Genomic DNA, 54,888 nt, shown 5'->3' on the forward strand with positions numbered 1-54,888 from the left:
TTCCGAACCCGGAAGCTAAGCCTTACAGCGCCGATGGTACTGCAGGGGGGACCCTGTGGGAGAGTAGGACGCCGCCGAACTCCTTTTAGAGCTCTGGCTCTTGGGCACACAGCCCGAGAGCCAGAGCTTTTTTGCGTTGGGGTAAGGTCAGTGAGCATCATTGGCTCGTTTACCCCAGGAGGCCCCCGCGTGGAGGTCCAGGAGACCCGCGTGCAGACCGACCGGGTCCTCACCATCCCGAACATCCTCAGCATGGCGCGTCTGGTCGGCGTGCCCGTGTTCCTGTGGCTCATCCTGTGGCCCGAGTTCGGCGGCCCGCAGAGCGACGGCTGGGCGCTGTTGGTGCTGGCCTTCAGTGGAGTCAGCGACTACCTGGACGGAAAGCTCGCGCGGCGTTGGAATCAGATCAGCAGCCTCGGCCGGCTGCTGGACCCGGCGGCCGACCGGCTCTATATCCTCTCGACCCTGGTGGGTCTCACCTGGCGTGAGATTCTCCCGCTCTGGTTGACCCTTGTACTGCTTGCCCGGGAAGCGATGCTGCTGGTGATGGTGGTCATCCTCCGGCGCCACGGCTATCCGCCGCCGCAGGTGAACTTCCTCGGCAAGGCCGCTACCTTCAACCTGATGTACGCCTTCCCCCTGCTTCTGCTGAGCGACGGAAGCGGATGGATCGCGTCACTCGCCGCTGTTTTCGGATGGGCGTTCGCCGGATGGGGTACAACCCTGTACTGGTGGGCAGGTGTTCTCTATGTGGTGCAGGTCCGCCGCCTGGTGCGTGCGGACGTCGCAGCCGATTGAACTCGCTGATTGTGCGGTCCCGGTGGCCGGATGGCCCGCGCTGGAAAAGTGCGGGACCCTGGACGGGTGAAGTCGGCTAAACCGTCGTCTCTCGGAGGAGGACGCTTCCGACATGAAGGCCGTCGTGATGGCTGGAGGCGAAGGCACGCGCCTTCGTCCCATGACCTCGAGCATGCCCAAGCCGCTCCTGCCGGTGGTCAACCGGCCGATCATGGAGCATGTACTCAGGTTGCTCAAAAGGCATGGGCTCAATGAGACCGTCGTCACCGTCCAGTTCCTGGCCTCACTGGTCAAGAACTACTTCGGTGATGGCGAAGAGCTCGGGATGGAGCTCACCTATGCCAACGAGGAGAAGCCACTCGGTACCGCCGGAAGCGTCAAGAACGCCGAGGAGGCGTTGAAGGACGATGCCTTCCTCGTCATTTCCGGCGATGCCCTGACCGACTTCGACCTCACCGACCTGATCAATTTCCACAAGGAAAAGGGATCGCTCGTCACCGTGTGTCTGACGCGCGTGCCCAACCCGCTGGAATTCGGCATCACCATCGTCGACGAAGAGGGCAAGGTCGAGCGCTTCCTGGAGAAGCCGACCTGGGGCCAGGTCTTCTCGGACACCGTGAACACCGGCATCTACGTCATGGAGCCCGAGGTCTTCGACTACGTCGACCCCGATGTCCCCGTGGACTGGTCCGGCGACGTCTTCCCGCAACTGATGAAGGAAGGCAAGCCCATCTACGGCTACGTCGCCGAGGGCTACTGGGAGGACGTCGGCACCCACGAGAGCTATGTGAAGGCCCAGGCGGACGTCCTGGAGGGCAAGGTCGACGTCGACATCGACGGGTTCGAGATCTCGCCCGGAGTCTGGGTGGCCGAGGGCGCGGAGGTGCACCCCGACGCGGTGCTGCGCGGCCCCCTGTACATCGGTGACTACGCCAAGGTCGAGGCCGGCGCCGAGATCCGGGAGCACACGGTCGTCGGATCCAACGTCGTCGTCAAGAGCGGCGCCTTCCTGCACAAGGCCGTGGTGGCCGACAACGTGTACGTCGGTCCGCACAGCAACCTGCGGGGCTGCGTGGTCGGCAAGAACACCGACATCATGCGGGCCGCGCGGATCGAGGACGGCGCGGTCATCGGCGACGAATGCCTGGTCGGCGAGGAATCGATCGTCCAGGGGAACGTGCGGGTCTACCCGTTCAAGACCATCGAGGCCGGCGCCTTCGTCAACACCTCGGTGATCTGGGAGTCCCGCGGCCAGGCACACCTCTTCGGGGCACGCGGGGTCTCCGGCATCCTGAACGTGGAGATCACCCCGGAGTTGGCCGTGCGGCTGGCCGGGGCGTACGCGACGACCCTGAAGAAGGGGTCCACCGTCACCACGGCCCGCGACCACTCCCGCGGTGCCCGCGCGCTGAAGCGGGCGGTGATCTCCGCGCTGCAGGCCAGCGCCATCGACGTACGCGACCTGGAGAACGTACCGCTGCCCGTGGCGCGGCAGCAGACCGCGCGGGGCAGCGCGGGCGGGATCATGATCCGGACCACCCTGGGTGTGCCGGACTCCGTCGACATCATGTTCTTCGACGGGCAGGGTGCCGATCTGTCCCAGGGCAGCCAGCGGAAGCTGGACCGGGTGTTCGCGCGTCAGGAGTACCGGCGGGCGTTCCCCGGGGAGATCGGGGACCTGCACTTCCCGTCCAGCGTGTTCGACTCGTACACCGGGTCGCTCCTGCGCAACGTCGACATCACCGGCATCGCCGACTCCGGGCTCAAGGTGGTCGTCGACGCCTCGAACGGCAGCGCGGGGCTGGTGCTGCCCAGTCTGCTCGGCAAGCTGGGCGTCGATTCGCTCACCATCAACCCCGGCCTCGACGAGGCCCGGCCCACCGAGTCGGCCGACATGCGGCGGTCCGGGCTGGTGCGCCTCGGGGAGATCGTGGCGTCCTCGCGGGCCGCGTTCGGGGTGCGGTTCGACCCGGTCGGTGAGCGGCTGTCGCTCGTCGACGAGAAGGGCCGCATCATCGAGGACGACCGGGCGCTGCTGGTGATGCTCGACCTGATCGCGGCCGAGCGGCGCAGCGGCCGGGTCGCGCTCCCGGTGACGACCACCAGGATCGCCGAGCAGGTCGCCGCCTACCACGGCACGCAGGTCGAGTGGACCACCACGTCTCCGGACGACCTGACGCGGGTCGGGGGCGAGGAGGGAGCGATCTTCGGCGGCGACGGCAAGGGCGGCTTCATCGTCCCCGAGTTCAGCAGCGTCTACGACGGCACGGCGGCCTTCGTGCGGCTGATCGGCCTGGTCGCGCGGACGCAGCTCACGCTGAGCCAGATCGACGCGCGGATCCCGCGCGCCCACGTCCTCAAGCGCGATCTCGCCACTCCGTGGGCCGTCAAGGGCCTCGTGATGCGGCGGGTCGTGGAGGCGGCCGGGGACCGGTTCGTGGACACCACGGACGGGGTGCGGGTGGTCGAGACCGACGGGCGCTGGGTGATGGTGCTGCCCGACCCGGCGGAGGCGGTCACCCACCTGTGGGCCGAGGGCCCCGACGACGCCTCCGCACAGGCGCTGCTGGACGAGTGGGCCGCGGTGGTGGACAGCGCGGGCCGGTAAAACACTCCGCACGCGCGCGTGCCGGACAAGTGTCCCCAAGGGGGCCTGTCCGGCACGCCGGTGGGGCCATTCGGAGGTAGTGGCGGCGGCGTGCGACGATGTGCGGCATGCCGCAGCCACCCCCCGTTCGGAGCACATCCTCGCGGCCCGCGCGCCCGGACGCGTCCATGTCCCTGCTCACGAACGTCATGGACCACAGCCTCGACGACGGCTACGCCGAGGCCGCCGCGCGGAAGCAGGCCGACGGCAGCGGCGGGATGCCCAAGACGCTCCGCGCCAAGCTGGGCCTGGCGGCCGGCCTCGTGCTCGCGGCGCTGGTCGTGACGGTCGGGGCGGCTCAGGCACGCGTCGCCGCGCCCGTCGTCGCCAAGGAGCGCGAAGAGCTCGTCGACCGCATCGAGGGGGAGACCTCGGCGGCCGACAAGCTGGAGAAGAGCGTCGACGAGCTGCGCGACGACGTGAACGCGCGCCGGCGCGAGGCGCTCGAGAAGAGCGGCGAGGGCGACCGGTCCGACCTGGTGGGCCTCCTCGCGGGCGCGGCCGAGGTGCACGGCCCCGGGGTGAAGCTCGTCGTCGACGACGCCAAGGACGCGGGCGCCGGGGCCGACGGGAAGACGCGCGGCACCTCGGGGTTCTCCGACACGGGCCGGGTGCGGGACCGGGACATGCAGCGCGTGGTCAACGGCCTGTGGGAGTCCGGCGCCGAGGCCGTGTCCATCAACGGGCAGCGTCTGACGGCGCTGTCGGCGATCAGGGCCGCGGGTGACGCGATACTGGTCGACAACAGGCCGCTGGTGCCGCCGTACACGGTGCTCGCGGTGGGGGACGGGGAGCGGCTGAGCGCCGCCTTCCAGGACAGCGCCGACGGGCTGTACCTGCATGCCCTCCAGGAGAGCTACGGCATCCGGACCGCCCTCTCCGTCGCGGACGACCTCAAGCTGCCGGCCGCACCGAGTCTGATCGTACGTACAGCACAGCCGATAACCGAGAAGGGCACATCGTGATCGCCGTACTGGGCCTCGTCGTGGGAGTCGTGGCCGGATTGCTGGTCCGGCCCGAGGTGCCGGCGGCCGTGGAGCCGTATCTGCCGATCGCCGTCGTGGCGGCGCTGGACGCCGTCTTCGGCGGCCTGCGGGCCATGCTCGACGGCATCTTCGACGACAAGGTCTTCGTGGTGTCGTTCCTGTCGAACGTCGTCGTCGCCGCACTGATCGTGTTCCTGGGCGACAAGCTGGGCGTCGGTGCCCAGCTCTCCACCGGTGTCGTGGTGGTCCTCGGCATCCGCATCTTCTCCAACGCCGCGGCGATCCGCCGCCACGTCTTCCGGGCGTGAGGCCGATGAGCGAGCACGACGAGCAGCACGCGCACCGGCTGCGCAGGGAGCTGCCGCAGGAGGTGCCGCCCCCGGTGAATCCGCCGGGGGACGACGACGCGGCCCAGCCGGAGCGGAACGGACTCACCGGCAGACAACGGCTCCTGAAGGGGCTGTGGCCGCCGCGCCTGACCCGGGCCCAACTCATCGTCGCCCTGCTCCTGTTCGGGCTCGGCTTCGGTCTCGCGGTCCAGGTGGCGTCCAACAGCGACAGCGACAGCGCGCTGCGGGGCGCCCGCCAGGAAGATCTGGTCCGCATCCTCGATGAACTGGACGACCGTACTCAGCGTCTTGAAGACGAGAAGCAGGGCCTCGAGAAGCAGCGCGACGAGCTGGAGAACAGCTCCGACCAGGCGGAGGAGGCCCGCAAGCAGACGCTGGAGAAGGAGCGGCAACTGGGCGTTCTCGCGGGCACCGTGGCCGCGCAGGGGCCCGGCATCACGGTGACCATCGAGGACGCGAAGGGGACGGTCGAGGCGGACATGCTGCTCGACGCCATCCAGGAGCTGCGCGCGGCGGGGGCGGAGGCGATCCAGGTGAACGGTGTACGGGTCGTCGCCGGCACGTACCTCGCCGACTCCGGCAACTCCGTCAGCGTCGACGGGAACAAGATCAACGCGCCCTATCGTTTCCAGGTCATCGGCAAGCCGCAGGACCTCGAACCGGCTCTCAACATTCCTGGAGGAGTGGTGCAGACTCTGGAGAAGGAACAGGCCACCGTTACTGTTGAGCGGTCGAGCAAGATCGTCGTGGACGCCTTGCGGGCGGCGGAGCGGCCTGACTACGCTCGGTCGTCCTCCCAGTGAACCGGCGGTGCATGGGGGGCGTCCGGGGAGGGCATGAGGTTGCGGGGGGTCGGCGCACCGATTGGGTGGTGCGTGGTGGAAACTGTCTGGTGGAGACGGACGTTGTGAAGGTGTCCGGGTCGGTCAGTGCGGTCAGTAAGGGTTCGTCCTGCCCCACGGGCGGGTCTGTTTCGGTCAAGGGGAATCGCCCGTGAAGTTGTTTGCGAAGTTGTTCGGCAAGAGCGCGCGAGAGGGCAGCGGCGCCAACGCGACCGCCCGTCATCGCGCACAGCCCGATGCGGAGGGCTCGCGCCCGATGTTCCGGGACCAGGTGGGTGGTCCGGGCGCGCCGTCTGTTGACCCTGCTCAGTCCGGCGGCATAGGTTTCGGCCAGTCCTCGGCCCCGGGTGCGGGCGGAGGGTTCAACCCCGACCCGTACGCGTCGAACGCCCCGGCGGGGCAGCCGCGGCAGGAGGATCCGTCCATGTCGGCCCTGGTGTGTACGAGGTGCGGCAACCGCAACGCGGAGAACAGCCGCTTCTGCTCCAACTGCGGTGCTCCGCTGCGGCCCGGTGCCGTCCCGGAGCGTGCGTCCGAGACGACCTCCACGATCTCCATCTCCGGCCTGGAGGCCTACGACGCCGAGGCCACCGGCCAGACGGCGATGCCGGCGCTCTCTCCCGAGGCGCAGGCGGCCGTGGACGCGCTGCCGCTGGGCTCCGCCCTCCTGGTCGTGCGCCGCGGTCCGAACTCGGGCAGCCGCTTCCTGCTGGACGGCGAGCTGACCACCGCCGGGCGTCACCCGCAGAGCGACATCTTCCTGGACGACGTGACGGTCTCGCGCCGGCACGTGGAGTTCCGCCGGAGCCCGGACGGTTCGTTCACCGTCGCCGACGTCGGCAGCCTGAACGGCACGTACGTCAACCGGGAGCGCATCGACCAGGTCGCCCTGTCGAACGGTGACGAGGTGCAGATCGGCAAGTACCGGCTGGTGTTCTACGCGAGCCAGCGGGGTTACTGACCCGCCCCCGGGCCGCCCGCCCGGGGAACCTCCCAGGGAAGGTCCATGTTTCAAACACCGAGCGGCGGTGCCGGTCAAGGCGCCGCCGCCACGGACAGTGGGCTGATGAGCATCGGCGCAGTGCTGAACGCGCTGCGCGACGAGTTCCCCGACATCACCATCTCCAAGATCCGGTTCCTGGAGTCGGAGGGGCTGGTCGAGCCGCGGCGGACCCCGGCCGGGTATCGCAAGTTCAGCGCGCACGACGTCGAGCGTCTCGGCCAGGTGCTGCGGATGCAGCGGGACCACTATCTGCCGCTGAAGGTGATCCGCGAGCACCTGGACGCCGTGGAGCGCGGGGAGGCCGTCTCCCTGCCCCGGGTCGGCCGGCAGCGCGACGGGGAGGCGGCCGTGCCGGAGCCCGCCGAGAGCCCGACGGTGGCCAGGATCGGACGGGACGAGTTGCTGGCCGCGGCCGGGATCGGCGACCGGGAGCTGGAGGAGTGGGAGTCCTACGGTCTCCTCGCCCCGCTGCCCGACGGCGCCTACGAGGCCGAGGCGGTCACCGTGGCGTCGCTGGTCGTGCAGCTGGGGCGGTTCGGGATCGAGCCGCGGCACCTGCGGGTGATGAAGGCCGCCGCCGACCGGGAGGCCGGGCTCGTCGACCAGGTGGTCGCCCCGCTGAAGCGGCACCGCAACCCCCAGACCCGGGCCCACGCCGAGGCCCGCACCAAGGAGCTGGCGGGTCTCGCGGTGAAGCTGCACGCCGCGCTGGTGCAGAGCGCCCTGGGCGTGCGGCTGCCCTGAATCGGGCAGGCCCGGGGAGCGGGATCACGTGCCCGATCCAGACCCGGATCGCCCACCCGATCCCGGCCCGACTACCCAAACGTCCCGGGCACGGCCTAGGGTTGCTGTGTGAACGAGCTCGATGTCGTAGGTGTCCGGGTCGAGATGCCCTCCAACCAGCCGATCGTGCTGCTGCGCGAGGTGGGCGGCGACCGCTACCTTCCCATCTGGATCGGACCCGGGGAGGCGACGGCGATCGCCTTCGCCCAGCAGGGCATGGCCCCCGCGCGGCCGCTGACCCACGACCTGTTCAAGGACGTGCTGGAGGCCGTCGGCCAGGAGCTCACGGAAGTGCGCATCACCGACCTGCGCGACGGCGTCTTCTACGCCGAGCTGGTGTTCGCGAGCGGCGTCGAGGTCAGTGCCAGGCCCTCCGACGCCATAGCGCTGGCCCTGCGCACCGGGACGCCGATCTACGGCAGCGACACGGTCCTCGACGACGCCGGTATCGCGATCCCGGACGAGCAGGAGGACGAGGTGGAGAAGTTCCGCGAGTTCCTCGACCAGATCTCGCCCGAGGACTTCGGAACGAGCAACCAGTGAGGCACGTGCCGGGGTCTCTCGGGGGCCGCGCGCGGCCCTGTTCGGGCACAATCAGCCATCCTTTCCCGAAACAGGGCACGGGAAACCACTCGTAGGGTGATTATCACTCGGCGTGCCGAGTGTGGCGATCGTTGACGCACCCTTGGTGACTGCCTACCTTCGAGGAGGCAGGTCAAGGACGGAGGTCGGCGTGAGAATCAGCGGCGACGGTACGGTTGGGGGTGGCCCCGGGCGCAGCCTCGGGGCAGGCGGTCCGTACCCTCCCCCGGGCTCACGGCTTCGCGCAGGCGCGGGCCACGCCCAGCACGGTGGCGCGGCCGATCCCGGCCCGCAGCGACCGGCAGCCGTGCCGACCAGCGGAGGGGCGACGTGCATGGCGTCCGAGCAGATCGGCTACCGCGGACCGACGGCCTGTGCGGCCGCCGGCATCACCTACCGGCAGCTCGACTACTGGGCCCGCACGGGTCTCGTCGAGCCCAGCGTGCGGCCCGCCCACGGATCCGGGACGCAGCGGCTGTACAGCTTCCGCGACGTGGTCGTGCTGAAGATCGTCAAGCGCTTCCTCGACACCGGGGTGTCCCTGCAGAACATCCGCACCACCGTCCAGCACCTCAGGGAGCGCGGGTTCCGCGACCTGGAGCGGATGACGCTGATGAGCGACGGTGCCACCGTCTACGAGTGCGGTTCCCCCGACGAGGTGCACGCCCTGCTCCAGGGCGGGCAGGGCATCTTCGGGATCGCCGTCGGGGTGGTGTGGCGGGACGTGGAGAGCGCGCTGTCCCAGCTGCACGGGGAGCGGATCGACACGGGCGAGACCCTGGTCGGGCACAACCCGGCCGACGAGCTGGCCCGGCGGCGGAACAACCGGGCGGTCTGAAGCCCGCCGTGCCACGGGCCTCCCGCCGCCGGTGGCCGCGGCATTGTCAGTGGCGTAGGGCAGCATCGGACATGTGAGAACCGCGCCCACGATCCTGCATCTCGACATGGATGCCTTCTTCGCCTCGGTGGAGCAGGCGTCCAAGCCGAGCCTGCGCGGGAAGGCCGTGATCGTGGGCGGACTGGGACCCCGCGGCGTGGTCGCCACCTGCTCCTACGAGGCGCGGGTGTTCGGGGTGCACTCCGCGATGCCGATGGGCCAGGCCCGCCGGCTCGCCCCCCACGCCGCGTACCTCGTGCCGCGCTTCGAGCTGTACCGGTCGATCAGCGAGCAGGTCATGCGGCTGCTGCGGGAGCTGTCGCCCCTGGTGGAGCCGCTGAGCCTGGACGAGGCCTTCGTCGACCTGGAGGCCGGGCGGGCGGCCTGGGACGCGGAGTCGGCGCGGCTGGCCGGGACGAGGCTGCGCGCGGACATCCGCGCCGTCACCGGGCTCACCGGCTCCGTCGGGCTCGCCGCCTCGAAGATGCTCGCCAAGATCGCGTCCGAGGAGGCCAAGCCCGACGGGCTGGTCCTCATCCCGCCGGGGACGGAGCGGGCCATGCTGGAGCCGATGACCGTGCGGACGCTGCCCGGGGTGGGACCGGCCACGGGTGACCACCTGCGCCGGGCGGGGATCACCACGGTCGGCGAGATCGCCGAGGCGGGCGAGGACGAGCTGGTGCGGCTGCTGGGCAAGGCGCACGGGCACGCGCTGTACGCCATGGCGCTGGCGCGGGACGAGCGACCGGTGGTGGCCGAGCGGGAGACCAAGTCCGTCTCGGTCGAGGACACCTACGACGTGGACATCCACGACCGGGTGCGGGTCGGCGTCGAGGTGGGGCGGCTCGCGGACCGCTGCGTGCGGCGCCTGCGCGCCTCCGGTCTGTCCGGGCGGACCATCGTGCTCAAGGTGCGCAGGTACGACTTCTCGACGCTGACACGCTCCGAGACGCTGCGCGGGCCCACCGACGACCCGGCGGTGGTCGCAGAGGCCGCGGCCAGGCTGCTGGACTCCGTGGACACCACGGGCGGCGTGCGGCTGCTTGGGGTGGGCGTCAGCGGGCTCGCCGACTACACGCAGGAGGACCTGTTCGCGCAGGCGGCGGGGGACCGGGCGGAGGAACCGGACCAGGGGCCCGAGACGGCCGAGCCCGTCGCGGAGCCCGCCCCCTCGCCCGCCGAGCGCCGCTGGCCGGCGGGGCACGACGTACGGCACGCCCGGCTCGGTCACGGGTGGGTGCAGGGCAGCGGCCTGGGGCGGGTCACCGTGCGGTTCGAGACGCCGTACTCCGGGGTCGGGCGGGTGCGGACGTTCCCGGTGGACGACCCGGAGCTGAGCCCGGCGGAGCCTCTCCCGCTGGTCGAGCCCGTGGGGCGGCCCGGCGGGTAGCGCGGGGCCGCGTCAGCCGTCGTCGTTGCCCTTGCCGGCCAGCTTGCCGAAGTCGTGGTCGGAGGGCGGGGGAGCGGCCGCGACGTCCAGGCCGTAGTGGTGGTAGAGCTGGAGTTCCTGCTCCGGCGAGAGGTGACGGCCGACGCCGAAGTCGGGCGCCTCCTTGATCAGGGACCGGTCGAAGGGCACGCGCAGGGTGCCGTCGACCAGCTCGCTGGGCTCCAGGGGGACGAAGGCGTCCCGGCTGAAGAGGCCGGTCCGTATCGCCGCCCACTCGGGGACGCCGGTGGCGTCGTCGAGGTAGACCTCGTCCACGGTGCCGATCCTGGCGCCGTCGCGGTCGAACGCCTTGCGGCCGATCAGGTTCCGCGGATCAATGTCAGTACGCACGGGGCCCTCCACTTGATCGCACCACTGGGCCGCACTGGGGTCGCACACCAGCCGCCTAATCATCCGTAAGTACTACAAAAGAGCACATGTGGCCGGTCGGCCACTCGAGGTCCGTGGGAGTACGTCGCTGGTACGCTGGCAAACGGCTGCTGACCCCGCGCGGGAGAGTCCTCCGGACACCACCGGAGGCGCCGAAGGAGCAAATCCTCCCCGGAATCTCTCAGGCTCACGTACCGCACGGACGAGGTCACTCTGGAAAGCAGGGCGGGTGTCGACGGCTTCCGCTCTCACCGACGGTGAAAACCGGGACAGCCCCAGGGCTCGACCGGTGAAGCTCTCAGGTTGAGATGACAGAGGGGGAGGCCGTCCGGGTACCCGCGCCGTGGTGCCCCTCGAAGGTCGTCAGACCAGGAGGCCTCCGCAATGACCGTCCCTCGCACCCCGCTCTCCGCACTCGAACAGGCCATGCCCTTCGAGCAGCGCCACATCGGCCCCGACCACGAGGCCCGGGCCAAGATGCTTGCGCAGGTCGGCTACGGTTCGCTCGACGAACTGACGGCCGCCGCCGTGCCGGATGTGATCAAGAACGCCGACCGGCTCGACCTGCCGGGCGCGCGTTCCGAGGCCGAGGTGCTGGCCGAGCTGCGCTCCCTGGCCGACCGCAACCAGGTCCTCGACTCCATGATCGGCCTCGGCTACTACGGCACCTTCACCCCGCCGGTCATCCTGCGCAACGTCATGGAGAACCCGTCCTGGTACACGGCGTACACGCCGTACCAGCCGGAGATCTCCCAGGGGCGGCTCGAGGCCCTGCTGAACTTCCAGACGATGGTCGCCGAGCTGACCGGTCTGCCCACCTCCGGTGCCTCGCTGCTCGACGAGGGCACGGCCGCCGCCGAGGCGATGGCCCTGTCCCGGCGCATGGGCAAGAACAAGAAGGGCCTGTTCCTGGTCGACGCGGACGCCCTGCCGCAGACCGTCGCCGTGATACGGACCCGGGCGGAGCCGACCGGCGTCGAGGTCGTCGTCGCCGACCTGAGCGAGGGCATCCCCGCCGAGGTCGCCGAGCGCGAGATCAACGGCGTCCTCGTCCAGTACCCGGGCGCCTCCGGTGCCGTACGCGACATCAAGCCGGTGATCGACCGGGCGCACGAGCTCGGCGCGCTCGTCACCGTCGCCGCCGACCTGCTCGCCCTCACCCTGCTCACCTCGCCCGGCGAGCTGGGCGCGGACATCGCGGTGGGCACCACCCAGCGATTCGGCGTGCCGATGGGCTTCGGCGGACCGCACGCCGGCTACATGGCGGTGCACGAGAAGTTCGCCCGCAGCCTGCCGGGCCGCCTGGTCGGCGTCTCCGTGGACGCCGACGGCCACAAGGCCTACCGCCTCGCCCTGCAGACCCGCGAGCAGCACATCCGCCGTGAGAAGGCCACCAGCAACATCTGCACCGCGCAGGTGCTGCTCGCCGTCATGGCCGGCATGTATGCCGTCTACCACGGCCCCGAAGGGCTGCGGGCCATCGCCCGCCGCACCCACCGCTACGCCGCGATCACCGCCGCGGGGCTCGCCGCGGGCGGCGTCGAGATCGTGCACGGCGCCTACTTCGACACCGTCACGGCACGGGTGCCCGGCCGGGCCGACGCGGTCGTCCACGCGGCCCGGGAGAACGGCATCAACCTGCGGCTGGTCGACGCCGACCACGTCTCCTTCGCCTGCGACGAGACCACCACGCGGGCCCAGGTGGGCGGCGTGTGGACCGCGTTCGGCGTGGAGGGCGACGTCGAGGCGCTGGACGCGGAGGCCGCGGACGCGCTGCCCGAGGCGCTGCTGCGCACCGACGACTTCCTCGCCCACCCCGTCTTCCACCAGCACCGCTCCGAGACCGCGATGCTGCGCTACCTGCGCCGCCTCGCCGACCGGGACTACGCGCTGGACCGCGGCATGATCCCGCTGGGCTCCTGCACGATGAAGCTCAACGCGACCACCGAGATGGAGCCGGTCACCTGGCCCGAGTTCGGCGCGCTGCACCCCTTCGCGCCCGCCGAGCAGGCCCAGGGCTACCTGACCCTGATCCGTGAGCTGGAGGAGCGGCTGGCCGAGGTCACCGGGTACGACAAGGTCTCGCTGCAGCCCAACGCCGGCTCGCAGGGCGAGTTCGCGGGCCTGCTCGCCGTACGCGGCTACCACCGGGCCAACGGCGACGAGCAGCGCACCGTCTGCCTCATCCCGTCCTCCGCGCACGGCACCAACGCCGCCAGCGCCGTGATGGCCGGCATGAAGGTCGTCGTCGTCAAGACCGCCGAGGACGGCGAGATCGACGTCGAGGACCTGCGGGCCAAGATCGAGAAGCACCGCGACGAGCTGGCCGTGCTGATGATCACGTACCCCTCCACACACGGCGTGTTCGAGGAGCACGTGGCCGACATCTGCGCCCGGGTGCACGACGCGGGCGGTCAGGTCTACGTCGACGGCGCCAACCTCAACGCCCTGGTCGGCCTCGCCAAGCCCGGCCACTTCGGCGGCGACGTCTCCCACCTGAACCTGCACAAGACCTTCTGCATCCCGCACGGCGGCGGCGGTCCCGGCGTCGGTCCCGTGGCCGTACGGTCGCACCTGGCGCCGTACCTGCCCAACCACCCGCTGCAGCCCGCGGCGGGCCCGCAGACCGGCGTCGGGCCGATCTCGGCGGCGCCGTGGGGCTCGGCGGGGATCCTGCCGATCTCCTGGTCCTACGTCCGGCTGATGGGCGGCGAGGGCCTCAAGCGGGCCACGCAGGTCGCGGTGCTGTCCGCCAACTACATCGCCAAGCGCCTGGAGCCGCACTACCCGGTGCTCTACACCGGGCCGGGCGGCCTGGTCGCGCACGAGTGCATCATCGACCTGCGCCCGCTGACCAAGGCCACCGGCGTCAGCGTCGACGACGTCGCCAAGCGGCTGATCGACTACGGCTTCCACGCGCCGACGATGTCCTTCCCTGTGGCCGGCACGCTGATGATCGAGCCGACCGAGTCCGAGGACCTGGCCGAGCTGGACCGGTTCTGCGAGGCGATGATCGCCATCCGCGCGGAGATCGAGAAGGTCGGCTCCGGCGCCTGGCCCGCCGACGACAACCCGCTGCGCGGCGCCCCGCACACCGCGGGCGCCCTCGGCGGCGAGTGGGACCACGCCTACACGCGCGAGGAGGCCGTCTTCCCGGCCGGGGTGTCCGCCGCCGACAAGTACTGGCCGCCGGTGCGCCGCATCGACCAGGCGTACGGCGACCGCAACCTCGTCTGCTCCTGCCCGCCGCTGGACGCGTACGAGGACTGAGTCCGGTCCGCGCAAGCGGGAGAGGCTCCGTCCGGCACCCTGGGGGTGCCGGACGGAGCCTCTCGGCGTCTCACGCCGTGGCGAGCGACACCTCCGTCGACTTGATCAGCGCGACGACAGGGACACCCACGGACAGCGCCAGGTCGTCGGCGGCCTGCCGGGTGACGGCGGCGGTCAGCTCGGCACCCTCGACCGCGACCGTGACGGCGGCCATCGCGGGGCCGGTGGTGAGGGCGGTGACCGTGCCCGGCAGCCGGTTGCGGATGGACAGGCCCTCGACGCGCCCGGTGGCCAGGGCCACCTCCGTGGACTTCACCAGGGCACGCACGGCGGCGCCGGGGGAGAGGGCGAGGTCGTCGGCGGACTCCCGGGTGATCGCGGCGGTGACGTCCTGGCCGCCGGTGAGACGGACCCGGACCGTCGCCATGGCCTCGCCCGGGGTGACGGCAGTGACGGTGCCGGGGAGCTGGTTGCGGATGGACAGGCTCATGGGGGCACCGTAGCCCGGTCGAGGCGTTGCGCCGGGTATGCGAGGGTCCAGGTGGATGCGTGCGCCGGGAAGGGCGCCGGGAGCGGTGCGGTCGTGTGGCCCGGAGGCCGGGTCGTGTCGACAGGCGCATGTGGTGACTTCCCGCGTTCCCGCGCAGCCTGCCCGGGCATGCGTGAGGGCCGGTGCGCGGTCGTGGCCGCGGGCCGGCCCCGTGGGGTGGTGGGCGTGGGGTGTCACACGCCCCGGTCCGGGCTCAGGCGGCGGTCGTCAGACCCGCGCCGACGGGACGGTGCGGGGCGATGACCTGACCGTCCGGCAGGAGCTCACCGGTGTCCTCGAAGAGGACGACGCCGTTGCACAGCAGGCTCCACCCCTGCTCCGGGTGGTGCGCCACGAGACGGGCGGACTCCCGGTCGGCGGAGACGGCTGACGGGCACGGTGGCTGGTGCTGGCACATGGATGGGGTCTCTCGGTCTGTGATGACGGGTGAATTCGCTGTCTTGTCCGTACCGCGGCGTGAAGCCTCGTTCATGTCCGCCCCCCGTTTCGAGTCGGTCCGAACCCAGTGTTGCCCCATGGGCGTCGTTCCGCAGGTATTTCGCGGCACCGCTTCTCACAGGTTCATGACGCGTCACCCGCGCGGGCGGTTCAGCCCAACTGCACTGTCCCTTCGGATGGTTCGGCATGGCCGATTGGGGCTAGTCCGCGCGGGTGGCGGGCCGGCGGCGACGGGCCGGGTCAGGCGGGAGACCCCAGCAGCCGCGTCGGCTTCATCCGGTGCGTGAGGACCGGCAGCAGCTCGGCGACCCGGTGCGGCAGGTGGGCCGCGATCCCCGGCGGGGCCGGCGCCAGCGGCACCAGCAGGTCGGTGGCCGCGGGGTGCCCGGCGGCGGGGTCCGCGGCGCAGTCGCCGTGCAGCCACAGCGTGAGCATGTACAGCTCGGGCACCGACAGCAGGCGCGGCTGGTACGGCTGGGGCAGCGCCTCGGCCTGCCGCAGCGCGCGCTCGGTCGAGGTGACGTAGGGACCCTCGAAGAAGTGCGAGAAGGCCCAGCCGTCGGCGGTCAGCCGCGTCTCCGCCGCCGCCACCACCAGGTCCGCGCGCCGGATGTGGAACCGCCACCCGGTCAGCCGCGTCGCCGTCGTGCCGTCCGCCGCGACCCGGTCGAGGACGTGCACGGGCAACGGCAGTTCCGGTGTGGCGGGGCCCTGGGCGCCGAGCAGGGCGGGGGTCCGGGCCTCACGGACCGCGGTGGGCGAGGAGAGGGCGGTGAGGACGGAGCGCAGGGCGGGCGCGGGGGCCTGGGAAACACGCAGGGGCATGGTGGGTCGCCTCTCATTCGAAGGCACGGTGGCGCGAGGGCGGGGCGGACGACGCTGTCGGCTCACAGGGTTGGGAGAGGCAGGGGCCGTGGCCTGGAAACGAGAGGGGGAGAGGTCTGCCGCGCGTCAGCTCGACGGCGGGAACCTTCGACCGTGGGCGCCGGTCCACTGCCTGTCCGCGGAGTTTATACGACATGTGTTCAGACTGTGTTTCGGCTAGCCGATTCCGGTAACCAGTACAAGGTTGAACTCGGCCGTCGATATGCGGGAATCCTCCGGATTCCGGACCAGGTGTACGGCGATGACCTCGGGGAATGTTCACCGAGCGGTCGGCCTATTGTCGTCGGCGTTTTTCACGACTTGCCGGCCGGGAAAACTGCTCGACTGCCATGCCCGGTGAATGTGCCACCGGTCACATCGGCACAGACTAGCGGCTGCCGGGCCGGCGCGGGGACGTTATCGATCGCTTCGGCTGGGCATCATCCCACCTGACCGGCGGCCGGGCAGCGGCGGCCGGATCTTCCACACATCGCTCCGAGAAGGGACTCTTCCATGGGGGAGAAGGTCGTGGCGGGTCAGTTCGACCTGTCCGATCGCCAGCGCTACCGCGAGAAGCTCCAGCGGTGCCTGACGGGCCTGGAGCGACTTCTGGCGGAGAAGCGGTTCGACCGCCCGAAGAACCTGATGGGGCTGGAGATCGAATTGAATCTCGTCGGTGCAGACGGGATGCCGAAAATGTTGAATGCGCAAGTCCTCGAACGCATCGCGAGCCGTGACTTCCAGACGGAACTGGCCATGTTCAACCTGGAGGTCAACATAGCCCCCCACCGCCTGGGGGACCGGGTATTCGACCGGCTCGCGGAGGAGATCCGTACGTCATTGGCATATGCGGACCGCAAGGCCGGGGAGGTGGACGCGGGAATCGCGATGATCGGTATTCTGCCGACGCTGGACCGGGACGACCTCGTCTCTTCCAACCTCTCCGCCGTCGACCGCTACGCCCTGCTGAACGAACAGATCGTGGCCGCCCGGGGGGAGGACTTCACCCTCGACATCGAGGGCGTCGAGCGCCTGACCTGCACCTCGAAGTCCATCGCCCCCGAGGCCGCCTGCACCTCCGTGCAACTGCACCTCCAGGTCACCCCCGACCGTTTCGCCGACGTGTGGAACGCGGCGCAGGCCGTCACCGCCGCGCAGATCGCCCTCGGCGCCAACGCGCCCTTCCTCTTCGGCCGCGAACTGTGGCGCGAGTCGCGGCCCCCGCTGTTCCAGCAGTCCACCGACACGCGCCCGCCCGAACTCCAGGCCCAGGGCGTGCGGCCGCGCACCTGGTTCGGGGAGCGGTGGGTGACCTCGGCGTACGACCTCTTCGAGGAGAACCGGCGCTATTTCCCGGCGCTCCTGCCGATCTGCGACGACGAGGACCCGCTGGACGTCCTCGACGCGGGCGGGGTGCCCTCGCTCTCCGAACTCGTCCTGCACAACGGCACCGTCTACCGCTGGAACCGCCCCGTCTACGACATCGCCGACGGCGTCCCCCACCTGCGCGTGGAGAACCGGGTCCTGCCCGCGGGCCCCACCGTCACGGACGTCATCGCCAACGCCGCCTTCTACTACGGGGTCGTGCGCGCACTCGCCGACGAGCCCCGGCCGGTGTGGACCCGGCTGCCCTTCGAGGCCGCCGCCGCCAACTTCGAGGCCGCCTGCCGCCACGGCATCGACGCCCGCTTCGAGTGGCCACGGCGCGGCCGCCTCGGCGGCACCACCGAGGTCGACGCCGCCGTCCTCGTACGCGACGAACTGCTGCCGCTCGCCGAGGCGGGTCTCGACGCGTGGGGCGTGGAGCCCGCCGACCGCGACTTCTACCTCGGCGTGATCGACGAGCGGTGCCGGCGCCGGGTCAACGGCGCCTCCTGGCAGGCCGCCACGTTCCACCGGGCGCTGGAGGCGGGCCGGTCCCGCGAGGCCGCGCTGGCCGCCACGACCCGCCGCTACGTCGAGCTGATGCGCGAGGGCGACCCCGTGCACCTGTGGCCGGTGGGCCTGCCCGAGCCGGATGCGGAGCGGGTGCCGGTGAGCTGACCGCCGCCGCGCCCCGCGCCACCCGCCGTGCCCGCCCCGCCCCCGCCGCGCGCCGCCCCATACTGATCGGGCAAGCTGTGACGTCCCAGCAGGAGGCAGGTGTGCATGGCGGAGGCGGGCCCGGTGGACGACGCGATCCCTCAGAAGCGACCCGACGAGCGGTCCTGGCACGAGGGGCGGCTCCCGCGGCGGATCCTGCGGGACGAGACGCTGCTCGTCCTCGCGCTCTCGCTCGGCGCGAGCGGCGTGTCCGCCCTCATCAGCTTCATCGGCTCGGTCACCCGGCCCGGCGGGCTCAAGGACCAGGCGGCCACGCTCAACGCCTCCGCGGCGCCCGGCCGTCCCTGGCTCGACCTGGCCTGGCAGCTCTTCGGGATCACCACGGCACTCGTCCCGGTCGCCCTCGTCGCGCACTTCCTGCTGCGTGAGGGGCGCAGCCTGCGCACCCTCGGCTTCGACCGCAGCCGCCCGTGGCCGGACCTGGGACGCGGGGCCGCCGTCGCCGCCGTCATCGGCAGCACCGGCATCGCCTTCTACCTCGCCGCCCGCGGCCTCGGCTTCAACCTCACCGTGGTGCCCGAGGCCTTGCCCGAGGTGTGGTGGAAGTACCCCGTCCTGATCCTCTCCGCGGTGCAGAACTCCGTCCTGGAGGAGGTCATCGTCGTCGGCTACCTGCTGCGCCGGCTCGACCAGCTCGGCTGGGGCGCGGGCGCCTCGCTGGCGGCCAGTTCGGTGCTGCGCGGGTCGTACCACCTCTACCAGGGGATCGGCGGGTTCGTCGGGAACATGGTGATGGGCGTCGTCTTCGTCCACCTCTACCGCCGCTGGGGGCGGGTGGGTCCGCTGGTGGTGGCGCACTCGCTGCTCGACATCGGAGCCTTCGTCGGCTACGGCCTGCTGGCGGGGAAGGTGGGCTGGCTCCCGACGGCATGACCGCCGGGGCCCGCGTCCGCACCGGTCAGGCCAGCAGCTCGCCCTCGATCACCGTCACCGCCCGGCCGCTCAGCAGCGTGCGCCCGCCGCGCAGCTCCGTGCGCACCAGACCGGAGCGGGAGGACGCCTGGAGCCCGGTGAGGTCCGGGCGGCCCAGACGCTCGGACCAGAAGGGCGCCAGCGCCGTGTGGGCGCTGCCGGTGACGGGGTCCTCGTCGATGCCGACGTTGGGGAAGAAGCAGCGGGAGACGTAGTCGTAGCCACGGGAGGGGTCCTGCGCGGGGGCGGTGGCGATGACACCGCGCTCGGAGTGGGAGGCCAGGGCCTTCAGATCCGGTGCCAGGGCGCGGACCGTGTCCTCGTCGGCGACCTCCACCAGCAGGTCCCGGATGTTCGGCCCGGTGTCCAGGACGGTGAGCGGCTCGGCGCCCAGGGCCTCGGCGACGCCCGCCGGGGCCTCGACCGGGGTGAGCGGCGCGGTGGGGAAGTCCAGGGTGACCGAGCCGTCCTCGCGGGGTGTCGCGGTCAGGACGCCGCTGCGGGTGGCGAACCGCACCGGCCCCTCGTGGGCGCCGGTGCTGTGCAGGACGTGGGCCGTGGCGAGGGTCGCGTGGCCGCACATCGCCACCTCGGTGGCCGGCGTGAACCAGCGCAGCGCCCAGTCGGCCTCGCCGCCCGGGGGCAGCCGGTGGGCGAACGCCGTCTCGGAGTGGTTGACCTCCAGGGCGACCCGCTGGAGCCGGTCGTCGTCGGGGAAGGCGTCGAGGAGCAGGACTCCGGCGGGGTTGCCGGCGAAGGGCCGGTCGGTGAAGGCGTCGACGATTCGGATGCGCATGCACCGACGCTAGGGCCGTGCGGAGCGGCGCACCAAGGCCAATCGCGCGGTACTGGACCGATTTCGGCGGCGGCCCGGGGCGCCCGCGTCCCCGGTCAGCGGCGGATCAGCCCGAGGGAGGTCGCGGCGGCGACGGCCGCGGTGCGCGAGTCGACGCCGAGCTTGGCGTAGACGCGGGCGAGGTGGGACTTGACGGTGCCCTCGGTGAGGTGGAGGCGGTGACCGACGGCCTGGTTGGACAGGCCGCCGGCCACCAGGGCCAGGACCTCGGTCTCGCGACGGGTCAGGGTGGTGCCGGGAGTGCGCAGCCGGTTCATGAGCCGGTCGGCGACCGCGGGGGCGAGCGCGGTGCGGCCGGCGGCGGCCGTGCGCACCGCCTCGGCCAGGTCCTCGGGCGGGGCGTCCTTGAGGAGGTAGCCGGTGGCGCCGGCCTCGATGGCGGGCAGGGTGTCGGCGTCGGAGTCGTACGTCGTGACGATCAGCACGCGCGGGGCCTCGGGGCGGGCGGCGATGGCGGCGGTGGCCTCGGCGCCGTTCATGCCCCCGCCGAACTGCAGGTCCATCAGCACGACGTCGATGTCGCCGACCGCGGCGCGGGCGACCGCCTCCTCGGCGGTGGCGGCCTCGGCGGCCACCTCGATGCCCGGCTCGGTCTCCAGGACGGCGCGCAGCCCGGCCCGCACCACGGGGTGGTCGTCGGCCAGGAGCAGGCGGATGGGGGTGTCGGTCACGGGCGGGCCTCGGGTTCGGTGGACGGGGCGAGGGGCAGCCGGGCGGCCAGGGCGGTGCCGTGGCCGGGGGCGGACTCGACGGCCAGGGTGCCGCCGAGGGCGTCCAGGCGGGCGCGCATGGCGGCCAGGCCGAAGCCGCCCGCCTCGGGGTCGGCAGGGGGCAGCCCGGCCGGATCGAAGCCGGCGCCGTCGTCGACGACGTCGAGGGCGACCCGGTCGCCGAGGTGGCTGAGGGTGATCTCGGCCGTGCCGGCGCCGGCATGGCGGACCGTGTTGGCGAGGGCCGACTGGGCGACGCGCAGCAGGGCCACCTCGTGGGCGGTCGGCAGCGGGCCCGGAGTGCCGGTGAGGCGGAAGCGGGCGGTGATCCGGTGCCGGGCGGAGGTCGTGGCACACAGGCGTTCCAGGGCACCGGCCAGGGTCGTGTCCTCCAGGGCGGGAGGAGTCAGGGCGGCGACGAAGCGGCGGGCCTCGGCGAGGTTGTCCACGGCGGCCTGACGCGCCGCCACGACGTGGCCGGCCGCGGCGTCCGGCCGCTCGGGCAGAGCGCGTTCGGCGGCGCGCAGCAGCAACTGGATGCTCGACAGGCCCTGGGCGAGGGTGTCGTGGATCTCGCGGGCCAGCCGCTCGCGCTCGGCGAGCACACCGGCCGTGTGCTGGGCCAGGGCGAGGTCGGCGCGGGTGGCCGTGAGCTCCTCGATCAGCCGGCTGCGCCGTTCGCTCTCGCGGTACAGCGTCTGGTAGCCCCGGACCACGGCGACGGCGACGGCGGCGCCGAGCGCGGGACCGATCGCCATGGCCGGGCCGAAGGAGCCGGTGTGGGCGGCGTACCCGGCGACGGCCGCGGCGGCGGTGACGGCCACGGCGGCGAGGCCGGGGCGGCGCGGCAGCAGGTGGAGCTGGAGGAAGTACAGCGGGAAGGCCAACCACACCGCCTCGGGGGACAGGCACAGCAGCGCCAGCCAGACGGCGCCCACGGCGGTCAGCCACCAGGCGGCGGCCCGCCGGACGAGACGGACGCGGGGCAGCAGGGGCCCCGCCGCGTACACCAGGCCGCACACCACCGCGACGGCGGCGATCGGTCCGGCGTGGGAGCGGCCGTCCGTCAGGGCCCGGACGGCGACCAGGCCGAGCAGGCCGACGACCAGCAGGTGCAGGCACCAGGCCAGGGCCCGGGTGGTCGGGGTCGGGGCGGGGGCAGGGGCGGAGGCGTTCACAGTGCGTTCCAGGCTACGGAAGGCGGGTGCCCGGCGGCCTCCGTCGAAAGTTACAAGCCGCGTGCCGCCTTCCGGCCCGCGAAGTGCCGTCCTGCGCCGGACGCGCGTGAGGGGGGCCGGCGGCGACGGTGGGGGCGTACCGCTTCCACCGCTGGAAAGGACGGGCCCGGACCGTGTTCGTCGCCTGGAGAGACCTCAGGTTCGCCAAGGGGCGCTTCGCCCTGATGGGGACCGTCATCGTGCTGATCACCCTGCTGGTGGGGCTGCTGTCCGGACTGACCGCGGGGCTCGGCCGGCAGAACACCTCCGCGATCACGGGACTGCCCGCCGACCGGATCGCCTTCCAGGCGCCCCGGGCGGGCGGGGACCTGTCGTACGCCGACTCCACGGTCACCGAGCGGCAGTGGCGGCAGTGGGCCGCGGCCCCCGGTGTCCGGTGGGCCGAACCGCTGGGCATCACCACGACCAAGGCCACCGCGGGCGACCGGAGCAGCGGTGTCTCCGCCTTCGGGGTGCGGCCCGGCTCCCCGCTGGCTCCCGACGGCGCACGCATCGACGACGGCGCGGCGGTGCTGTCCACGACGGCCGCCGACGACCTCGGGGTGCGGCCCGGCGACTCCTTCGCCCTGGCCGGGCAGCGGCTGCGGGTGGCGGCGGTGTCGGGGGACGCCTTCTTCAGTCACACCCCGGTCGTCTGGACCAGCCTCGGCGTGTGGCGGAAGGCCGCGCCGCCCGCCGCCGACGGCGCGGACGGGCCCACCGCGACCGTCGTCGCCCTGGACACCACCCCGGATGCCGACCCGGCGGCCCTCGACGAGCAGGCCGGCACCCGTACGGTCGCCACCGGCGACTCCCTGTCCGCGATCGGCTCGTACACCTCGGAGAACGGCTCCCTGCAGCTCATGCGCGGCTTCCTGTTCGCCATCTCCGCACTCGTCGTCGGTGCCTTCTTCACCGTGTGGACCATCCAGCGCAGCGGTGACGTAGCCGTCCTCAAGGCCCTCGGCGCCTCCACCGCCCACCTCCTCAAGGACGCCCTCGGCCAGGCCCTCGTCCTGCTGGCCGGCGGCACCCTGATCGGCACCGGCCTCGCCGCCGCCCTGGGCGCGCTCGTCGCGGGCTCGGCCGTGCCGTTCCTGCTCACTCCCGTCACCGTCCTCCTCCCGGCCGCCGTCATGGTCGTCCTCGGCGTCCTCGGGGCCGCCCTGTCCATCCGCCGGATCACCTCCGTCGACCCGCTGACCGCCCTGGGGAGCGCCCGATGAGCCTGACCCTGACCGACGTCACCCTCACCTACGCCGACGGCGAGGACCGCCTGACCGCGCTCGACCGGGTGAGCCTGGAGGTCCCCAGGGGCACCCTGACCGCCGTGGTCGGCCCCTCCGGCTCCGGCAAGTCCAGCCTGCTGGCCGTCGCCGCCACCCTCGTCACCCCCGACGCCGGGACCGTCACTGTCGACGGCGTCGCCACCACCGGTCTCAGCCGCGCGGAGCTGACGGCGCTGCGCAGGGACAGGATCGGCATCGTCTTCCAGCAGCCGCACCTGCTGCCGTCCCTCACCGCCGTCGAACAGGTACAGGTCATGGCCCGGATTGCGGGACGCAAGCCCCGCTCCGCGCGGGGCCGGGCGATGGATCTCCTGGACGCGGTCGGTATGGCCGGTCAGGCGGGCCGCCGTCCCCACCAGCTCTCCGGCGGCCAGCGCCAGCGCGTCGCCCTGGCACGCGCCCTGATGAACGACCCCACCGTCCTCCTGGTCGACGAACCCACCAGCGCCCTGGACCACGAACGCGGCGCCGCCGTCATCGCCCTGATCACCCGCCTCACCCACCAGCGGGCCGGCGCCACCGTCCTGGTCACCCACGACCGCACCCACCTCACGGCCGTGGACCGGATCGCCGAGGTGCACGACGGCCGGCTGCACGGGGCGGCGCCGGTCCGCCGACGGGGCGGGTGCGGGGCGATGCCGTCGTGAGGCCCTCGTCGAGCCTCCGGCCCGGTCAGTCCAGCAGGGCGGACGTGAACGTCGGGCGGTGGTCCGCCAGCCAGGTCCGGATACGGTCCCAGCGTTCCCATCCACCGCGCTCGGCCAGCGCCCGGAGATAGACGGGGTCGTTGCCGGCCACACGGCGGGCGACGAATGCCCGGCAGACCTCGGTGGCCTGCTCCACGACGTCGGGCAACTCGGCGCGGTCCTCCGCGGAGAGGCCGTAGGCGTCGGCGAGGATCCGCAGCCGCGGGGCCGCGTCCAGCCCGTTCGGGTAGAGGGAGGCCGCGGACTCGGGATCGAGCATGGGCACCCAGTAGCGGGCGGTCATGGCGACGTCCCACAGGGCGCGGCCCGGGGCCGCCCAGTCGAAATCGATCAGGGCCGCGGCACGGCCGTCGCGGAAGACGACGTTGTCCGGGCACACGTCGTTGTGGCACACGAGCGTTCCTCCCTCCGGGTCGGCGAGGTCCGTGGGCCACGGGGCGCCGCTGTCGAACGCGACGGCCGCGCTGCTCTCGTGCAGACGCCGCAGCAGGCTTCCCACCGAGGCGAGGGCGGAACTCGTCATCGACCAGTCCGGGAACGGTGGCAGGGCCACGTCACCGGGGATGAACGTGAGCTGTTCACGGGCGTCCGCGGTGAGACCGACCGGGACCGGCGCCGCGTCGAAGCCGCGTTCCTCGAGCGCCAGGAGATGCGCGTGGAGGGCGCGCGCGTGGCGCGGTGCCGGCCGGTCCACCACTCCACCTCGGCGGAAGACCGCCCCCGCGTTCGCCATGCCACCGGCCAGTGCCTCGTCTTCCGCCATGGGGATCACGTTAGCGCCGGTGCGGCGCCGCCCGGGCTGGGCCGGGACGGATCCGATGAACGGCGGGGGCTTGTCGCGCGATAGCTTCCGATATATCGTTGAGGCATCGCGACAGATCAACGACTGAATGGAGTGATGGCGATGCGCGACCACGGATACGAGCGTGGACACGGTGGGCACGGACGCGGAGAGGGCGGCCCCTGCGGTCCCTTCGGCCGGGGTGCCTTCGAGGGCCGGCGTGCGGCGTTCGGCCCCTTCGGGCCGGGGGGCCCCGGTGGCCCCGGCGGTCCCTTCGGGCCGGGCTTCGGCCACGGCGGCCCCTGGGGCGGCCGAGGGCGCGGCGGGCCCAGGGGGAGGGCACGGCGAGGCGACGTACGGGCGTCGATCCTGGCCCTCCTGAAGGACCGGCCGATGCACGGCTACGAGATGATCCAGGAGATCGCCGAGCGCAGCGGCGGGGCGTGGAAGCCCAGCCCCGGTTCGGTGTACCCCACCCTCCAGCTCCTGGAGGACGAGGGGCTGATCGCCAGCGAGAGCGAGGGCGGCAAGAAGCTCTTCGCGCTCACCGAGGCGGGCCGCACCGCGGCCGAGGAGGGTCCGGAGGCGCCCTGGGAGGAGGCCTCGCGCGGCGTCGACTGGGAGGCTCTCAACGACATCCGCCAGGCCGGCTTCGGTCTGATGGAGGCCTTCGGCCAGGTCTGGAAGACCGGCAGCAAGGAGCAGCGCGAGAAGGCACTCGCCGTCATCGGCGAAGCCCGCAAGAAGCTGTACCTGATCCTCGCCGACGAGGACTGACGGCGTCCTCGCGGGCGAGAACCGGTGAGGAGCACCAAAGACCGGTGCGGGCGGCCGTGCCCCGCGGAGTGGATCCGTGGGGCACGGCCGTCGTCGCGGTGCCGACCACGACCCGCGCGCCGACGACCGGCCCGCGCGTGCGCGGGTGGGGGCGGAGCGTGGCCGTGACGGGCCGAAACGCTCTGATCTCATCCGTAAGGAGGAGATTCCGTCCGGCCGGGTCCACTCCCCGTGGGACGGCGAAATGCTTCCCGCCGGGGATGACCGGGTCCCGAGGGACTGATGAGCTGGAAGGCGTGCAACCCCGTATCCCCCGGCAGTCGGCCGGTGAGCAAGGCGGTCGGTGGCCGGACGGCACCGACCTCGACGACCGGTTCAGCGCGGAACTGGCCTCGGCGGTCTCGGGCGCCCGCCGCAGAGCCGTGCGGGACGGGGACCGGCAGATCGACACCGCCCACCTGCTGCACTCGCTGCTGGAGTGCGACGCCGAGGCCCGTGCGCTCCTCGCCGACGGCCCGCGCGTCGCCCGCGTCCTCGGCTACCTGGTGCAGCGCAGCATCGGCTACGGCCTGCGCTGGCAGGGCACCGTCGAGGACTCCGGCGCCGTGCCGGTGGTGACCGGCGTCGCCGGGTTCTCCCCGCCGGCCGCGGCGGCCATGGAGGACGCCTGCGCACGTGCCGAACGGCGCGGGGCGGCCCGCGCCGGTGGCGTGGACCTGCTCGCCGCCCTGGTCGCCGACCCGCGGACGCGCGCCGTCGAGGTGCTGGCCCGCGCCGCCGTCGAGCCGCACACCGTGCTGGCGCGGGTGGAGGGCCACTTCGAGTCGGCCCCCTGACCCTTCCCGCGTCCCGCTCGCGTCCCGGCGGGCACCGTGCCGGCCCGTCCATTCGGTGAGACAGGTGTCATCAGGGGTGACGGTCATGTCGTCCCCTGTCATCATGTGCCGGTGCATACGTCTGACAGCGCCCGCGGCAACCGCGGCAAGGGCACCGGGCTCGGTCTGGCACTCGCCTCCGCCGTCGCCTTCGGCGGCTCCGGGGTGGCGGCCAAACCGCTGATCGAGGCCGGACTCGACCCGCTCCACGTGGTCTGGCTGCGGGTGGCCGGGGCGGCCCTGGTGATGCTGCCGCTCGCCGTGCGCCACCGCGCCCTGCTGCGCCGCCGCCCCGCCCTGGTCGCCGGGTACGGCCTGCTCGCCGTGGCCGGTGTGCAGGCCTGCTACTTCGCCGCCATCTCCCGCATTCCCGTGGGCGTCGCGCTGCTCGTCGAGTACCTGGCCCCGGCCCTCGTCCTCGGCTGGGTGCGGTTCGTGCAGCGGCGGCCGGTCACGCGGGCCGCCGCGTTCGGCGTCGTGCTCGCGGTCGGCGGGCTCGCCTGCGTGGTCGAGGTCTGGTCGGGGCTCGGCTTCGACGCCCTCGGACTGCTGCTCGCGCTCGGCGCCGCCTGCTGCCAGGTCGGCTACTTCGTCCTGTCCGACCAGGGCAGCGACGCCGGTGAGGAGGCACCCGACCCGCTCGGGGTCATCGCCTACGGCCTGCTCGTCGGGGCCGCGGTGCTCACCCTCGTCGCCCGGCCCTGGTCGATGGACTGGTCCGTCCTCGGCGGCACCGCCCGCATGGACGGCACGCCCGTCGCCGCCACCCTGCTGCTGGCCTGGATCGTGCTCGTGGCGACCGTGCTCGCCTACGTCACCGGCATCGTCGCCGTGCGCCGGCTGTCGCCCCAGGTCGCCGGGGTGGTGGCCTGCCTCGAAGCGGTCATCGCGACCGTCCTGGCCTGGGTGCTGCTGGGGGAGCACCTCTCCGCCCCGCAGATCGTCGGCGGCGTCGTGGTGCTGGCAGGCGCCCTCATCGCCCAGTCGTCGACGCCGGCGAAGGGCTCGGCGGCCCCGGTGGCCGGCGGGGGACCCGAAAGGGAGTTGTCGAGCCGCGGAACGTCGACCTAGGGTGCGGCTCATGCATTCCGACGCACGCGTCCTCCCGCCTCCGGCCGCCTGAGGCGGGCCCTGTGACAAGCCCGGCGAGCCGTCGCCGGGCCGGACGGTGCTGCCCGCAGACGAGAGTCCCCGCGCCCCGGGCGTCCGTTCCGGGACGCCTCGAACGTCCGCGCCCCGTGCGCGTCTGCGGAGAGAACTCGTGTCGAATGCCGTCTCCGGCCTGCCCGTCGGGCGTGGCCTCCTGTGTCTGATCGTCGCCGGTGTCGCCTGGGGCACCGCCGGTGCCGCCGCCTCGCTGGTCTACCGCGCCGGCGACATGGGCCCCGTCGCCCTGTCGTTCTGGCGCTGCGCGATGGGGCTCGTGCTGCTCCTCGCCGCCCGCCCGCTGCGCCCGCGGGTGCGCCCGTCCGCTGCCGAGCCCGCCGGGCGCAAGGCGCTGCGGGCCGGCGTCACCGGTATCGGGCTCGCGGTGTTCCAGACCGCCTACTTCGCCGCCGTACAGTCCACCGGACTCGCCGTGGCCACGGTCGTCACCCTCGGCGCCGGACCCGTCCTGATCGCGCTCGGCGCGCGTCTCGCCCTCGGCGAGCGCCTCGGGCCGGGCGGCGTCGCGGCCGTCGGGGGCGCGCTCGCCGGGCTGGCGGTGCTCGTGCTCGGCGGCACGAGCACGACCGTCCGCCTGCCGGGCGTCCTCCTCGCCCTGCTGTCCGCCGTCGGGTACTCGGTGATGACGCTGCTCACCCGCTGGTGGGGGAGGGACGGCGGGGCGGACGCCGCCAGTACGTCCGCCGGGGCGTTCGCCGTCACGAGCCTGTGCCTGCTGCCGCTCGCCCTGGCCGAGGGCCTGGTGCCGCACACCGGCGAACCGGTCCGGCTCCTGTGCCTCCTCGTGTACATCGCCGCCGTGCCGACCGCCCTCGCCTACGGGCTCTACTTCGCCGGGGCGGCCGTCGTGCGGTCCGCGACCGTCTCGGTGATCATGCTCCTCGAGCCGGTCAGCGCGGCGGTGTTCGCCGTCCTGCTGCTCGGCGAACACCTCACGGCGGCGACCCTGGCCGGCACGCTGCTGATGCTCGGATCGGTCGCCGGGCTCGCGGTGGCGGAGACCCGGGCGGCGCGCGGGAGCAGGGAGGCGCGGACCCGGCCGGCGCCGGCCTGACGGCGGGGCCCGGTGCGGGCCCGCCGTCGTGGGGCGGGGTCAGCGGGCCGCCAGGTAGTCGGGCAGCGCGGTGCCGGGGGCCAGGCCGGGGTCGGCGACCGGGGCCTCGTACCCCTTGCGCAGCGGGACCAGGCCGGCCCAGTGCGGGAGGGCGAGATCCTCCGGTTCGTCGTTGACCCCGCCGGTGCGGAGCTTGGCGGAGACCTCGTCCAGGTCGAGGCGGATCACGGCGGTGGCGGCCAGCTCCTTCTTGTTCGCCGGCCGGGAATCGCGGGAGCGGCCCGGGACGACGTGGTCGACCAGGGCGTCCAGGGCCGTGCGCCGCTCCTCGGGGTCCGTCACCTCGTACGCCGTGCCGTGCACCACCACCGAGCGGTAGTTGATGGAGTGGTGGAAGGCCGAGCGGGCCAGCACCAGGGCGTCCACGTGCGTCACCGTCAGGCACACCGGCAGCCCCGGGTCGGCCGCGCCGGTCATCCGCAGCGGGCGCGAACCGGTCGAACCGTGCACGTAGAGCCGCTCGCCGACCCGGCCGTACAGCGTCGGGAGGACCACCGGGGCGCCGTCGCGGACGAAGCCGAGATGGCAGACGTACCCCTCGTCGAGTATCGCGTGCACCAGCTCCCTGTCGTACGCGGCCCGGTCGGGGGCGCGGGTGGGGACCGTGCGGTTCGTGGGCGGGTAGGTGTCGGTCGGCTGCGGCGGCGTCCCCGCGGTCCCCTGCATGGCGTTCTCCATTGCACTAGTGCATAATCTTCTTTGTGCTAGGAGAGTATCGGATCACGGGACGGGGCGCAGCGGAGATTTCCGCGAGCGTCGAGCGCGCGGTGGGCTCGGGAGAACTGGAACCGGGGCAACCGCTGCCGCCGATGCGGGAGTTGGCGCAGCAGCTGGGGGTGAACCCGAACACCGTCGCCGCCGCCTACCGCACCCTGCGCGAACGGGGCGTCATCGAGACGGCCGGGCGGCGGGGCAGCCGGGTGCGAGCGAGGCCGGCCACCACCGGGCGGGAGTTCATCCGCGTCGAGGTGCCCGAGGGGGTGCGCGACCTGTCCGACGGCAACCCGGACCCGGCCCTGCTGCCCGCCCTGGGTCCGGTGTTCGCCGCGGCGGCGGAGCAGGGCGACCGCGAACCGGTGCTGTACGGGCAGGCGCCCGTCGATCCGGAACTGGCCCGCGTCGCCCGCGCCGGACTGGACGCCGACGGAGTGCCGGACGGGCCCGTGGCGGTGACGTCCGGCTCGCTGGACGCGATGGAGCGGGTCCTCGCCGCCCATCTCAAGCCCGGGGACGCCGTCGCCGTCGAGGATCCGGGCTGGGGCAGCCTCCTCGACCTGGTGCCCGCCCTCGGCCTGCGCACGGTCGCCGTCCGGGTCGACGACCAGGGGCCGCTGCCCGAGGACGTGCGCCGGGTCCTCGCGGCCGGGGCCCGCGCCCTGGTCGTCACGGACCGCGCGCAGAACCCGACGGGTGCGGCGGTGGGCGCGGCACGCGCGCGTGCCCTGCGGTCCGTGCTGCGCGAGCACCCCGGGACCCTGCTCATCGAGGACGACCACGGCCACGGCATCGTCGACCTCCCGCTGCACCCCCTCGCCGGTACGACCCGGCAGTGGGCCTTCGTCCGTTCCGCCGCCAAGGCATGCGGCCCCGACCTGCGGCTCGCCGTGCTCACCGGCGACCCCGTCACGCTCGACCGGGTGCGGGGACGGCAGCGGCTCGGCCCCGGCTGGGTCAGCCGCATCGCCCAGCGGGCCGTGACCCGGCTGTGGGCGGACGGCACGGTGGAGGCCCGCGCGGTGGCGGGGGTGTACGGGCGGCGCCGGGACGCGCTCATCGGTGCCCTCGCGGAGCACGGGGTCGCCGGGCACGGGCGCAGCGGCCTGAACGTGTGGATCCCGGTGCCGGACGAGACCGGCGCCGTCGCCCGGCTCCTGCACGCCGGCTGGGCCGTGGCCCCCGGAGCCCGCTTCCGGCTGGGCAGCCCGCCCGGCATCAGGATCACCGTCTCGGCGCTCGGGGAGGACGAGTGCGTGCCGCTGGCGGCGGCGGTCGCGGCGGCGGTGGGCCCGGGGACGGGGCCGCCGCGGAGCCATGTCTGAGCGGCCCCGGTTCACCCCCGGGCCGCGGTCCTTGCCGTAACGGTGCCGGCGGCCCCGCCGCCCGGGCCGCGCGGTTCCGCGGCGTGGCGCGCCGGGGCGGCGGGCGCGGCGGAGCCGTGGAACGCGACGCCGGGTGTGCGGCTGCCCGGCGCGGGCCGACGGAACCGGGCGGTTCACGGCTTCTCGCGCCGGCGCCCGAGGGCGCTTCGGCCGGGGCGGCCCCCGCCCGTGAGCCGTCGCGGGGTGCGGAGCGGCCCTGGCCCCTGGTCCTCCTCAGGCGCGCGCCCTCTCCCGCACCCCCGCCGCCCGGGGACTCGCTGCGGGGGCGGTGCCGCCCCGGTCGGTCCTGGGCCGGGACTGGGTCAGGGCCGCCCCGGCGAGGACGATTGCGGCGCCCACCGGCGTCGACCAGGACAGCGACTCGCCGAGGAGCGCGACGCCCGCCGCCGTGGCGATGACCGGGGTGAAGTAGGTGACCATCTGGGCCGTCGTCGGACCGACCTCGGCGACCAGGTCGTACTGAATCAGGAAGGCGAGCCCGGTGCCGACCACGCCCAGGGCCGCCACCGCCAGCAGCGGCAGCACCGGGAAGACGGCCGGGACCGAGGTGAAGACCGGGGTCACGACGGCCAGTTGCAGTGTGGCCAGGCCCAACTGGGCGCCGGTCAGCGAGAGGTGGGAGTGGCGCGAGCCGGCCAGGGTGCGGCGGACGTAGATCCAGCCGACCGGATAGCTGAGCGAGGCCAGCAGGGCCAGCGCGGTGCCCGTGACGTCGAGGCCGTGGAAGCCCTGCCAGACGCCCAGCACCGTCAGGACGCCGAGGAAGCCGATGCCGAGTCCGGCCACCCGGCGCCGCGTGGGCCGGTCCTCGGACAGCGCGACCAGCGACAGGGCCATGCCCCACAGCGGCGAGGTCGCGTTGCAGATGCCGGCGAGCGACGACGGGATGGTCAGCTCCGAGAAGGCGAACAGGGAGAACGGCAGCGCGTTGAGGAGGAACCCGGCGACCGTCAGGTGCAGCCACGTCCACGCCCCGCGCGGAAGCCGTTCCCGCTTCACCGCCATCGCCGCCGCGACCACCGCCGTACCGAAGGCGAGCCGTCCGAGCGTCACCTGGAACGGGGCGAAACTCTCGGTGCCCACCTTCATGAAGAGGAAGCTGAAACCCCACACGAGGGAGAGGACCGCGAAGCGCAGCCGCCAGTCGAAGACGCGGCGGGGTGCGGAGGGAACGGAGCCGGAGGAGGACGGGACGCTGCTCATGACCGCAACGATGCGGCACCCTTCCTCGTAGCACAATCGAGATTTCGCACCGGGTATCTCGTAGCATCGCTTACATGTTGAACCTGGAGCGCCTGCGGACCCTCGACGCCCTCGCCCGGCACGGCTCGGTCAGCGGTGCCGCCGCCGGCCTGCACATCACCACGTCGGCCGTCTCCCAGCAGATGGCCAAGCTGGAGCGCGAAGCCGGACAGCGGCTCCTCGCCAAGAACGGGCGCGGCGTCCGCCTCACGGACGCCGGCCGGCTGCTCGCCGAACACGCGGCCCGCATCCTGTCCCAGGTCGAGCTGGCCCAGGCCGACCTGGAGGCGCAGCGCGGCCAGGTGGCCGGCGAACTGAGGCTGTCGGCGTTCCCCACCGCGGCCCGCGGACTCTTCCCCGCCGCACTGGCCGCCCTGCGTGCCGAGCACCCCGCGCTGCGCGTCCGCTCCTCGGAACTGGAACCGGAGCGCGGGATCAGCGGAGTGGTGCGCGGCGACCTGGACCTGGCGGTCGTGCTCGACTGGTACAACAAGCCGATCCCACTGCCCGACGGCCTGGTCAAGGCGCCCCTCCTCGACGACCCCGCCGACGTCGCCCTGCCGGCCGGACACCGGCTCGCGGGCCGGGACGAGGTGGACCTCGCCGAGTTCGCCGAGGACGAGTGGATCACCTGGGGCGAGGGCGAGTTCTGCCACGAGTGGCTGATGTTCACGCTGCGCTCGAAGGGCATCGAGCCGATCGTCGGCCACCGCGCCGCCGAGACCCACACCCAGCTCGGGCTGGTGGCCGCGGGGCTCGGCGTGTGCATCGCCCCGCTGCTCGGCCGTCACCCGATGCCGGCCGAGGTCGTCACCGTGCCGCTCAAGCAGCGGGTGCGCCGGCACGTGTACGTCGTCTGGCGCGCCGACGCCGACCGCCGCCCGTCGATCCGGGCGGCGGTGGACGCCCTGCGGGCGACGGCCACGGAGGTGGACCGGGCCGGGTGAACCGGACGCTCCCGGCCGGTGCCGGTGCCGGTGCCGGTGCCGGTGCCGGTTCGGGTGGCGGCGACGACCGCCGGAGGGACACCCACGGCCCGCCGGGGCTCAGCGTGATCCGGCGCCCGGGCGCCCCGTCATGGTCATCCGGCCAGCCGGATCGAGTCCCCGCTGACCGTGAGCCGCACGGCGGGCAGCGGCTTGGTCGCGGGGCCGCTCTGCACACTGCCGTCGGTGATCGAGAAGTTGCTGTTGTGGCAGGGGCAGTTGATGACCCCGTCGGCCACGCTCTTCACCGCGCAGCCCTGGTGGGTGCAGGTGGCCGAGAACGCCTTGAACTCGCCCGCCGCGGGCTGGGTGACCACCACCTTCTGGTCGGGGAAGACCTTTCCGCCGCCCTCGGGGATGTCGGCGGTCGCCGCGAGCGCCGGCCCCGCCCCGGCGTTCTCGCCGCCGCCCGAACCGCCGCTTCCCGCCTCCTGTGAGGCGGAGCCGGAGGGCGTGGTGCCGGTGTCGCCCGAGGCGTCGTCGTCCGCGTCCGAGCAGGCGGCCAGCACGGCGGTGAGCCCCGCCGCTCCGGCCGCCGCCACGACGGTGCGCCGGGCCGGTCCCGCTGCGGGATGAAACGGTGCGCTGGTCATGCTGGAAGTTCCCTTCCGGGGGGAGGCGTGGTGGTCTGCAGAGAGGTACGGCCCCGTGACACGTGCTGTTCAGACCGTGCCGAGATGCTGTCGGGCCGGCGGTCGGGCGGGCGTAAGACACGGCTGTCGATTCGCTGTCGGCCGTCCACCGGCCAGGCGCCCGGCACGCGTGCCACGCCGGTAACCTGGGGCGATGCTCAAGGAAGTCATCGCCACCCGCTACATCACGCCGTTGCGTGAGGGCGGCTCGCTGCCGGGCCTCGTCGAGGGCGACGACCTCGGGACCTACGTCCTGAAGTTCACCGGCGCGGGACAGGGCCGCAAGACCCTCGTCGCCGAGGTGGTCTGCGGCGAGCTCGCCCGCCGACTGGGCTTCAGGGTGCCGCGGCTGGTGACCGTCGACCTCGACCCGGTGCTCGGCCTCGGCGAACCCGACCAGCAGGTCCAGGAGTTGCTCAAGTCCAGCGGCGGCACCAACCTCGGCATGGACTTCCTCTCCGGCGCGCTGGGGTTCGACCCGCTCGCCTTCGAGGTGAGCGCCGAGGAGGCCGGACGGATCGTCTGGTTCGACGCGCTGGTCAACAACGTCGACCGCTCCTGGCGCAACCCCAACCTGCTGCGCCTGCACGGCGAGACGTGGCTCATCGACCACGGCGCCACCATGATCTGGCACCACAACTGGCCCGGCGCCGAGGCCTCCGCCGCCCGCCCCTACGCCGCCGCCGACCACGCACTCGCCCGCTTCGCGCCGGACGTCCGCTCGGCCGCCGCCGCGCTCGCGCCCCTGGTCACCGGGGAACTCCTCGCCGAGGTCACATCCGAGATCCCGGACGTCTGGCTGCGGGACGAGCCCGGCTTCGCCACGCCCGACGACCTCCGCAGGGCCTACGCGGCGCCCCTGCTCGCGCGGGCCGCCACGATCCACGAACGCATCGAGTGGAGCAAGGGGGAGGGGTGAACGACCGCCACGTCTTCGAGTACGCGCTGCTGCGCGTCGTACCCCGGATCGAGCGCGGCGAGTGTGTCAACGCCGGCGTCCTCGTCTACTGCCGGGCCAAGTCCTACGTCGGTGCCCGCACCCACCTCGACGAGGGCAGGCTGCTCGCCCTGGACCCACGGGCGGACCTGGCCGGGGTGCGTGCGGCGCTGCGTGCCGTGGAGGGGGTGTGCGCCGGCGGGGACGCGGCGGGCCAGGCGGCCGAGGACGACCCCGGCCGCCGGTTCCGCTGGCTCATCGCGCCCCGTTCGACCGTCGTCCAGCCCGGCCCCGTCCACACCGGCCTCACCACCGACCCGGCCGCCGAGACGGAACGGCTCCTGGACCTGCTGGTGCGGTAGGCCCGCCGGACGGCCGGACGGCGCGCTGACCGAGTGCCACCGCCTCAGGTGCGGCGGCGACGGCGGATCACGAAGCCCGTCGCGAGCGCCGCCCCGGTCACGAAGCTCAGGCCGATGGCGATGTCCCAGTCGCTGGGTCCGGTGCCCGAGGCGCCGCCCAGGCCGCCCTGGGTGCCGAGCGTGGGCGTCACGGCGGGGGAGGCCACGGGCGCCGGTGCGGTGACGGCCGGGGCCGGGGTGGCCGGACGCGGCAGGGAGGTCGCGGAGATCGTCGGTTCCCGCTCCTCGCGCGCGTGCGCCGCGCCGCCGCCCGCGCCGTCGCCGCCCTCCCCGACCTCGCGGATCCCGCCCTGGTCGAAGGAGCCCAGGCCGGAGGAGTGCGACGTCTCGGGCCGGTCCTGGTCGGGCCGGTCCTGGTCGTGGCGGCCGTCGTCGTGCCGGCCCTCGTCGATCCGGCCGGGGGCGAGACCGTCCGGCCGGACCTGGCCCGGCCCGCCGCCGTCGGACACATCCTCGCCCAGCCATTCGTTGCCGAGCCCGCCTCCGTCGAGCCCGCCTCCGTCGTGGCGGCCCCCGTCGAGTCGGCTGTCGTCGAGTCGGCCGTCGTCGTGGCGGCCCCCGTCGAGTCGGCCGTCCTCGGACCGGCCCTCGCCCAGGGGGGCGGCGCCGGACGGGTCTTCGTGCGGGGCGTCCGGGCAGAGGGCGTCCGGGCGGCCCGGATCCCCGGTCAGCCCGATCGGGACCGCTTCCTGGTAGGTGAAGCTCCGGCAATCCTGTTCCAGCCCCGGGTCGAGGTCCCGGGCGGGTGCGGGGTCGGCCAGCGGCACGATCGCGGCGATCGCGACGGCTATGCCTGCTGCACCGGTACGACGGCGCATGGACGCCTCCTTTCCGGCCACGAGTGGCTCGCGCTTCGACGCTAGGGGCCAGGCGGCCCGGCGGCCCGCAGCGCTGAGCCGATCGGGCGACCGGGCCGGGGCGGCGGGCCGGAAGGGGCGGGTAATGGATCACACCGGCCCGGTGTCCCGTTGACACCGGGTGCCGGGGCTTCTAGCGTCACGTCTGCGGAAGGTACTAAGCGGTCGCTCACCCACGGGCGTACGCTCCGCACGGGCCGCATCCCCAGGACGAGGAGAAGCAGCGAATGTCCACCACTGAGCAGCGGGTCGCCGTCGTCACCGGAGCCGCGCGCGGCATCGGTGCCGCCACCGCCGTACGACTGGCCGCCGAGGGCCGCGCCGTCGCCGTCATCGACCTCGACGAGGCCGCCTGCAAGGACACCGTGGAGAAGATCACCGCGGCCGGCGGCAAGGCGATCGCGGTCGGCTGCGACGTCTCCGACGAGGCCCAGGTCGAGGCGGCCGTCGCGCGGATCGCCGAGGAGCTGGGCGCGCCGACGATCCTCGTCAACAACGCGGGCGTGCTGCGCGACAACCTGCTGTTCAAGATGAGCGTCTCCGACTGGGACACCGTCATGAACGTGCACCTGCGCGGCGCCTTCCTGATGTCCAAGGCCTGCCAGAAGCACATGGTGGACGCCAAGTTCGGCCGCATCGTCAACCTGTCCTCCTCCTCGGCGCTCGGCAACCGCGGCCAGGTCAACTACTCGGCCGCCAAGGCCGGTCTGCAGGGCTTCACCAAGACCCTGGCCAAGGAGCTGGGCAAGTTCGGCGTCACCGCCAACGCCGTCGCCCCCGGCTTCATCGCCACCGAGATGACCAAGGCCACGGCCGACCGCGTCGGCATGGGCTTCGAGGACTTCAAGGCCGCCGCCGCCACCCAGATCCCGGTCGCGCGCGTCGGCGAGCCCGACGACATCGCCAACGCCATCGCCTTCTTCACCGGCGAGGCCGCCGGCTTCGTCTCCGGCCAGGTGCTCTACGTGGCCGGCGGGCCGCTCGACTAGGCGACACGGAGACCAGGAACGGTTGGGGAACACTGACATGACTGAACTGCCCGCACTCTCCGGCAAGGTCGCGCTCGTCACGGGCGCCAGCCGCGGCATCGGCTACGGCGTCGCCGAGGCGCTGGTCGCACGCGGCGACCGGGTGTGCATCACCGGCCGCAACGAGGACGCGCTGAAGGAGGCCGTCGACCGGCTCGGCGCCGACCGGGTCATCGGCGTCGCCGGGAAGGCGCACGACGAGGCCCACCAGGCCGTCGCCGTCGAGCGCGTGATGGAGGCCTTCGGGCGCGTCGACTTCCTGGTCAACAACGCCGGTACCAATCCGGTGTTCGGCCCGATCGCAGACCTCGACCTGAACGTCGCGCGCAAGGTCTTCGAGACCAACGTGATCTCGGCGCTCGGCTTCGCGCAGCGCACCTGGCACGCCTGGCAGAAGGACAACGGCGGCGCGATCGTCAACATCGCCTCGGTCGCGGGCCTTTCGCCCTCGCCCTTCATCGCCGCGTACGGCGTGAGCAAGGCGGCGCTGATCAACCTCACCGCGCAGCTGGCGCACGAGTTCGCACCCAAGGTGCGGGTCAACGCCATCGCCCCGGCGGTCGTGAAGACCAAGTTCGCCGCCGCCCTGTACGAGGGCCGCGAGGAGGAGGCCGCCTCGGGCTACCCGCTGGGCCGGCTCGGCGTGCCGTCCGACATCGGCGGCGCCGCGGACTTCCTCACCTCGGAGCAGTCCGCCTGGGTCACCGGTCAGACGCTCGTCGTCGACGGCGGCATCTTCCTCAACGCGGGCGTGGCCTGATCTCGCCCCCGAGGACCCCTCGGGACCGATCCCGGACACGGGCGCCGTCGACGAGAACGGCGCCCGTGTCCGGGTATCGGGACCCGGTGCACGATGACAACGTAGTCATCCTCGAATGATCAAAACCCCTGTTCAGAAGGGGGTTCAGGGGGCGTGGCGCTGCGGTATGGTCTGCCGACCTTGGTACGGCGGATCGAGGAGCGTGCGCGTGTTCAACCGGAAGCGGGGCCTGCGGCGGGTCGCGGCCATCGTGTCCATATCGTCGCTGGTGACCGGATGCGGCATCCTGTCGTCCGACAGCTCCAAGGACGAGAAGCCGATCGTCGTGGGGACGACCAGCGCCCCCAGCACGCTGGACCCGGCCGCTTCGTGGGACGGCTCCTGGGAGCTGTTCCGGAACATCTACCAGACGCTGCTCAGCTACCCCAACGGGGCCACCGCGCCCCAGCCCGACGCCGCCGAGCAGTGTGCGTTCACCGACAGCACCAACCAGGTGTACCGCTGCGAGCTGCGCGAGGGCCTGACCTTCTCCAACGGCCACGCCCTCGACGCCCAGGCCGTCAAGTACTCGATCGACCGCATCAAGGACATCAACGTCAACGGCGGCCCGGCCGGTCTCCTCGGCAGTCTGGAACGGGTGCAGGCGCCGAGCGAGCGCGAGGTGGTCTTCCACCTCAACAAGCCCGACGCCACCTTCCCGTTCGTGCTCGCCACGCCCGCCATGTCGATCGTCGACCCCGGCCACTACCCCGCCGACGCCCTGCGCGAAGGCAGCGGCGTCGTGGGCTCGGGGCCGTACACCCTCCAGTCGTACAAGGACGGCGAGCGGGCCGAACTCGTGCGCAACGACCGGTACAAGGGCTTCGCCGAACGGCACAACAAGGCGGTGACCATCCGCTACTTCAAGGACTCCGCCGGCATGGTGGAGGCGCTGCGCGACGGCGGCATCCAGGTGACCTACCGCGGGCTGGCCGCCGACGACGTCATCACGCTCCAGGGCAAGGAGGGCAAGGAGAACAACCTCCAACTGGTCGAGGGAAGCGGTACGGAGATCAGCTACCTCGTCTTCAACCCCGAGGACCCGTGGGCGGGACGCAAGGAAGTGCGCCAGGCGGTCGCCCAGGTCGTCGACCGGGTGGCGATCGCGCACCGGATCTACCAGGACACCGTCGACCCGCTGTACTCGATGGTCCCCAAGGGCCTCACCGGCCACACCACGGGCTTCTTCGACGACTACGGCGACCCCAGCGTCGCCAAGGCCCGGGAGCTGCTCGAGGACGCCGGCATCACGGACCCGGTCCCGCTCACCCTCTGGTACACCACCGACCGCTACGGCTCCGAGACCGCCAAGGAGTTCAAGGAGCTCAAGCGGCAGCTCGACACCTCGGGCCTGTTCGAGGTCACCCTCGAGAGCCGCCCCTGGAAGACGTACGTCGCCGGCTACCAGAAGGGCGAGTACCCGGTGTTCGGCCGCGGCTGGTCCCCGGACTTCCCGGACGCCGAGAACTTCATCGCCCCCTTCGTCGGCAAGCAGAACGCGCTCGGCACGCCCTACCTCACCCCCGAGATCACCGGTGAACTGCTGCCGCGCTCACGCCGGGAGAGCGACCGCGCCAACGTGGAGCGGGACTTCGAGCGGGCGCAGCAGATCATGGTGGACGACGCGCGGCTGCTGCCGCTGTGGCAGGGCAAGCAGTACGTCGCCGCGAGCACGGACATCTCGGGGGCGGAGCAGGCCCTGGACCCGTCGACGATCATGATGATGTGGCAGTTCCGCCGGAAGACGAGCTGGTAGACGGCACCGGGGCGGACAGGCGCTCCGTGGCGCCGCCGAAGGCGAGGAACAGGGTCCGCGCGGCGAAGAGCCACTCGCCGTCGACCTTCCGGAACGCGTCCTCGTAGTGGCCGACGTTGGCGGGCGGGCGCGGCGGAACCAGACCGTCGGCGTACCCGTCGACCCGGTAGGTCGCCAGGTACGAGGTCGCGGTCGCCGTCGTCGCGGAGTCCACGGTGACGAGGACGTTCGACATCACGCGACGCGACAACCGGTCGGCCGGCCGGGAGCCGAAGTACGTGCGCAGGGCCTCCCGGCCCTCGACGCGACGGTCCCCGTGGGGCCACTGCCAGATGCCGTCGGCCGTGAACAGGTCGGCCGCCGTCCCGGGGTCGCCGAGGTCGAGACGGCGCACGAGGTCGACGATCAGGCGTTCGCAGGCGCGTTCCGCCAGCAGGAGGTCCGTCGGGCTCATCGCTTCACCGGTCATCTCCCCTTCCTACCGTCGCGCCCGGTCGCGGCACAAAGCTTTTAGGGGCACGGGCCGGCGGTCCCCGTTGTCAGTGGTCGCCGGTAGGTTCTAGGGACTGGATGCCACCGCACAGCGTAAGGAAGTTGACGTGACCGACATCGCCATGCTGCCCGAGTCCTGGCGCGAGGTGCTGGGCGGCGAGCTGCAACAGCCCTACTTCAAGGAGCTGATGGAGTTCGTCGAGGAGGAGCGGTCGAACGGCCCCGTCTACCCGCCCCGCGAGGAGGTCTTCGCCGCGCTGGAGGCCACGCCCTTCGACCGGGTGAAGGTGCTGGTCCTCGGCCAGGACCCGTACCACGGCGAGGGCCAGGGACACGGGCTGTGCTTCTCGGTCCGGCCCGGTGTGAAGGTCCCGCCGTCCCTGCGGAACATCTACAAGGAGATGCACGCGGAGCTGGACACCCCGATTCCGGACAACGGCTATCTGATGCCGTGGGCGAAGCAGGGCGTCCTGCTGCTCAACGCGGTGCTCACGGTCCGCGCCGGCGAGGCGAACTCGCACAAGTCCCGTGGCTGGGAGCTGTTCACCGACGCGGTGATCCGCGCGGTGGCCGACCGGACCGACCCGGCGGTCTTCGTCCTGTGGGGCAATTACGCGCAGAAGAAGCTGCCGCTGATCGACGAGGAGCGGCACGTCGTGGTCAAGGGCGCCCACCCCTCGCCGCTGTCCGCGAAGAAGTTCTTCGGCTCCCGCCCGTTCACGCAGATCAACGAGGCGGTCGCCGCGCAGGGCCACGAGCCGATCGACTGGACCATCCCGAACCTGGGCTGATCCGCGAGTCCGGGCCGGTCGGCGGCAGACCGGCCCGTCGACGCCCGGTGCCGCCTGACCGGGAATGCGGGCGCCTGCGGTTAGCGTCGTCGGGACAGCGGACGAGGGCACGGAGGGCGCGGTGGCGAGGGGACAGGAGCAGGCGGCGCCGGACGCGGTGCTGACGCGGATCGGTCAGGTCGCCATGCTGCACCACGCGGGCGACCGCGAGGAGGCCCGGGACCGTTTCCTCGCCCTGTGGGCGGAGATCGGCGAGCACGGCGACCCCCTGCACCGCTGCACGCTGGCCCACTACCTCGCCGGCACCCAGGACGACCCCGCCGAGGAACTGGCCTGGGACCTGCGGGCGCTGTCGGCCGCCGAGGAACTGACGCGGGAGCGCCGCGCCGACCGGCACGAGGGAGTGCCCGCCGCCCGTGCCCTGTCCCCCTCGCTCCACCTGAACCTGGCCGCGGACTACGACCGGCTCGGTCACCGGGAAGCGGCCCGCCTGCACCTGCGGCGCGCCCGTGCCACCGCCGAGTCCCTCGCCCCCGGCCGCTACGCGCAGGACGTACGTGCCGCCATCGACCGGCTGGAGCTGCGCCTGGCCGGCGCCGACCGGTCCGACGGTCCTCCCGAGGGGTGGGGACGGCCGCCGCGGCAGCGGCCGTAGCACCGCTCGGCCTCAGCGGCCGTACGCCTGCTCGCAGATGCGGGCCTCGGGGCTGCCCGGCCGCCAGCCGCCGTACTGCTTGCCGAGGGAGCACACGTCCGCCTTCCCGCCGGTGCCCTGGCCCGAGGTGCCGGGCACACCGGGAGCCCCGGGCCGCGGCGCCGCGGGGGCGCGGGTGGGACCGGGTGCCGGGGGACGGTCGGGCTGCCGTCCGGGGCCGGCGGCGGGCGGAGGGTGGGGCGTGGACGGGGTCGCCGGGGTCCTGGCGGGGTGCGGCTTCCCGCCGGCTCCCTCCGGAGTGGGGGAGGGGCCGATCATCTCCAGTGCCTCCCGGGCCGGCGCCTGGACGACCCGGGGCTCGGCCGGGCCGTCCGGGCGGGGCGCGGACGAGCGGGCCCCGGCTCCGGGGGGCCCGTCCGCGGCCCGGCCCCCGACCGTCGTACAGCCGGTCAGGGCCGAGACAGCCACGGCCAGCAGAAGCGTTGCGGTGGTCGTCGTTCGATGCACCCGCGCCACTCTGCTGCTTCCGGCCCGCCAACCGGGGCCGGACGAGCGAAGGTTGCCCCGCACGGGTGATCTCCCGCCCCGTACGGAGGTGCGTGGGCGACCGGAGGTGACGTCAGTCGCCCGTGGCTCCGTCCAGGCGTTCGCGGATCAGGTCCGCGTGCCCGTTGTGCCGGGCGTACTCCTCGATCATGTGGGTGTGGATCCAGCGCAGGGTGTAGCGCTCACCGGTGCGCAGGTGCCTGCCCCGGGTCGGTGCGTCCAGGGGGACGCCGGCGGCGTTGCGCCGGGCCGCCTCGATCTCCGCCTGCCAGGTGGCGCGGGCCTCGGCGAAGGTGTCCGCGCCGGTCAGCCGGAACTCGCCCTCCGGGTCCTCGTCGGAGTAGTAGATCGGGCCCGCGTCCTCGGCCGCCAGCACCCTGCGGTACCAACTGCGCTCCACCTCCGCCATGTGCCGGACCAGTCCCATCAGGGTCAGCGCCGACGGTGCCACGGCGGCCGTCCTCAGCTGCTCGTCGGTGAGTCCCTCGCACTTCCAGGCGAGCGTCTGCCGGTGGTAGTCGACCCAGCCCTCCAGCATGGCGCGTTCGTCGGCATCGACAGGGGGTTCACGGCGTTCGGTGGTCATGGTGGCATCCTCGCCCACAACGGCCGGTCCCACCAGCAGGTTTCAGCGGCCCGGCGGCCCGCCCAGCATGCCGTCCAGGAGCTCCCGCAGCCCCGAGCGCACCTCCTGGAGGCTCGGTACCTCGGCGTGGAAGCTCCCGGCCACGCAACTGAACATCAGACCGTCCGCCCAGGCGACCAGCGACAGCACGTGCCGGGCCGGGTCGGCCGAGCCCATCGCCGTGACGAGGGCGCCCAGTTGCTCCCGGAAGCGGGCGCCCGCCGCGTCGAAGTGCGCGCGCAGCTCGGGGCGGCGCGTGGCCTCCAGGGCCAGCTCGTAGCGGGCCAGCGTCAGCGTGCGGTGGCGGGTCAGGGCACGGTGCGTGGCCAGCGCCAGCGCGCCGACCAGGGCGTCGAGGCCGGCGCGCGGGTCCGGCATCTCGTGCAGGGCCAGCACCCGAGCCTCCCGGTCGGCCAGGCGCCGCACCGTGAGTTCCAGCAGCGCCTGCCGGGTCCGGGCGACGTTGGACGTGGAGCCCTGGGGGAGCCCGGCCCGCTCGTCCACCGCCCGGTGCGTCAGCCCGCGCATCCCGCGCTCGGCGAGCAGCGCCAGGGCGGCGTCGGCGACGAGGCCGGCGCGGGAGGCGCCGGACGAGGGGCCGGGGGGTGCGGCGGGAGCGGACATGCGGATCAATCTACTGGGCGCACTACGGCTGTAGTACAGTCGACGGCAAGCGTTACTACGCCTGTAGTGCCTTCCGGGCCGGGCCGTGCCGAGGAGCGCCGGCGCCGAGAAAGCAGCCGAGAAGACCGAGGAGAGTCGAGCGCCATGACGAGGACGAAGACGGCCGTCGTGATCGGCGGCGGCATCGGCGGCCTGACCGCGGCGGTGGCCCTGCACCAGAGCGGCCTGCAGGTCACCGTGCTGGAGCGCGCCCCCTCCCTCGAGCCGGTCGGCGCGGCCATCTCGCTGTCGCCCAACGCCCTGCGCGCCCTGGACGTGATCGGCCTCGGGGACGAGATCCGTGCCCTCGCCGCCTGGCAGGGCGACGGGGGAGTGCGCACCCCGGACGGGCGCTGGCTCTCCCGGTCCAGCGCCGAGGCGGCCGAGGCACGCTTCGGCGGTCCGCTGGTGCTGCTGCACCGTTCCACCCTCGTCGACCGCCTGTCCGCGCTGCTGCCGCCGGACGCCGTCCGCACCGGCGCCGATACGCGCCTCGCCGACCCGGGCGACCGCGACCGTCCGGCCAGGGTCCGCACACCGGCCGGCGAACTGGAGGCCGACCTGGTCGTCGGGGCCGACGGCATCCACTCCGCCGTACGCCGCGCGCTGTTCCCGCTCCACCCCGGCACCGTCTACTCCGGCTTCACCACCTGGCGGGTCGTGATCCCGGTCCCCGGCGCGGAGTTCGCCTCCCACGAGACCTGGGGCCGGGGCCGCATCTGGGGCACGCACCCGCTCAAGGACGGCCGGGTCTACGCCTACGCCGCCGCCCTCGCGCCGGCCGGAGGGCACGCGGCCGACGAGCGGGCGGAACTGCTGCACCGCTACGGCGACTGGCACGACCCGATCCCCGCCGTCCTCGCCGCCGCCCGCCCCGAGGACGTCCTGCGCCACGACGTGCACCACATCGCCGAGCCGCTGCCCGCCTACCACCGCGGCCGGACCGTCCTCCTCGGGGACGCCGCGCACGCCATGCCGCCCAGCCTCGGCCAGGGCGGCAACCAGGCCGTCGAGGACGCGGTCGTGCTCGCCCACCACGGCCAGGACCTCGCCGCCTACACGGCCGCCCGGCTGCCCCGCACGACCGCGATCGCCCGCAAGGCGGTCAAGGTCGCCCGTCTCAACCTGACGGGCAAGCGTGCCCGGATCGCCGTCCGCGACACCGCGGTCCGCGCGCTGTCCAAGGCCGGACCGGCCCTGTTCCTGCGCAGCTTCGACGGCATCGCCGACTGGCGGCCCCCGCAGCCCCCGTATGCTTCCCCGCGGACCCAGGACGGCGAGCGTTAAGAGCGGTAGAGGAGCACATCCCGTGAAGGTCGGCTGCATCGGACTCGGTGACATCGCGCAGAAGGCCTACCTGCCGGTGCTCGGCGCCCTCCCCGGGATCGAACTGCACCTGCAGACCCGCACCCCCGCCACCCTCACCCGGGTCGCCGACGGGCTGCGCATCCCGCGGGCGCAGCGCCACGCCGACCTCGACGCGCTGCTCGCCCAGGGCCTGGACGCGGCCTTCGTGCACGCCCCGACCGCCGCCCACCCCGAGATCGTGACCAAGCTGCTCGGCGCGGGCGTCCCCACCTACGTCGACAAGCCGCTCGCCTACGAACTCGCCGACTCCGAGCGCCTGGTGGCCCTCGCCGAGGAGCGCGGCACCGGCCTCGCCGTCGGCTTCAACCGGCGCCACGCGCCCGGGTACGCGCAGTGCGCGGAGCACCCGCGCGAGCTGATCCTCATGCAGAAGAACCGCACCGGACTGCCCGAGGAACCGCGCACGATGATCCTCGACGACTTCATCCACGTCGTCGACACCCTCAGGTTCCTGGTGCCCGGACCGGTCGACGACGTGACCGTGCGCGCCCGCACCGAGAACGGCCTGCTCCACCACGTCGTGCTCCAGCTCGCCGGGGACGGCTTCACCGCGCTCGGCGTGATGAACCGGCTCAGCGGCTCGGCGGAGGAGATCCTGGAGGTCTCCGGCCAGGACACCAAGCGCCAGGTGGTCAACCTCGCCGAGGTGATCGACCACAAGGGCCAGCCCACCGTGCGGCGGCGCGGCGACTGGGTCCCCGTGGCTCGCCAGCGCGGCATCGAGCAGGCCGTGCTGGCCTTCCTCGACGCGGTGCGCTCCGGCGAGGTGCTCAGCGCCCGGGACGCGCTGGAGACCCATGAGCTGTGCGAGCGGGTGGTCCGGGCCGTACTGGACGGCCCCGCCTGAGCCGCACCGTCCGCACGCCCTCGGCGGCGCCCCAGGCCGCGAGGGTCAGCAGCGCCGCGTACACCGTCCAGTCGCCGTAGCGGACGTACGGCGTGGTGCCGTGGGCGACCGGGACCTCGTACACCCGTGACGCGCTCGCGTCGGTGCCGAGCCGGGGGCCGGTCCGCGCGCCGTTCGCGTCGTAGACGGCGGAGACGCCGGTGAGCGTGGCGTGCACCATCGGCCGGCCGGTCTCGGCGGCGCGCAGGGCGGCGAGCGAGGCGTGCTGCTCGGGCGCCCACGTGTGCTGGAAGGTCGACGTGGACGACTGGGCGAGCAGCACACCGGTGCCGTCCGCGGCCAGCCGCCGGCTCATGTCGGGGAAGGCGCTCTCGAAGCAGACCATCGGTCCGATCCGCAGGCCGTCGCCGGCGTTCATCACCACCTGTCCGGTGCCCCGCATGCGGTCCTCGCCCGCCGCCTTGCCCACGGAGGTGGCCCAGCCGAGCAGCGAGCGGAACGGCACGTACTCGCCGAAGGGGACCAGGCGCATCTTGTCGTACCGGTCGCCGGTCGGGCCCTCGGGGCCGACGAGCACCGAACTCTTGTAGATGCCGGGTTTGCCCGAGCGCCGCGCGTCCACGTTGACCAGGACGTCCGCGCCGGTCTCCCGGGACAGCGCGGCCAGTCGCCGGGCGAGGTCCGGCCGGTCGTCCAGGTCGTGGCCGACGCTGCTCTCGCCCCAGACGATCAGGTCGAGGTCCCGGCCCGCGAGGCCGCGCGTCAGCTGCTCCTCGCGGTCGAACCGCCGTTCGGCGCTCCCCGCCCCGGCGACGATGCCCGGCTGCACCACGGCGATGGCGACCCGCTCGCCCGTGTCGGGGCGCGGTGCCCACCCCCAGGCCGCCGAGGTGGCCGCGGCCGTGGCGACCAGCCCCGCCAGGGCCGGCACCCTGGCCCGGCGCACGGCGACGAGGACGGCGACGGCGACGTTGACGGCCACCACGAGGAAGCTGAGCAGCCACACCCCGCCCACCGAGGCCAGCCGCAGCGCCGGGGCCACCTGCCACTGACTGGCGCCGAGCATCCCCCAGGGACCGCCGAGCCCCTGCCAGGAGCGGACCAGCTCCGCGAGCAGCCAGCCGGAGGGCAGCACCAGGAGGGCCGCGGCGACCCGGCCGCGGGACGGCGCCCCGCCGAGCGTCCGGTGCACCAGCCAGCCCCACGGGATCCACAGCGCGCCGAGCAGGGCGGCGATGACGAACGTGAACACGTGCAGGTTCGGCAGCAGCCAGTGGTGCATGGCCAGCACGAACCCGAAACCGCCGCACCACCCGTCGTACGCCGCGCGCCTGCCGCCCGGCGCGGTGCGGGCCAGCAGGATCCAGGGGACCAGCGCGGCGTAGGCCCACCACCACAGGGCCGGGCCCGGGAACGCGAGCACCGGCAGGGCCCCGGCGAGCACGGCGAGGACCGAGCGCCGCCACCGGGAGGCGAGCCAGTCGTCGGGCTTCTGCATGGGCGCCTCCTTGTCGATGCCGCCTACCCGGTGATCCGTACAGTGTGCGCCCGCGACGACGGCGCATTCAGTTGATCACACCGAGGTCTGTGCGGCGCGGCAAAGTTTCCCTAGGATGATCGATGATCGATCAACTGGCACCGCCCGACGTGGAGGCATCAATGACGCGACCCATCACGGTGGTCACCGGCGGCAGCCGCGGGATCGGCGCGGCGACCTGCCTGCGTCTCGCCGCCGACGGACACGACGTCGCCGTGGGCTACGCGCGCGACGCGGCGGCCGCGGAGGCGGTCGTGGCCGGGGTGCGCGAGGCGGGCGGCCGCGCCGTCGCGCTGCGGGCGGACACGTCCGTCGAGGCCGACGTCGAGCGCCTCTTCGACGCGGCGGAGGAAGGGCTGGGCCCGGTGACGGGGCTGGTGAACAACGCGGCCGTGACCGGCCCGCTCGGGCGGCTCGCCGACAGCGACACCGCGGACCTGCGCCGGGTCCTCGACGTCAATCTGCTGGGCGTGCTGCTGTGCGCGCGGCGGGCGGCGCGGCTGATGACACCGCGGGGCAGCGGCGCGATCGTGAACGTCTCGTCGGGCGCCGCGACCCTCGGCAGCCCGGGGGAGTACGTGCACTACGCGGCGAGCAAGGCGGGCGTCGACGCGCTGACGCTGGGCCTGGCCAAGGAGCTGGGCCCGGACGGGATCCGGGTCAACGCCGTGGCGCCCGGCGTGATCGACACCGAGATGCACGCGGCGGCGGGCGACGCCGGGCGGGCGGCGCGGATGGGAGCGGCGGTGCCGATGGGGCGCGCGGGCCGGGCGGAGGAGATCGCCGCGGCGATCTCCTGGCTGCTCTCGCCCGACGCGTCGTACACGACGGGGACGGTGCTCCGGGTGGCGGGCGGACGCTGACGGCCGCCGGGGACGGCTCCGCGCCGGGGCGGGTCCGGGCGGGTCCGGCTCAGGCCGCCTCGATGACCTCGCCGCGGATCGCGGTCGCCCACTCGACCACCAGCAACTCGTACTCCACGCGCTCCTGGGCGGACAGGGTCCCGCCCGTGCGCCGCCACAGCGCGCGGATCTGATCGTTCAGTTCCGCGGCGGACCGCACGGAACCAGGGGTCACGTCATCGGGGGACATGCGGACCAGCCTAGGGGCAAGCACTGACGCTGCGCTACCGGACGGCTACACGATCCGTCGCGGTCAGCCGGCGGACTCCGCCGCGTGCGGGCTGAGGACACCGGCCGCGACCAGCGCGATGATGACGACGCCGAGGGCGATGCGGTACCAGACGAACGGCATGAAGCTCTTGGTCGAGATGAACTTCATGAACCAGGCGATGACCGCGTACCCGGAGGCGAAGGCGATGACCGTTGCGAAGAGCGTCGGCCCCCAGGCCACGTGGTCGCTCGCCATCGCGTCCTTCAGCTCGAACACGCCGGAGGCGAGCACCGCGGGGATCGCGAGCAGGAACGAGTACCGCGCGGCGGCCTCGCGCCGGTAGCCCATGAAGAGGCCGCCGCTGATGGTCGCGCCGGAGCGCGAGACGCCGGGGATGAGGGCCGCCGCCTGGCACAGGCCGTAGATCAGGCCGTCCCGCACACCCAGGTTCTCCAGCTCCTTGCGCTGCTGCGGCGCGCGGTGCCGGCCGCCCTTCTCGTCGCGGGCGGCCATCCGGTCGGCGACGCCTATGACCACGCCGACGACGATCAGCATCGTCGCGGTGATCCGCAGGTCGCGGAAGGGGCCCTCGATCTGGTCCTTGAGCGTCAGGCCGAGCACGCCGATCGGGATGGAGCCGACGATCACCAGCCAGCCCATGCGCGCGTCGGGATCGTGACGCATCGACCTGTCGGCGAGCGAACGCGTCCACGCCGAGATGATCCGCCCGATGTCCTTGCGGAAGTAGATGAGCACCGCGGCCTCGGTGCCGATCTGCGTGATCGCCGTGAAGGCCGCGCCCGGGTCGTGCCAGCCGGAGAACGCCGCGGTCAGCCGCAGGTGGGCGCTGGAGGACACGGGGAGGAACTCGGTCAGCCCCTGGACGAGTCCGAGCACGAGGGATTCAAACCAAGACATGAAGTTACGTCAGTCCAAGTGGCGATCGAGAAACGGTCGGCGGACACGCCGAACCGTCGTGTGCGGTGATCGGGAGCTGGCGTGCCGAGGGGCAGCGTAGCGCCCCGAAATGAACCCCGGGCGACGGGGTCAGTGCCCGCGCAGGCGGTGCCGCTTGCGCCAGGCCACCACGGCACCCGCGAGTCCCGGCAGGGCGATGCAGGCCAGCGCGATCAGGAAGGCGGGCGAGGTGGGCGTCGAGGCGCGGGCGCCGGCGACGACGTAGGCGGCGGTGTTGGGGAGCGAACCGAGCCCCGTCGCCAGCAGGAAGGGCAGCAGGCCCATGCGGGAGACGGCGGCGCAGTAGTTGGACGCCGCGAAGGGCACCCCGGGGAACAGCCGCATCGCCAGCATCGTGCGGAAACCGTGCCGGCTGAGCTGCCCGTCCGCGGCCTTCAGCCACTTGCCCCGCAGCAGCGGACGCAGCGCCTCCTGGCCGAGCACCCGGCCCAGACAGAAGGCGACCCCGGAGCCCAGCACCGTCCCCGCCAGCGCGGAGGCAAGGCCCACCTGCGAGCCGAACAGGGCACCGGCCGCCAGGTTGAGCAGCGGACGCGGCACGAAGGCCACCGTGCACAGCCCGTACGCCACCGCGTAGGCGAGGGCCGCCGCGGCGCCCCCGAGCTGCGGCGGCCAGCCGTCGGTCAGCAACTCCTGCGGCCGGAACAGCACCACCGTCGTCGCGGCCGAGGCCAGCAGGGCGACGAGCAGGGAGAGCCGCGACCACGGGGACAACAGGACTCTGGTCACCCGGGCGAGGCCGGTCGGCGCGACCGGTCCCGCGGTGGTGGCGACGGCGAGTTCCGTGGCAGCGGTCCGGGGAGTGACCGTGGCGGTGCCCCCAGAGCGGGTGGTGGCATCGAGCATCCGGTGACACTAACCGACAAATATGTGTGATCGCCGTATGCTGCGTCTCATGAGCGTCACAGCCCGGTCACTTCCGGACGTCCCGGACAGCGCTCTCGCCGACACGGTACTGGAGCGGCTCACCGCCCAGTACCCCACCGCGGCCGACCCCGAGCGGGCGGCCGGGCTGCGGGCCTACATGAAGGACGTGGCCCCCTTCCTGGGCCTGACCTCGCCCGTGCGCCGCTCCCTGTCCCGCACCGTGCTGGCGGGGGTGCCCCGCCCGGACGAGGCCGACTGCACCGCGGTCGCGCTGCGCTGCTGGCGGCTGCCCGAGCGCGAGTACCACTACTTCGCCGTCGACTACCTGCGCCGGTACGTGACGCACTGCTCGTCCGGATTCCTGCCCGTGGTGCGCCACCTGCTCACCACGGTCCCCTGGTGGGACACCGTCGACCTGCTCGCCGCCCACGTCGTCGGGGGCCTCGTCACCGCGGACCGCGAGCTCACGGCCGTGATGGACGCCTGGATCGAGGACGAGGACCGCTGGCTGGACCGCACGGCGCTCCTGCACCAACTGCGCCACAAGGAACGCACCGACACCGACCGTCTCTTCGGTTACTGCGCGCGCCAGTCGGGCCACGGCGACTTCTTCGTCCGCAAGGCCGTCGGCTGGTGCCTGCGCGAGTACGCCAAGACCGACCCGGACGCGGTGCGCGCCTTCGTCGCCGCCCACCGGACGCGCCTGGCACCGCTGTCCGTGCGGGAGGCGCTGCGCGCCATCGGTCCGTAGGACCGGACGGGCCCCGATCCCGGACTCCCGCCCCTCGAAAAGCAGTCGACGTGCGACGAGACGTCGGCGATGATCGGCGTCATGTTCCGGTACGCCTTCCACCTCGCAGCATCCGCGGTCGCGGATGCCCCGAAGGCTGCCGTCCCCCACCTCACCGCCGCAGTCGACGGCGCCCGAAGCTGACCCTCCCCGGATCGTCCGGCGGACCCCGCAGGGGGAGGGTCGGCCGGCCCCAGGGGTCCCCACCACCGCCACGAGGCTTCGAGGTACCGCCATGTCCAAGACGGCGTACGTCCGCACCAAACCGCATCTGAACATCGGCACGATGGGCCATGTCGACCACGGCAAGACCACCCTGACCGCCGCCATCACCAAGGTCCTCGCCGAGCGCGGGGCCGGCACGTTCGTGCCGTTCGACCGCATCGACCGCGCCCCGGAGGAGGCCGCGCGCGGCATCACCATCAACGTCGCGCACGTCGAGTACGAGACCGACACCCGGCACTACGCCCACGTCGACATGCCCGGCCACGCCGACTACGTCAAGAACATGGTCACCGGCGCCGCCCAGCTCGACGGGGCGATCCTCGTCGTCTCCGCGCTGGACGGGATCATGCCGCAGACCGCCGAACACGTGCTGCTCGCCCGGCAGGTGGGCGTCGACCACATCGTGGTCGCGCTCAACAAGGCCGACGCCGTCGACGACGGCGAGGACGCGGTACTGACCGACCTCGTGGAGCTGGAGGTCCGCGACCTGCTCACCGCGCACGGCTACGGCGGCGACGCCGTGCCCGTCGTCCGGGTCTCCGGGCTCAAGGCCCTGGAGGGCGACCCGAGGTGGACGGCGTCCGTCGAGGCGCTGCTCGACGCCGTGGACACGTACGTGCCCATGCCCGAGCGCTACCTGGACGCGCCGTTCCTGCTGCCGGTGGAGAACGTGCTCACCATCACCGGCCGCGGCACCGTCGTCACCGGCGCCGTCGAGCGCGGCACCGTGCGCGTGGGCGACCGGGTCGAGGTGCTCGGGGCCGGTGCCGAGACGGTCGTCACCGGTCTGGAGACCTTCGGCAGGCCGATGGAGGAGGCCCAGGCCGGGGACAACGTGGCGCTCCTGCTGCGCGGGGTCGCCCGCGACACCGTGCGGCGCGGGCACGTGGTCGCCGCACCCGGCAGCGTCGTCCCCGCGCGGCGCTTCCGTGCGCGGGTGTACGTGCTGTCGGCGCGCGAGGGCGGCCGCTCGACGCCGCTGACCACCGGCTACCGGCCGCAGTTCTACATCCGTACCGCGGACGTGGTCGGCGACGTGGACCTCGGTGAGGCGGCCGTCGCCCGGCCCGGGGACACCGTCACCATGACGGTGGAGCTGGGGCGGGAGGTGCCGCTGGAGACGGGGCTCGGCTTCGCGGTCCGCGAGGGCGGCCGCACGGTGGGCGCGGGGACCGTGACCGCCGTCGAGTGAGGCCGGCGGCGGGCACAATGGGCGGGTGAACGAAGCCATACCCGTCAGCCGCGTCACCGACCACGGCACCGCCAAGCTCATGCCCGACGTCGACCGGGAACGGGCCTGGCTGCTCACGGTCGACGGCGCCCCGCAGTCGTACGTCGACCTGGACGAGCCGGCGCACCTGGAGTTCGAGTACACGCGCCGGCTCGGCCACGTCCTGGACACGGTCGCCGAGCCGGGGCGCGCGCTGGACGTACTGCACCTGGGCGGGGGCGCGTTGACCCTGCCCCGGTACGTGGCCGCGACCCGGCCCGGCTCGCGCCAGGACGTCGTGGAGGCCGACCGGGGACTGCTCGCCCTGGTCGCCGAGCACCTGCCGCTGCCCCCGGGCGCGGGCGTCACCGCCCACGGTGCCGATGCCCGCGCCTGGCTGGCATCCGCCCCGGCGGACTCGGCCGACGTCCTGGTCGCCGACGTCTTCGGGGGCTCCCGGGTGCCCGCGCACCTGGCCTCCGTGGGCTACCTGCGCGAGGCGGCCCGGGTGCTGCGCCCCGACGGCGTGTACGTGGCGAACCTGGCCGACGCGGCGCCGTTCGGCTTCCTGCGCGGCCAACTGGCCGGGCTGGCCGTGTTCTTCGAGGAACTGGCGCTGATCGCCGAACCGGGCGTGCTGCGCGGGCGGCGGTTCGGCAACGCGGTGCTCGTCGCCGCGCACCGGCCGCTGGACACCGCGGCCCTGGCCCGGCGCACCGCCGCCGACGTGTTCCCGGCCAGGGTCGAACACGGTTCCGCCCTGCGGGAGTTCACCGGCGACGCCGAGCCGGTGCGCGACGAGGACGCCGTCCCGTCGCCCGAGCCGCCCGCCGGGGCGTTCGGCATCGGCTGAGCGGCGTCACCGCCCCGGCGCCTACGACTCGGTCGGCGGTTCCTCGGTGAGACGCACGGTGCTGAGGATCTTCTGGACCGTCGCCTCCGGCACTTCGTCCTTGACGCCCTTGGCGCCGTACAGGTTCCAGGTGACGAAGTCCCCCGCGCCGTTCTGGAAGGCGAAGGTGATCGCCTTGCCCTCGGAGTCGCACTTGCCCTTCTGGGGCGTGCCCTCCGAGTGCGCGGTGATGACGCTGCCCTTGATGCCGGAGGTGGTCGTGTACGCCTTCGGCTTGCCGTACTTCACGCTCTTCTTGTCGGGCTGCGTGTATCCGCCGTAGATCCACCACGGCACCCGGGTCTCGGCCGCCATGTCGGTGTCCTTGGCGCCGCTCTCGCCCCGGGTGCCCGCGGTGGCGAGCGCGGTGCTCTCCTTGCGGCCGTCCTTGTTCTCGTCGGTGGTGCACCACTCGGACTTCAGGTAGGCCGGGGCGGTCACGGTGGTGCGGTCGGTCTTGCCGTCCTCTTCCCACTCGAAGCCGACGCTGGTGCCGGTGCTCTCGATCTCCCAGTCCGCGGGCACGTCGAACAGGGTGCCGAAGCGCGGGTTGGCGACGACCTTCCAGCCGTCGATGGTGGCCTTCACTCCCTCGCCGCCGCGCGGGTTGTCGTCGGAACCGGACGACGTGGGGTCGGGGGCCGGGGACTTGGACTTCTCCAGGGTCGGGCTCGCCGACACCTTCTTGTCCTTGCCGTCGTCCGCCTGGTCGTCCTTGTCGCCGCCGAGCACCAGGAACCCGGTGACACCGGCGGTCACGACCACGGCGAGGGACGCGATGATCGCGACCAGTTTGGTCCGGTTGCCGCCCCCGCCCCCGCCGCCCGTCGCCGACGGCACGACGGTGGCCGGCTGCGGCGTGCTCCACTGCTGCTGCCCGTACGCGCCGGGCTGCTGCTGGTAGCCCGGCTGCTGGTACGGATTCGGCTGCTGATACCCCGGCTGCTGATACGGGTTGTTCTGGTCCTGCGGGTTCTGCTCGCCCCCGGGCGGCTGCTGTCCTGGCCACATAAGCAGTCACCCTAATGCCGCCGAGGACACGATTCGGTCACCGGCCCTTGTCAGGGACGTACCGAAACGGGGCCCTCTAGGAGTCCGGCGGGGTGTACTCCCTGACGGTGGCCAGGATCGCGCGGACGGTGGTGTCGGGCACCTCGTCGGCGACGTCCGCCGCACCGAAGAACGACCACGAGACCAAGTCGCCGTCGGCCGCCTTGAAGGCGAAGGTGGTCGCCTTGCCGTTGACGTCGCACTTGCCCTTCTTCACCACCCCGGACGACCGGGAGGTGGCGAGGCTGCCCCTGATGCCGGAGGCGGTGGTGAAGGACGTCACCGGGCCCGTGGCGACCTTGTCCCGGTCCGGCTGGGTGAAGCCTCCGTAGACCCAGGCCGCCGAGTCGTTCCGGGCGATCTCCTCGGTGCTGCGCGCGCCGTTGTTGCCCCGGGTGCCGGCACTGGCCAGGGGCGTGTAGTCGACGGAGCCGTCCCGGTCGTCGTCCGCCGCGCACCACTTCTCCTTGAGGACGGCGGGTGCCTTCATCGCGGCCAGGGGCGTGTCCTCGGGGTCGTCGTCCTCGGCGACGTAGGTGACCCAGTCGGGCGACTGCGGCACCCAGGAGGCCGGCACGTCGAAGGCCAGGCCCCGGCCGGGGTTGGCCACGACGGTCCAGCCCGCCACCGTGGCCTCCGGCACGCCGTCACCGTCGCGTGCCTCGCCGGCGGCGGAGCCGGACGGGGCGGAGGCCGACGCGGAGGAGGCGGTGGGGCCGGGCCGGGCCTCTCCGTCCCCGTCCCCGCCCAGCACCACGACCCCGGTCGCGGCGGCGGCGACCACCACGACCCCGGCGGCGGCCATCGCCACCGCCTTCGTACGGCCGCTGCGAGGACCCCGGCCGGGAGGTCCGCCGGCCGCGACCGTGGGGGCGTTCCAGGCGCCGGGCTGCTGCTCTCCCGCGTACGGCGACGGCTGCCGGTAGCCGGGCCGCAGGTGCGGGTCGGGCTGTCGCGGGTCCGGTGCGCCGGTTGGTGACTGCTCTCCTGGCCACATGGGCGCACAGCATACGGCGATCTTCCCCGGTGTCTGGCCCTGGATGCTACTCGCGGGTAACCTGCCCTCATGAGCGCAGATCAGATGTCGATCGGCGAGTTGCTCGCCGCCACGGTGCCTATGGTCCGGACCCTGAACCTCGAGTACCTGGAGACCACCCCGGAGAA

General features: G+C 73.1%; 56 protein-coding genes, 1 rRNA gene, 1 pseudogene and 1 riboswitch (1 of these 59 only partly in view). Of the genes and pseudogenes, 36 read left to right on the plus strand and 22 right to left on the minus strand.

Annotated elements, in window-relative coordinates:
* The 11 genes and pseudogenes from rrf to Sdi02f_RS25090 form a co-directional block, all read left to right on the plus strand.
* Positions 1–80 (plus strand): 5S ribosomal RNA (rrf, locus tag Sdi02f_RS25040); the annotation flags it as partial.
* Positions 81–189: 109 nt separating this feature from the next.
* A complete protein-coding gene (gene clsA, locus Sdi02f_RS25045) occupies positions 190–798 on the plus strand; it encodes a cardiolipin synthase ClsA (RefSeq protein ID WP_030401964.1) in 609 nt (202 codons plus the stop codon).
* Between the two features lie 112 nt (positions 799–910).
* On the plus strand, positions 911–3,406 hold the full coding sequence (locus Sdi02f_RS25050; protein ID WP_030401963.1) for a mannose-1-phosphate guanyltransferase: 2,496 nt from the start codon (positions 911–913) through the stop codon (positions 3,404–3,406).
* A 107-nt stretch (positions 3,407–3,513) separates the two neighbouring features.
* Complete coding sequence (locus Sdi02f_RS25055; protein WP_174843393.1) at positions 3,514–4,410, plus strand: DUF881 domain-containing protein; 897 nt, start codon at positions 3,514–3,516, stop codon at positions 4,408–4,410.
* Positions 4,407–4,739, plus strand: a complete 333-nt coding sequence (locus Sdi02f_RS25060; protein ID WP_003977440.1) for a small basic family protein — start codon at positions 4,407–4,409, stop codon at positions 4,737–4,739. Before Sdi02f_RS25055 ends, Sdi02f_RS25060 begins: the two co-directional genes overlap by 4 nt.
* Positions 4,740–4,744: 5 nt before the next feature.
* Positions 4,745–5,584, plus strand: a complete 840-nt coding sequence (locus Sdi02f_RS25065; protein ID WP_030401961.1) for a DUF881 domain-containing protein — start codon at positions 4,745–4,747, stop codon at positions 5,582–5,584.
* 148 nt (positions 5,585–5,732) lie between these two features.
* A complete protein-coding gene (locus Sdi02f_RS25070; protein WP_203712684.1) occupies positions 5,733–6,584 on the plus strand; it encodes a zinc-ribbon and FHA domain-containing protein in 852 nt (283 codons plus the stop codon).
* 45 nt (positions 6,585–6,629) lie between these two features.
* Entirely contained in the window at positions 6,630–7,370 is a 741-nt protein-coding gene (ftsR, locus tag Sdi02f_RS25075) for a transcriptional regulator FtsR (RefSeq protein ID WP_030401959.1), read from the plus strand.
* 108 nt (positions 7,371–7,478) lie between these two features.
* Positions 7,479–7,952 carry a bifunctional nuclease family protein gene (locus Sdi02f_RS25080; RefSeq protein WP_030189411.1) on the plus strand — a complete coding sequence of 158 codons (474 nt, stop codon included), beginning with the start codon at positions 7,479–7,481 and terminating at the stop codon, positions 7,950–7,952.
* Between the two features lie 190 nt (positions 7,953–8,142).
* Positions 8,143–8,829, plus strand: a complete 687-nt coding sequence (locus Sdi02f_RS25085; protein ID WP_174843394.1) for a MerR family transcriptional regulator — start codon at positions 8,143–8,145, stop codon at positions 8,827–8,829.
* Positions 8,830–8,902: 73 nt separating this feature from the next.
* Positions 8,903–10,355, plus strand: a pseudogene (locus Sdi02f_RS25090) (DNA polymerase IV).
* Here Sdi02f_RS25090 and Sdi02f_RS25095 read toward each other — a convergent pair.
* Positions 10,271–10,648 carry a PRC-barrel domain-containing protein gene (locus Sdi02f_RS25095; RefSeq protein ID WP_031184368.1) on the minus strand — a complete coding sequence of 126 codons (378 nt, stop codon included), beginning with the start codon at positions 10,646–10,648 and terminating at the stop codon, positions 10,271–10,273. The pseudogene Sdi02f_RS25090 and the gene Sdi02f_RS25095 overlap by 85 nt on opposite strands.
* Before the next feature lie 150 nt (positions 10,649–10,798).
* A riboswitch (glycine riboswitch) is annotated at positions 10,799–10,894 on the plus strand.
* 177 nt (positions 10,895–11,071) lie between these two features.
* On the opposite strand from Sdi02f_RS25095, the gene gcvP reads away from it, so the two are divergent.
* Positions 11,072–13,957, plus strand: coding sequence for an aminomethyl-transferring glycine dehydrogenase (gene gcvP, locus Sdi02f_RS25100; RefSeq protein WP_030401954.1), 2,886 nt, complete (start codon positions 11,072–11,074; stop codon positions 13,955–13,957).
* Positions 13,958–14,027: 70 nt separating this feature from the next.
* On the opposite strand, the gene Sdi02f_RS25105 is transcribed toward gcvP, so the two are convergent.
* The 3 genes from Sdi02f_RS25105 to Sdi02f_RS25115 all read right to left on the minus strand — a co-directional run bounded on the left by Sdi02f_RS25105 (position 14,028) and on the right by Sdi02f_RS25115 (position 15,770).
* Positions 14,028–14,447: a TOBE domain-containing protein gene (locus Sdi02f_RS25105; protein WP_030401953.1), complete on the minus strand. Its 420-nt coding sequence runs from the start codon at positions 14,445–14,447 to the stop codon at positions 14,028–14,030.
* Positions 14,448–14,700: 253 nt separating this feature from the next.
* Entirely contained in the window at positions 14,701–14,904 is a 204-nt protein-coding gene (locus tag Sdi02f_RS25110) for a DUF5999 family protein (protein ID WP_030401952.1), read from the minus strand.
* Positions 14,905–15,185: 281 nt separating this feature from the next.
* Positions 15,186–15,770 carry a hypothetical protein gene (locus tag Sdi02f_RS25115; protein ID WP_030401951.1) on the minus strand — a complete coding sequence of 195 codons (585 nt, stop codon included), beginning with the start codon at positions 15,768–15,770 and terminating at the stop codon, positions 15,186–15,188.
* A gap of 552 nt (positions 15,771–16,322) precedes the next feature.
* Here Sdi02f_RS25115 and Sdi02f_RS25120 point away from each other — a divergent pair.
* Positions 16,323–17,852 (plus strand): glutamate-cysteine ligase family protein, encoded by a 1,530-nt coding sequence (locus Sdi02f_RS25120; protein ID WP_030401950.1) that lies wholly within the window; start codon positions 16,323–16,325, stop codon positions 17,850–17,852.
* 105 nt (positions 17,853–17,957) lie between these two features.
* A complete protein-coding gene (locus Sdi02f_RS25125; protein ID WP_030401949.1) occupies positions 17,958–18,785 on the plus strand; it encodes a CPBP family intramembrane glutamic endopeptidase in 828 nt (275 codons plus the stop codon).
* A gap of 25 nt (positions 18,786–18,810) precedes the next feature.
* Here the strand turns inward: Sdi02f_RS25125 and Sdi02f_RS25130 are convergent, their stop codons facing one another.
* From Sdi02f_RS25130 to Sdi02f_RS25140, 3 genes are all read right to left on the minus strand, one after another.
* Positions 18,811–19,620 (minus strand): PhzF family phenazine biosynthesis protein, encoded by an 810-nt coding sequence (locus tag Sdi02f_RS25130; protein ID WP_030401948.1) that lies wholly within the window; start codon positions 19,618–19,620, stop codon positions 18,811–18,813.
* Positions 19,621–19,715: 95 nt separating this feature from the next.
* Positions 19,716–20,351: a response regulator gene (locus tag Sdi02f_RS25135; protein ID WP_031081979.1), complete on the minus strand. Its 636-nt coding sequence runs from the start codon at positions 20,349–20,351 to the stop codon at positions 19,716–19,718.
* Positions 20,348–21,568 (minus strand): sensor histidine kinase, encoded by a 1,221-nt coding sequence (locus Sdi02f_RS25140; protein WP_108934061.1) that lies wholly within the window; start codon positions 21,566–21,568, stop codon positions 20,348–20,350. The genes Sdi02f_RS25135 and Sdi02f_RS25140 overlap by 4 nt, the downstream gene beginning before the upstream one ends.
* Positions 21,569–21,741: 173 nt before the next feature.
* On the opposite strand from Sdi02f_RS25140, the gene Sdi02f_RS25145 reads away from it, so the two are divergent.
* Both Sdi02f_RS25145 and Sdi02f_RS25150 read left to right on the plus strand, forming a co-directional pair.
* Positions 21,742–22,833, plus strand: coding sequence for an ABC transporter permease (locus Sdi02f_RS25145; protein ID WP_030401945.1), 1,092 nt, complete (start codon positions 21,742–21,744; stop codon positions 22,831–22,833).
* Positions 22,830–23,543: an ABC transporter ATP-binding protein gene (locus Sdi02f_RS25150; protein ID WP_031081976.1), complete on the plus strand. Its 714-nt coding sequence runs from the start codon at positions 22,830–22,832 to the stop codon at positions 23,541–23,543. Before Sdi02f_RS25145 ends, Sdi02f_RS25150 begins: the two co-directional genes overlap by 4 nt.
* Positions 23,544–23,568: 25 nt before the next feature.
* Here Sdi02f_RS25150 and Sdi02f_RS25155 read toward each other — a convergent pair whose 3' ends face one another.
* Positions 23,569–24,366: a phosphotransferase gene (locus tag Sdi02f_RS25155; protein ID WP_108934062.1), complete on the minus strand. Its 798-nt coding sequence runs from the start codon at positions 24,364–24,366 to the stop codon at positions 23,569–23,571.
* A 141-nt stretch (positions 24,367–24,507) separates the two neighbouring features.
* Between Sdi02f_RS25155 and Sdi02f_RS25160 the strand changes: the two genes are divergently transcribed.
* The 4 genes from Sdi02f_RS25160 to Sdi02f_RS25175 all read left to right on the plus strand — a co-directional run bounded on the left by Sdi02f_RS25160 (position 24,508) and on the right by Sdi02f_RS25175 (position 28,257).
* On the plus strand, positions 24,508–25,161 hold the full coding sequence (locus tag Sdi02f_RS25160) for a PadR family transcriptional regulator (protein WP_063788253.1): 654 nt from the start codon (positions 24,508–24,510) through the stop codon (positions 25,159–25,161).
* Positions 25,162–25,457: 296 nt separating this feature from the next.
* The gene (locus Sdi02f_RS25165; protein WP_031081972.1) at positions 25,458–25,997 is read left to right on the plus strand and encodes a Clp protease N-terminal domain-containing protein; all 540 of its coding nucleotides are present in this window, start codon (positions 25,458–25,460) and stop codon (positions 25,995–25,997) included.
* A 105-nt stretch (positions 25,998–26,102) separates the two neighbouring features.
* Entirely contained in the window at positions 26,103–27,107 is a 1,005-nt protein-coding gene (locus Sdi02f_RS25170; RefSeq protein ID WP_108934063.1) for an EamA family transporter, read from the plus strand.
* Positions 27,108–27,297: 190 nt separating this feature from the next.
* Entirely contained in the window at positions 27,298–28,257 is a 960-nt protein-coding gene (locus Sdi02f_RS25175; protein WP_030401939.1) for a DMT family transporter, read from the plus strand.
* A gap of 39 nt (positions 28,258–28,296) precedes the next feature.
* On the opposite strand, the gene Sdi02f_RS25180 is transcribed toward Sdi02f_RS25175, so the two are convergent.
* The gene (locus Sdi02f_RS25180; RefSeq protein WP_108934064.1) at positions 28,297–28,983 is read right to left on the minus strand and encodes a pyridoxamine 5'-phosphate oxidase family protein; all 687 of its coding nucleotides are present in this window, start codon (positions 28,981–28,983) and stop codon (positions 28,297–28,299) included.
* Between the two features lie 35 nt (positions 28,984–29,018).
* Here Sdi02f_RS25180 and Sdi02f_RS25185 point away from each other — a divergent pair, with 35 nt between their 5' ends.
* Complete coding sequence (locus tag Sdi02f_RS25185) at positions 29,019–30,356, plus strand: aminotransferase class I/II-fold pyridoxal phosphate-dependent enzyme (protein WP_031081967.1); 1,338 nt, start codon at positions 29,019–29,021, stop codon at positions 30,354–30,356.
* 273 nt (positions 30,357–30,629) lie between these two features.
* On the opposite strand, the gene Sdi02f_RS25190 is transcribed toward Sdi02f_RS25185, so the two are convergent.
* Positions 30,630–31,619 (minus strand): DMT family transporter, encoded by a 990-nt coding sequence (locus tag Sdi02f_RS25190; protein WP_174843395.1) that lies wholly within the window; start codon positions 31,617–31,619, stop codon positions 30,630–30,632.
* Positions 31,620–31,693: 74 nt separating this feature from the next.
* Here Sdi02f_RS25190 and Sdi02f_RS25195 point away from each other — a divergent pair, with 74 nt between their 5' ends.
* Positions 31,694–32,605: a LysR family transcriptional regulator gene (locus tag Sdi02f_RS25195; RefSeq protein ID WP_030401935.1), complete on the plus strand. Its 912-nt coding sequence runs from the start codon at positions 31,694–31,696 to the stop codon at positions 32,603–32,605.
* A gap of 134 nt (positions 32,606–32,739) precedes the next feature.
* On the opposite strand, the gene Sdi02f_RS25200 is transcribed toward Sdi02f_RS25195, so the two are convergent.
* Positions 32,740–33,237 carry a Rieske (2Fe-2S) protein gene (locus Sdi02f_RS25200; RefSeq protein WP_031081965.1) on the minus strand — a complete coding sequence of 166 codons (498 nt, stop codon included), beginning with the start codon at positions 33,235–33,237 and terminating at the stop codon, positions 32,740–32,742.
* A 193-nt stretch (positions 33,238–33,430) separates the two neighbouring features.
* On the opposite strand from Sdi02f_RS25200, the gene Sdi02f_RS25205 reads away from it, so the two are divergent.
* Together Sdi02f_RS25205 and Sdi02f_RS25210 are read left to right on the plus strand one after the other, a co-directional pair.
* Positions 33,431–34,195 (plus strand): HipA family kinase, encoded by a 765-nt coding sequence (locus Sdi02f_RS25205; protein WP_108934066.1) that lies wholly within the window; start codon positions 33,431–33,433, stop codon positions 34,193–34,195.
* Positions 34,192–34,575: a DUF3037 domain-containing protein gene (locus Sdi02f_RS25210; RefSeq protein ID WP_030401932.1), complete on the plus strand. Its 384-nt coding sequence runs from the start codon at positions 34,192–34,194 to the stop codon at positions 34,573–34,575. Before Sdi02f_RS25205 ends, Sdi02f_RS25210 begins: the two co-directional genes overlap by 4 nt.
* A gap of 44 nt (positions 34,576–34,619) precedes the next feature.
* Here Sdi02f_RS25210 and Sdi02f_RS25215 read toward each other — a convergent pair whose 3' ends face one another.
* The gene (locus Sdi02f_RS25215; RefSeq protein ID WP_108934067.1) at positions 34,620–35,453 is read right to left on the minus strand and encodes a hypothetical protein; all 834 of its coding nucleotides are present in this window, start codon (positions 35,451–35,453) and stop codon (positions 34,620–34,622) included.
* Positions 35,454–35,719: 266 nt separating this feature from the next.
* Between Sdi02f_RS25215 and fabG the strand changes: the two genes are divergently transcribed.
* The 3 genes from fabG (at position 35,720) to Sdi02f_RS25230 (ending at position 39,075) form a co-directional block, all read left to right on the plus strand.
* The gene (gene fabG / locus Sdi02f_RS25220) at positions 35,720–36,481 is read left to right on the plus strand and encodes a 3-oxoacyl-ACP reductase FabG (RefSeq protein ID WP_030401930.1); all 762 of its coding nucleotides are present in this window, start codon (positions 35,720–35,722) and stop codon (positions 36,479–36,481) included.
* 37 nt (positions 36,482–36,518) lie between these two features.
* Positions 36,519–37,280: an SDR family oxidoreductase gene (locus tag Sdi02f_RS25225; RefSeq protein ID WP_030401929.1), complete on the plus strand. Its 762-nt coding sequence runs from the start codon at positions 36,519–36,521 to the stop codon at positions 37,278–37,280.
* Between the two features lie 208 nt (positions 37,281–37,488).
* Positions 37,489–39,075, plus strand: coding sequence for an ABC transporter substrate-binding protein (locus Sdi02f_RS25230; protein ID WP_167458254.1), 1,587 nt, complete (start codon positions 37,489–37,491; stop codon positions 39,073–39,075).
* On the opposite strand, the gene Sdi02f_RS25235 is transcribed toward Sdi02f_RS25230, so the two are convergent.
* Positions 39,035–39,544 (minus strand): nuclear transport factor 2 family protein, encoded by a 510-nt coding sequence (locus Sdi02f_RS25235; protein ID WP_108934069.1) that lies wholly within the window; start codon positions 39,542–39,544, stop codon positions 39,035–39,037. The two genes, Sdi02f_RS25230 and Sdi02f_RS25235, sit on opposite strands and share 41 nt — an antisense overlap.
* Before the next feature lie 130 nt (positions 39,545–39,674).
* On the opposite strand from Sdi02f_RS25235, the gene ung reads away from it, so the two are divergent.
* Together ung and Sdi02f_RS25245 are read left to right on the plus strand one after the other, a co-directional pair.
* Positions 39,675–40,358, plus strand: coding sequence for a uracil-DNA glycosylase (gene ung / locus Sdi02f_RS25240; protein WP_030401926.1), 684 nt, complete (start codon positions 39,675–39,677; stop codon positions 40,356–40,358).
* Between the two features lie 121 nt (positions 40,359–40,479).
* On the plus strand, positions 40,480–41,013 hold the full coding sequence (locus Sdi02f_RS25245; RefSeq protein ID WP_030401925.1) for a hypothetical protein: 534 nt from the start codon (positions 40,480–40,482) through the stop codon (positions 41,011–41,013).
* A 12-nt stretch (positions 41,014–41,025) separates the two neighbouring features.
* Here the strand turns inward: Sdi02f_RS25245 and Sdi02f_RS25250 are convergent, their stop codons facing one another.
* From Sdi02f_RS25250 to Sdi02f_RS25260, 3 genes are all read right to left on the minus strand, one after another.
* Entirely contained in the window at positions 41,026–41,520 is a 495-nt protein-coding gene (locus tag Sdi02f_RS25250) for a hypothetical protein (RefSeq protein WP_368668294.1), read from the minus strand.
* Positions 41,521–41,632: 112 nt separating this feature from the next.
* Positions 41,633–42,145 carry a DinB family protein gene (locus Sdi02f_RS25255; protein WP_030401923.1) on the minus strand — a complete coding sequence of 171 codons (513 nt, stop codon included), beginning with the start codon at positions 42,143–42,145 and terminating at the stop codon, positions 41,633–41,635.
* 42 nt (positions 42,146–42,187) lie between these two features.
* The gene (locus Sdi02f_RS25260) at positions 42,188–42,808 is read right to left on the minus strand and encodes a TetR/AcrR family transcriptional regulator (protein WP_053664411.1); all 621 of its coding nucleotides are present in this window, start codon (positions 42,806–42,808) and stop codon (positions 42,188–42,190) included.
* Positions 42,809–42,952: 144 nt separating this feature from the next.
* Between Sdi02f_RS25260 and Sdi02f_RS25265 the strand changes: the two genes are divergently transcribed.
* Entirely contained in the window at positions 42,953–44,134 is a 1,182-nt protein-coding gene (locus tag Sdi02f_RS25265) for an FAD-dependent monooxygenase (RefSeq protein ID WP_108934071.1), read from the plus strand.
* 22 nt (positions 44,135–44,156) lie between these two features.
* Positions 44,157–45,062 carry a Gfo/Idh/MocA family protein gene (locus Sdi02f_RS25270; RefSeq protein WP_030401920.1) on the plus strand — a complete coding sequence of 302 codons (906 nt, stop codon included), beginning with the start codon at positions 44,157–44,159 and terminating at the stop codon, positions 45,060–45,062.
* Here Sdi02f_RS25270 and lnt read toward each other — a convergent pair.
* The gene (gene lnt, locus Sdi02f_RS25275; RefSeq protein ID WP_108934072.1) at positions 44,986–46,560 is read right to left on the minus strand and encodes an apolipoprotein N-acyltransferase; all 1,575 of its coding nucleotides are present in this window, start codon (positions 46,558–46,560) and stop codon (positions 44,986–44,988) included. The genes Sdi02f_RS25270 and lnt overlap by 77 nt on opposite strands.
* Before the next feature lie 161 nt (positions 46,561–46,721).
* On the opposite strand from lnt, the gene Sdi02f_RS25280 reads away from it, so the two are divergent.
* On the plus strand, positions 46,722–47,462 hold the full coding sequence (locus Sdi02f_RS25280) for an SDR family NAD(P)-dependent oxidoreductase (protein WP_031081945.1): 741 nt from the start codon (positions 46,722–46,724) through the stop codon (positions 47,460–47,462).
* Positions 47,463–47,511: 49 nt separating this feature from the next.
* On the opposite strand, the gene Sdi02f_RS25285 is transcribed toward Sdi02f_RS25280, so the two are convergent.
* The 3 genes from Sdi02f_RS25285 to Sdi02f_RS25295 form a co-directional block, all read right to left on the minus strand.
* Positions 47,512–47,691: a hypothetical protein gene (locus Sdi02f_RS25285; RefSeq protein ID WP_030401917.1), complete on the minus strand. Its 180-nt coding sequence runs from the start codon at positions 47,689–47,691 to the stop codon at positions 47,512–47,514.
* 63 nt (positions 47,692–47,754) lie between these two features.
* Positions 47,755–48,630, minus strand: a complete 876-nt coding sequence (locus Sdi02f_RS25290; protein ID WP_108934073.1) for an undecaprenyl-diphosphate phosphatase — start codon at positions 48,628–48,630, stop codon at positions 47,755–47,757.
* A gap of 129 nt (positions 48,631–48,759) precedes the next feature.
* Entirely contained in the window at positions 48,760–49,536 is a 777-nt protein-coding gene (locus Sdi02f_RS25295) for a TVP38/TMEM64 family protein (protein ID WP_030401915.1), read from the minus strand.
* Positions 49,537–49,585: 49 nt separating this feature from the next.
* Here Sdi02f_RS25295 and Sdi02f_RS25300 point away from each other — a divergent pair, with 49 nt between their 5' ends.
* From Sdi02f_RS25300 to Sdi02f_RS25310, 3 genes are all read left to right on the plus strand, one after another.
* Entirely contained in the window at positions 49,586–50,308 is a 723-nt protein-coding gene (locus Sdi02f_RS25300) for a DNA alkylation repair protein (protein ID WP_108934264.1), read from the plus strand.
* Between the two features lie 274 nt (positions 50,309–50,582).
* The gene (gene tuf / locus Sdi02f_RS25305; protein WP_053638197.1) at positions 50,583–51,764 is read left to right on the plus strand and encodes an elongation factor Tu; all 1,182 of its coding nucleotides are present in this window, start codon (positions 50,583–50,585) and stop codon (positions 51,762–51,764) included.
* Between the two features lie 25 nt (positions 51,765–51,789).
* Positions 51,790–52,635 (plus strand): spermidine synthase, encoded by an 846-nt coding sequence (locus tag Sdi02f_RS25310; RefSeq protein ID WP_031081939.1) that lies wholly within the window; start codon positions 51,790–51,792, stop codon positions 52,633–52,635.
* 21 nt (positions 52,636–52,656) lie between these two features.
* On the opposite strand, the gene Sdi02f_RS25315 is transcribed toward Sdi02f_RS25310, so the two are convergent.
* Positions 52,657–53,685 (minus strand): DUF8017 domain-containing protein, encoded by a 1,029-nt coding sequence (locus Sdi02f_RS25315; protein WP_030401911.1) that lies wholly within the window; start codon positions 53,683–53,685, stop codon positions 52,657–52,659.
* A gap of 76 nt (positions 53,686–53,761) precedes the next feature.
* Positions 53,762–54,721, minus strand: a complete 960-nt coding sequence (locus Sdi02f_RS25320) for a DUF8017 domain-containing protein (protein WP_031081937.1) — start codon at positions 54,719–54,721, stop codon at positions 53,762–53,764.
* A gap of 84 nt (positions 54,722–54,805) precedes the next feature.
* On the opposite strand from Sdi02f_RS25320, the gene Sdi02f_RS25325 reads away from it, so the two are divergent.
* Positions 54,806–54,888, plus strand: the beginning of a protein-coding gene (locus Sdi02f_RS25325; RefSeq protein WP_003977512.1) for a DUF4442 domain-containing protein. It continues 355 nt past the right edge of the window; the window shows 83 of its 438 coding nt (coding positions 1–83); its start codon is at positions 54,806–54,808; its stop codon lies off the right edge, out of view.

It is taken from the genome of Streptomyces ardesiacus, from assembly GCF_003112575.1.
In the GTDB taxonomy this organism is placed as follows: Bacteria; Actinomycetota; Actinomycetes; order Streptomycetales; family Streptomycetaceae; genus Streptomyces; species Streptomyces ardesiacus.

What these genes read in the sequence shown, in the direction of transcription:
- Sdi02f_RS25195 (WP_030401935.1), top strand. Translation starts at nt 31,694, where the DNA reads ATGTTGAACCTGGAGCGCCTGCGGACCCTCGACGCCCTCGCCCGGCAC.
- Sdi02f_RS25255 (WP_030401923.1), bottom strand. Translation starts at nt 42,145, where the DNA reads ATGACCACCGAACGCCGTGAACCCCCTGTCGATGCCGACGAACGCGCC.
- Sdi02f_RS25160 (WP_063788253.1), top strand. Translation starts at nt 24,508, where the DNA reads ATGCGCGACCACGGATACGAGCGTGGACACGGTGGGCACGGACGCGGA.
- gcvP (WP_030401954.1), top strand. Translation starts at nt 11,072, where the DNA reads ATGACCGTCCCTCGCACCCCGCTCTCCGCACTCGAACAGGCCATGCCC.
- Sdi02f_RS25055 (WP_174843393.1), top strand. Translation starts at nt 3,514, where the DNA reads ATGCCGCAGCCACCCCCCGTTCGGAGCACATCCTCGCGGCCCGCGCGC.
- Sdi02f_RS25315 (WP_030401911.1), bottom strand. Translation starts at nt 53,685, where the DNA reads ATGTGGCCAGGACAGCAGCCGCCCGGGGGCGAGCAGAACCCGCAGGAC.
- Sdi02f_RS25300 (WP_108934264.1), top strand. Translation starts at nt 49,586, where the DNA reads ATGAGCGTCACAGCCCGGTCACTTCCGGACGTCCCGGACAGCGCTCTC.
- Sdi02f_RS25180 (WP_108934064.1), bottom strand. Translation starts at nt 28,983, where the DNA reads ATGCAGGGGACCGCGGGGACGCCGCCGCAGCCGACCGACACCTACCCG.
- Sdi02f_RS25190 (WP_174843395.1), bottom strand. Translation starts at nt 31,619, where the DNA reads ATGAGCAGCGTCCCGTCCTCCTCCGGCTCCGTTCCCTCCGCACCCCGC.
- Sdi02f_RS25155 (WP_108934062.1), bottom strand. Translation starts at nt 24,366, where the DNA reads ATGGCGGAAGACGAGGCACTGGCCGGTGGCATGGCGAACGCGGGGGCG.
- Sdi02f_RS25050 (WP_030401963.1), top strand. Translation starts at nt 911, where the DNA reads ATGAAGGCCGTCGTGATGGCTGGAGGCGAAGGCACGCGCCTTCGTCCC.
- Sdi02f_RS25290 (WP_108934073.1), bottom strand. Translation starts at nt 48,630, where the DNA reads ATGTCTTGGTTTGAATCCCTCGTGCTCGGACTCGTCCAGGGGCTGACC.
- Sdi02f_RS25295 (WP_030401915.1), bottom strand. Translation starts at nt 49,536, where the DNA reads ATGCTCGATGCCACCACCCGCTCTGGGGGCACCGCCACGGTCACTCCC.
- fabG (WP_030401930.1), top strand. Translation starts at nt 35,720, where the DNA reads ATGTCCACCACTGAGCAGCGGGTCGCCGTCGTCACCGGAGCCGCGCGC.
- Sdi02f_RS25125 (WP_030401949.1), top strand. Translation starts at nt 17,958, where the DNA reads ATGGCGGAGGCGGGCCCGGTGGACGACGCGATCCCTCAGAAGCGACCC.
- Sdi02f_RS25225 (WP_030401929.1), top strand. Translation starts at nt 36,519, where the DNA reads ATGACTGAACTGCCCGCACTCTCCGGCAAGGTCGCGCTCGTCACGGGC.
- Sdi02f_RS25110 (WP_030401952.1), bottom strand. Translation starts at nt 14,904, where the DNA reads ATGTGCCAGCACCAGCCACCGTGCCCGTCAGCCGTCTCCGCCGACCGG.
- Sdi02f_RS25065 (WP_030401961.1), top strand. Translation starts at nt 4,745, where the DNA reads ATGAGCGAGCACGACGAGCAGCACGCGCACCGGCTGCGCAGGGAGCTG.
- Sdi02f_RS25285 (WP_030401917.1), bottom strand. Translation starts at nt 47,691, where the DNA reads ATGTCCCCCGATGACGTGACCCCTGGTTCCGTGCGGTCCGCCGCGGAA.
- ftsR (WP_030401959.1), top strand. Translation starts at nt 6,630, where the DNA reads ATGTTTCAAACACCGAGCGGCGGTGCCGGTCAAGGCGCCGCCGCCACG.
- Sdi02f_RS25260 (WP_053664411.1), bottom strand. Translation starts at nt 42,808, where the DNA reads ATGTCCGCTCCCGCCGCACCCCCCGGCCCCTCGTCCGGCGCCTCCCGC.
- Sdi02f_RS25265 (WP_108934071.1), top strand. Translation starts at nt 42,953, where the DNA reads ATGACGAGGACGAAGACGGCCGTCGTGATCGGCGGCGGCATCGGCGGC.
- tuf (WP_053638197.1), top strand. Translation starts at nt 50,583, where the DNA reads ATGTCCAAGACGGCGTACGTCCGCACCAAACCGCATCTGAACATCGGC.
- Sdi02f_RS25215 (WP_108934067.1), bottom strand. Translation starts at nt 35,453, where the DNA reads ATGCGCCGTCGTACCGGTGCAGCAGGCATAGCCGTCGCGATCGCCGCG.
- Sdi02f_RS25205 (WP_108934066.1), top strand. Translation starts at nt 33,431, where the DNA reads ATGCTCAAGGAAGTCATCGCCACCCGCTACATCACGCCGTTGCGTGAG.
- Sdi02f_RS25120 (WP_030401950.1), top strand. Translation starts at nt 16,323, where the DNA reads ATGGGGGAGAAGGTCGTGGCGGGTCAGTTCGACCTGTCCGATCGCCAG.
- lnt (WP_108934072.1), bottom strand. Translation starts at nt 46,560, where the DNA reads ATGCAGAAGCCCGACGACTGGCTCGCCTCCCGGTGGCGGCGCTCGGTC.
- Sdi02f_RS25235 (WP_108934069.1), bottom strand. Translation starts at nt 39,544, where the DNA reads ATGACCGGTGAAGCGATGAGCCCGACGGACCTCCTGCTGGCGGAACGC.
- Sdi02f_RS25105 (WP_030401953.1), bottom strand. Translation starts at nt 14,447, where the DNA reads ATGAGCCTGTCCATCCGCAACCAGCTCCCCGGCACCGTCACTGCCGTC.
- Sdi02f_RS25150 (WP_031081976.1), top strand. Translation starts at nt 22,830, where the DNA reads ATGAGCCTGACCCTGACCGACGTCACCCTCACCTACGCCGACGGCGAG.
- Sdi02f_RS25200 (WP_031081965.1), bottom strand. Translation starts at nt 33,237, where the DNA reads ATGACCAGCGCACCGTTTCATCCCGCAGCGGGACCGGCCCGGCGCACC.
- Sdi02f_RS25280 (WP_031081945.1), top strand. Translation starts at nt 46,722, where the DNA reads ATGACGCGACCCATCACGGTGGTCACCGGCGGCAGCCGCGGGATCGGC.
- Sdi02f_RS25115 (WP_030401951.1), bottom strand. Translation starts at nt 15,770, where the DNA reads ATGCCCCTGCGTGTTTCCCAGGCCCCCGCGCCCGCCCTGCGCTCCGTC.
- Sdi02f_RS25320 (WP_031081937.1), bottom strand. Translation starts at nt 54,721, where the DNA reads ATGTGGCCAGGAGAGCAGTCACCAACCGGCGCACCGGACCCGCGACAG.
- Sdi02f_RS25130 (WP_030401948.1), bottom strand. Translation starts at nt 19,620, where the DNA reads ATGCGCATCCGAATCGTCGACGCCTTCACCGACCGGCCCTTCGCCGGC.